General features: G+C 43.0%; 47 protein-coding genes, 1 tRNA gene and 1 pseudogene. 4 read left to right on the top strand and 45 right to left on the bottom strand.

What is annotated here, in order from left to right; all coding sequences use genetic code 11:
- On the top strand, positions 1 to 234 hold a 234-nt coding region (locus BLQ79_RS02535; protein WP_234944896.1), incomplete at its 5' end, for a hypothetical protein.
- Between the two features lie 186 nt (positions 235 to 420).
- On the opposite strand, the gene BLQ79_RS02530 is transcribed toward BLQ79_RS02535, so the two are convergent.
- Both BLQ79_RS02530 and BLQ79_RS02525 read right to left on the bottom strand, forming a co-directional pair.
- Positions 421 to 1374: a glycosyltransferase family 2 protein gene (locus tag BLQ79_RS02530; RefSeq protein WP_091363502.1), complete on the bottom strand. Its 954-nt coding sequence runs from the start codon at positions 1372 to 1374 to the stop codon at positions 421 to 423.
- 296 nt (positions 1375 to 1670) lie between these two features.
- The gene (locus tag BLQ79_RS02525; protein ID WP_091363499.1) at positions 1671 to 2528 is read right to left on the bottom strand and encodes an HAD family hydrolase; all 858 of its coding nucleotides are present in this window, start codon (positions 2526 to 2528) and stop codon (positions 1671 to 1673) included.
- A 232-nt stretch (positions 2529 to 2760) separates the two neighbouring features.
- Here BLQ79_RS02525 and BLQ79_RS08480 point away from each other — a divergent pair, with 232 nt between their 5' ends.
- Positions 2761 to 2976 (top strand): Ada metal-binding domain-containing protein, encoded by a 216-nt coding sequence (locus BLQ79_RS08480; RefSeq protein ID WP_091363496.1) that lies wholly within the window; start codon positions 2761 to 2763, stop codon positions 2974 to 2976.
- A gap of 534 nt (positions 2977 to 3510) precedes the next feature.
- On the opposite strand, the gene BLQ79_RS02515 is transcribed toward BLQ79_RS08480, so the two are convergent.
- The 17 genes and pseudogenes from BLQ79_RS02515 to BLQ79_RS02435 all read right to left on the bottom strand — a co-directional run bounded on the left by BLQ79_RS02515 (position 3511) and on the right by BLQ79_RS02435 (position 22601).
- Complete coding sequence (locus BLQ79_RS02515; protein ID WP_091363494.1) at positions 3511 to 5061, bottom strand: O-antigen ligase family protein; 1551 nt, start codon at positions 5059 to 5061, stop codon at positions 3511 to 3513.
- Between the two features lie 201 nt (positions 5062 to 5262).
- Positions 5263 to 6510: a flippase gene (locus BLQ79_RS02510; protein WP_234944895.1), complete on the bottom strand. Its 1248-nt coding sequence runs from the start codon at positions 6508 to 6510 to the stop codon at positions 5263 to 5265.
- A 107-nt stretch (positions 6511 to 6617) separates the two neighbouring features.
- Complete coding sequence (locus tag BLQ79_RS02505; protein ID WP_091363492.1) at positions 6618 to 8588, bottom strand: HAD-IA family hydrolase; 1971 nt, start codon at positions 8586 to 8588, stop codon at positions 6618 to 6620.
- A 132-nt stretch (positions 8589 to 8720) separates the two neighbouring features.
- Entirely contained in the window at positions 8721 to 9662 is a 942-nt protein-coding gene (locus BLQ79_RS02500; RefSeq protein ID WP_091363490.1) for a glycosyltransferase family 2 protein, read from the bottom strand.
- Between the two features lie 24 nt (positions 9663 to 9686).
- The gene (locus BLQ79_RS02495; RefSeq protein ID WP_091363489.1) at positions 9687 to 10736 is read right to left on the bottom strand and encodes an NAD-dependent epimerase/dehydratase family protein; all 1050 of its coding nucleotides are present in this window, start codon (positions 10734 to 10736) and stop codon (positions 9687 to 9689) included.
- Positions 10737 to 10761: 25 nt separating this feature from the next.
- Positions 10762 to 11481 carry an IspD/TarI family cytidylyltransferase gene (locus tag BLQ79_RS02490; RefSeq protein WP_091363487.1) on the bottom strand — a complete coding sequence of 240 codons (720 nt, stop codon included), beginning with the start codon at positions 11479 to 11481 and terminating at the stop codon, positions 10762 to 10764.
- Positions 11482 to 11538: 57 nt separating this feature from the next.
- Positions 11539 to 12390: a LicD family protein gene (locus BLQ79_RS02485; protein ID WP_159427819.1), complete on the bottom strand. Its 852-nt coding sequence runs from the start codon at positions 12388 to 12390 to the stop codon at positions 11539 to 11541.
- 171 nt (positions 12391 to 12561) lie between these two features.
- Positions 12562 to 13671 carry an acyltransferase family protein gene (locus BLQ79_RS02480; protein WP_159427818.1) on the bottom strand — a complete coding sequence of 370 codons (1110 nt, stop codon included), beginning with the start codon at positions 13669 to 13671 and terminating at the stop codon, positions 12562 to 12564.
- A 150-nt stretch (positions 13672 to 13821) separates the two neighbouring features.
- A complete protein-coding gene (locus BLQ79_RS02475; protein WP_091363482.1) occupies positions 13822 to 15078 on the bottom strand; it encodes a glycosyltransferase family 4 protein in 1257 nt (418 codons plus the stop codon).
- Positions 15075 to 15767 carry a nucleotidyltransferase family protein gene (locus BLQ79_RS02470; protein ID WP_091363480.1) on the bottom strand — a complete coding sequence of 231 codons (693 nt, stop codon included), beginning with the start codon at positions 15765 to 15767 and terminating at the stop codon, positions 15075 to 15077. Before BLQ79_RS02470 ends, BLQ79_RS02475 begins: the two co-directional genes overlap by 4 nt.
- A 2-nt stretch (positions 15768 to 15769) precedes the next feature.
- Entirely contained in the window at positions 15770 to 16423 is a 654-nt protein-coding gene (locus BLQ79_RS02465) for a D-sedoheptulose-7-phosphate isomerase (protein WP_091363478.1), read from the bottom strand.
- 26 nt (positions 16424 to 16449) lie between these two features.
- Positions 16450 to 17427, bottom strand: coding sequence for a GHMP family kinase ATP-binding protein (locus BLQ79_RS02460; RefSeq protein ID WP_091363477.1), 978 nt, complete (start codon positions 17425 to 17427; stop codon positions 16450 to 16452).
- Positions 17414 to 17962 carry a D-glycero-alpha-D-manno-heptose-1,7-bisphosphate 7-phosphatase gene (locus BLQ79_RS02455; protein WP_091363475.1) on the bottom strand — a complete coding sequence of 183 codons (549 nt, stop codon included), beginning with the start codon at positions 17960 to 17962 and terminating at the stop codon, positions 17414 to 17416. Before BLQ79_RS02455 ends, BLQ79_RS02460 begins: the two co-directional genes overlap by 14 nt.
- A 5-nt stretch (positions 17963 to 17967) precedes the next feature.
- Entirely contained in the window at positions 17968 to 18981 is a 1014-nt protein-coding gene (gene galE, locus BLQ79_RS02450) for a UDP-glucose 4-epimerase GalE (RefSeq protein WP_091363473.1), read from the bottom strand.
- A gap of 61 nt (positions 18982 to 19042) precedes the next feature.
- Positions 19043 to 19928 (bottom strand): annotated as a pseudogene (gene galU / locus BLQ79_RS02445) (UTP--glucose-1-phosphate uridylyltransferase GalU).
- Between the two features lie 16 nt (positions 19929 to 19944).
- Positions 19945 to 21393, bottom strand: coding sequence for an undecaprenyl-phosphate galactose phosphotransferase WbaP (wbaP, locus tag BLQ79_RS02440; RefSeq protein WP_234944894.1), 1449 nt, complete (start codon positions 21391 to 21393; stop codon positions 19945 to 19947).
- A 92-nt stretch (positions 21394 to 21485) separates the two neighbouring features.
- Positions 21486 to 22601 (bottom strand): MGDG synthase family glycosyltransferase, encoded by a 1116-nt coding sequence (locus BLQ79_RS02435; RefSeq protein WP_091363471.1) that lies wholly within the window; start codon positions 22599 to 22601, stop codon positions 21486 to 21488.
- 786 nt (positions 22602 to 23387) lie between these two features.
- Here BLQ79_RS02435 and cobC point away from each other — a divergent pair.
- A complete protein-coding gene (gene cobC / locus BLQ79_RS02430; RefSeq protein ID WP_091363470.1) occupies positions 23388 to 23993 on the top strand; it encodes an alpha-ribazole phosphatase in 606 nt (201 codons plus the stop codon).
- Positions 23994 to 25331: 1338 nt separating this feature from the next.
- On the opposite strand, the gene BLQ79_RS02425 is transcribed toward cobC, so the two are convergent.
- Together BLQ79_RS02425 and BLQ79_RS02420 are read right to left on the bottom strand one after the other, a co-directional pair.
- Positions 25332 to 26936 carry a DAK2 domain-containing protein gene (locus tag BLQ79_RS02425; RefSeq protein ID WP_091363468.1) on the bottom strand — a complete coding sequence of 535 codons (1605 nt, stop codon included), beginning with the start codon at positions 26934 to 26936 and terminating at the stop codon, positions 25332 to 25334.
- A gap of 18 nt (positions 26937 to 26954) precedes the next feature.
- Positions 26955 to 27785, bottom strand: a complete 831-nt coding sequence (locus BLQ79_RS02420; RefSeq protein ID WP_091363466.1) for a DegV family protein — start codon at positions 27783 to 27785, stop codon at positions 26955 to 26957.
- Between the two features lie 1054 nt (positions 27786 to 28839).
- Here BLQ79_RS02420 and BLQ79_RS08475 point away from each other — a divergent pair.
- On the top strand, positions 28840 to 29019 hold the full coding sequence (locus BLQ79_RS08475; RefSeq protein WP_091363465.1) for a four helix bundle protein: 180 nt from the start codon (positions 28840 to 28842) through the stop codon (positions 29017 to 29019).
- 446 nt (positions 29020 to 29465) lie between these two features.
- On the opposite strand, the gene BLQ79_RS02410 is transcribed toward BLQ79_RS08475, so the two are convergent.
- The 24 genes from BLQ79_RS02410 to mraZ form a co-directional block, all read right to left on the bottom strand.
- The gene (locus BLQ79_RS02410) at positions 29466 to 31832 is read right to left on the bottom strand and encodes an endonuclease MutS2 (protein ID WP_091363463.1); all 2367 of its coding nucleotides are present in this window, start codon (positions 31830 to 31832) and stop codon (positions 29466 to 29468) included.
- Complete coding sequence (locus BLQ79_RS02405; RefSeq protein WP_159427817.1) at positions 31833 to 34250, bottom strand: DUF3656 domain-containing U32 family peptidase; 2418 nt, start codon at positions 34248 to 34250, stop codon at positions 31833 to 31835.
- Positions 34251 to 34352: 102 nt separating this feature from the next.
- The gene (gene ndk, locus BLQ79_RS02400; RefSeq protein WP_091363458.1) at positions 34353 to 34769 is read right to left on the bottom strand and encodes a nucleoside-diphosphate kinase; all 417 of its coding nucleotides are present in this window, start codon (positions 34767 to 34769) and stop codon (positions 34353 to 34355) included.
- A 19-nt stretch (positions 34770 to 34788) separates the two neighbouring features.
- The gene (locus tag BLQ79_RS02395) at positions 34789 to 35640 is read right to left on the bottom strand and encodes a zinc metalloprotease HtpX (RefSeq protein ID WP_091363456.1); all 852 of its coding nucleotides are present in this window, start codon (positions 35638 to 35640) and stop codon (positions 34789 to 34791) included.
- Positions 35641 to 35670: 30 nt separating this feature from the next.
- Positions 35671 to 35747 (bottom strand) — tRNA-Pro (locus BLQ79_RS02390).
- A 90-nt stretch (positions 35748 to 35837) separates the two neighbouring features.
- Positions 35838 to 36290, bottom strand: a complete 453-nt coding sequence (locus BLQ79_RS02385) for an ACT domain-containing protein (protein ID WP_091363453.1) — start codon at positions 36288 to 36290, stop codon at positions 35838 to 35840.
- 2 nt (positions 36291 to 36292) lie between these two features.
- Positions 36293 to 37150: a ChbG/HpnK family deacetylase gene (locus tag BLQ79_RS02380; protein WP_091363451.1), complete on the bottom strand. Its 858-nt coding sequence runs from the start codon at positions 37148 to 37150 to the stop codon at positions 36293 to 36295.
- 57 nt (positions 37151 to 37207) lie between these two features.
- A complete protein-coding gene (locus BLQ79_RS02375; RefSeq protein WP_091363449.1) occupies positions 37208 to 37996 on the bottom strand; it encodes a TrmH family RNA methyltransferase in 789 nt (262 codons plus the stop codon).
- Positions 37997 to 38014: 18 nt separating this feature from the next.
- Positions 38015 to 39016, bottom strand: coding sequence for a glycosyltransferase family 9 protein (locus BLQ79_RS02370; RefSeq protein ID WP_091363447.1), 1002 nt, complete (start codon positions 39014 to 39016; stop codon positions 38015 to 38017).
- Entirely contained in the window at positions 39009 to 39536 is a 528-nt protein-coding gene (locus BLQ79_RS02365; RefSeq protein ID WP_091363519.1) for a D-glycero-alpha-D-manno-heptose-1,7-bisphosphate 7-phosphatase, read from the bottom strand. Before BLQ79_RS02365 ends, BLQ79_RS02370 begins: the two co-directional genes overlap by 8 nt.
- A gap of 7 nt (positions 39537 to 39543) precedes the next feature.
- Entirely contained in the window at positions 39544 to 40113 is a 570-nt protein-coding gene (gene gmhA / locus BLQ79_RS02360) for a D-sedoheptulose 7-phosphate isomerase (protein WP_091363444.1), read from the bottom strand.
- Positions 40114 to 40131: 18 nt separating this feature from the next.
- Positions 40132 to 40602 (bottom strand): transcriptional regulator NrdR, encoded by a 471-nt coding sequence (nrdR, locus tag BLQ79_RS02355; protein ID WP_091363442.1) that lies wholly within the window; start codon positions 40600 to 40602, stop codon positions 40132 to 40134.
- Between the two features lie 63 nt (positions 40603 to 40665).
- Positions 40666 to 41685 carry a cell division protein FtsZ gene (gene ftsZ, locus BLQ79_RS02350; RefSeq protein ID WP_091363440.1) on the bottom strand — a complete coding sequence of 340 codons (1020 nt, stop codon included), beginning with the start codon at positions 41683 to 41685 and terminating at the stop codon, positions 40666 to 40668.
- Positions 41686 to 41944: 259 nt separating this feature from the next.
- On the bottom strand, positions 41945 to 42841 hold the full coding sequence (locus tag BLQ79_RS02345; RefSeq protein ID WP_091363438.1) for a cell division protein FtsQ/DivIB: 897 nt from the start codon (positions 42839 to 42841) through the stop codon (positions 41945 to 41947).
- Positions 42842 to 42853: 12 nt separating this feature from the next.
- The gene (locus tag BLQ79_RS02340) at positions 42854 to 43789 is read right to left on the bottom strand and encodes a D-alanine--D-alanine ligase family protein (RefSeq protein ID WP_091363436.1); all 936 of its coding nucleotides are present in this window, start codon (positions 43787 to 43789) and stop codon (positions 42854 to 42856) included.
- The gene (gene murC, locus BLQ79_RS02335) at positions 43786 to 45180 is read right to left on the bottom strand and encodes a UDP-N-acetylmuramate--L-alanine ligase (protein WP_091363434.1); all 1395 of its coding nucleotides are present in this window, start codon (positions 45178 to 45180) and stop codon (positions 43786 to 43788) included. The genes BLQ79_RS02340 and murC overlap by 4 nt, the downstream gene beginning before the upstream one ends.
- A gap of 3 nt (positions 45181 to 45183) precedes the next feature.
- Complete coding sequence (gene murG / locus BLQ79_RS02330) at positions 45184 to 46308, bottom strand: undecaprenyldiphospho-muramoylpentapeptide beta-N-acetylglucosaminyltransferase (RefSeq protein WP_091363432.1); 1125 nt, start codon at positions 46306 to 46308, stop codon at positions 45184 to 45186.
- 13 nt (positions 46309 to 46321) lie between these two features.
- A complete protein-coding gene (gene murD / locus BLQ79_RS02325) occupies positions 46322 to 47665 on the bottom strand; it encodes a UDP-N-acetylmuramoyl-L-alanine--D-glutamate ligase (protein WP_091363429.1) in 1344 nt (447 codons plus the stop codon).
- Positions 47666 to 47729: 64 nt separating this feature from the next.
- Positions 47730 to 48695: a phospho-N-acetylmuramoyl-pentapeptide-transferase gene (gene mraY / locus BLQ79_RS02320; protein ID WP_091363426.1), complete on the bottom strand. Its 966-nt coding sequence runs from the start codon at positions 48693 to 48695 to the stop codon at positions 47730 to 47732.
- Positions 48695 to 50071: a UDP-N-acetylmuramoyl-tripeptide--D-alanyl-D-alanine ligase gene (locus BLQ79_RS02315; RefSeq protein WP_091363424.1), complete on the bottom strand. Its 1377-nt coding sequence runs from the start codon at positions 50069 to 50071 to the stop codon at positions 48695 to 48697. The genes mraY and BLQ79_RS02315 overlap by 1 nt, the downstream gene beginning before the upstream one ends.
- Entirely contained in the window at positions 50071 to 51576 is a 1506-nt protein-coding gene (locus tag BLQ79_RS02310) for a UDP-N-acetylmuramoyl-L-alanyl-D-glutamate--2,6-diaminopimelate ligase (RefSeq protein WP_091363421.1), read from the bottom strand. Before BLQ79_RS02310 ends, BLQ79_RS02315 begins: the two co-directional genes overlap by 1 nt.
- A gap of 154 nt (positions 51577 to 51730) precedes the next feature.
- On the bottom strand, positions 51731 to 52117 hold the full coding sequence (locus BLQ79_RS02305) for an FtsB family cell division protein (protein ID WP_091363418.1): 387 nt from the start codon (positions 52115 to 52117) through the stop codon (positions 51731 to 51733).
- Positions 52118 to 52144: 27 nt separating this feature from the next.
- Positions 52145 to 53077, bottom strand: coding sequence for a 16S rRNA (cytosine(1402)-N(4))-methyltransferase RsmH (rsmH, locus tag BLQ79_RS02300; RefSeq protein WP_091363416.1), 933 nt, complete (start codon positions 53075 to 53077; stop codon positions 52145 to 52147).
- Between the two features lie 7 nt (positions 53078 to 53084).
- Complete coding sequence (gene mraZ / locus BLQ79_RS02295; RefSeq protein WP_091363517.1) at positions 53085 to 53522, bottom strand: division/cell wall cluster transcriptional repressor MraZ; 438 nt, start codon at positions 53520 to 53522, stop codon at positions 53085 to 53087.
- Between the last annotated feature and the right edge of the window lie 674 nt (positions 53523 to 54196).

Below are 54196 nucleotides of genomic sequence, written 5' to 3'. Positions count from 1 at the left end.
CAATTTGTGGGTACTCATAGGAGAATTTCAAAAAGAGGGTCACCCATTCTGCGCAAGATAGGATTTGAAGTAATGCGTATGCTTAAAAGCCATAAGGAACCAGAAGATAATGCCGTATACAACTATATCCTGAAGAAGGAGGCCGAAGGGAAAAACAAAAAGCTGTCAAAGATTGCCGGGTTAAATAAATTTTTACGAATCTACTATGTCCGGGTAATGGAAGTATACCAGTAAAGGCAAATGGTAAAGATGAATATTTCTTTTTTACTATCCTTAAGGATGGCTTATTAAGTGCGCCCCAAATTGGATGAAGGACAACTTCTCCTGTTAACAAAAAACACTTGATTTTTGTTAGCAGGTTTGTCGTCATTCCATTCGCAGAATCCACTTGCAGACGAGCATAGCAAGTCTGCCAAAGCTCTAAGCTCTTTGCTCTAAGCTCTTTGCTGTCTTTTCCTCATTAATTATATACACTGGTCGTTTCTTTGTTTCCAAGTAGGTTTTAGCCAGGTATTGTCCTAGAATTCCTGTACAGAGAAGCTGGATGCCTCCCATGAGGAGTATGATACATATGGTAGATGCCCAGCCCTGAATAGGATCTCCTATAATAAGCTTTCGGATAACTACAAAAAGGATTCCGACGAATGAAGCCAGACATGACAGAATTCCAAACATGGTTGAAACAATCAGGGGCACCGTGGAAAAGGCTACGATGCCGTCTACCGCATAGAGAAGAAGTTTCCAGAAGGACCATTTAGTTTCTCCCGCTACTCTCTCTACGTTTTCAAACGCAAACCATTTCGTACGGAATCCTACCCATCCAAAAAGGCCTTTTGAAAAACGATTATATTCAGCTAATTCAAGGAGCGCGTTCACAAATTTCCGGTTCATAAGTCGATAATCCCTGGCCCCATCTACCAATTCTGTACGGGAAATCCGGTTCATCAACCGATAAAAGAGCCGTGCAAAAAACGAACGGATTGGGGGTTCGCCTGCCCGTGTGACACGTCGAGTAGCCGCTGAATCGTATCCTTCCTCCGATACCGCCTTATACATATCAGGAAGGAGCGACGGAGGATCCTGCAGATCTGCGTCCATAAATACTACATAATCTCCCCTGGCATGCCTGAGTCCTGCATACATAGCCGCTTCCTTTCCAAAATTTCTGGAAAAGGATATATATTCTACCTCATCATGTTCCACTGTCAGCTGTTTAATAATGGAAAGCGTACTGTCCTTCGAACCATCATCCACAAAAAGAAGCTCAAAATCAACCGAACTCATAGCCTTCTTAAGCTGTTCAAAAGCACTAAAAAAATAAGGAAGCGAAGCCTCCTCATTAAAACAGGGAACAATAACCGTGATCAAATCCATAGCAGACTCCCATGAAAAAAGTAATTATTAATTTTATTATAACATGCAAAAATATCAATCAGAGAAGAATGTACAGATTTACATTATAAATCCACGTGCGGACCAGCAAAGCGCGTCTGCCCACCTCCTGCCTCTAACCTCGTACCTATCTTTTTAGCTATTCGCAGAATCCGCCCCTCGAAATTTTCAAATGGAAAATTTTGCGGACCTGCCATTTTGATATTAGGGCACGGACTTATGATCCGCAGGTCATACGGACCCAGGAATTGCCTGGCGATTCCTGCCGACCATGAGCTTCAGCTCATCTCCCTATACTCCCACATATCCTCAAGATGAAGGTTCTCGAGTTTTTCGTAGCTTTTGGTCTTTTCTATGATGGCTTTCATAAGAATATCGAGCCGGCTGCCTTCTCTGTAATCGGCTTCTGCGAAGTAGCGAATCCTCTGATCCTTTACTAAATCGTATACCTGTTCCTTTTGCCCATTTTCATAAATCCCAATGGAGTGACCACCCATACTGTTTACCAGTTTCATACAGGGAATGTCCGTACGGCTGTCCCCCATATAAACTATGTTCCGGAAAGGAACTCTCACTTCCCCTTCCCCATAATGCCTGTTCACTTCCATGCTGTTTACATCCAGAATATCCTTTTCAATCCGGAAGAGGAACTGCGTTTTATTGGTATAATTGATGACCTGTGCAGGCCACTTTGGCTCTCCACGACTGTTGTAATAATATGAACTCGCAAATACAGCCCGGAAATGTTTACGAATGGACGTCCCATCTATCATCTCCCGAAGACCTGATGACAGAATATAATGCTCCACCGTTATCCCGTGCAGACGCCCATAGGCATTAATGCGATCAAACCATCCCTCTACCCCAGGGTAGAGATGGACAGATGCTCCATAGGCAGCCAGATTCTCCCGGTTCAGAACAATCTTTCCCCGCGCCAGATCCAGCATCAGATACATATACGCTGAATTACTGTCCATATTATTATCTTTTGCAAAATCATTGGACTTCTTCCAGAACTCAGCTACATCCGCTCCAAGTGAAGAAATATATCCATCCTGCATATTCTGCGGCGACAATGTATAGTCAAAGTCATAACAAATAGCCAGTATAGGCTGTTTATCCTTCCAATCCCTCATAAGTCGCTCCTTCCTCCCCTGATATGTCAAACGTGATTTACTATATTGTATCAAATCTATACATGCTTTTTTGGAGTGCCCTTAAAGAACCAAAAGGACAAAACAGCTATTAAACCGTTTTGTCCTTTTATCTATAGGAATATCTGATTCCCCGCTTGTATATTCTTTCCCGTTCTGCTAGTCTGATAAGAAATAAATTCTATTTCTATGTATTTTTTTGCAGAGAGTGACAATGAAAACACTGAAAAAATCCCTGGCTATGGCTTCCCTTCTGATTTGTATGACCAGTTCTGCTTTTGCCTATGTCGGGAACTCTAACAGTTTCAAATCTCACACAGAAGGCTGTCGTTTCGAACGAAAAATCCGCAATGATCATAGAGTGTACTTCAAAACAAAGAACGAGGCCCTTCATGCCGGGTATGTGCCATGCAAGGTGTGCCGTCCATAAAGAAATTACCTAAAAGAAAATGCAGTCCCGCTATGTATTGTGCACTGCAAAATACATTTTTTCGTATGCAAATCGGCCAAAAGAAAAGCCAAAACAGGTATCCTTGATTGGACATCTGTTTTGGCTTTTTTTGTTATTGAATGAGTTATATCTCCAAGCTTCAACGATATTTCATTTGCACATACTCTACTATCGCTTTAACTATTTGATTTTCAATTCAACGATTTCTCTTATATCTGTTATTAGGTACTAAAGAGAATCGGATATGGGTACCGAAACGTAGATTATTTCTTTACCTGCTGATTATTCATCCCCCAATTTCCGTGAAAAACCTTAGTTATTGCAATTTACCGGGCTAAAAAAACAATAAAGAACAAATCGAAGGCAAATCAACTGTACTCCCTAAAAATTTGTCTGATTCTGGAAACTACTAAATCAGTAATAACAACAATAGGTTGCAGAAAGTCTCATACATTACTAAACATCGGATTGGTAATACAGAAAAAATCTATAAATTTTAAAGTTTATGCCGTTTCACTTTTTCTCATCTGACTCAATTGTAATGTAATGCAGTAGTGTAAATCCCAATCCCAATAACAACCAATAAGAAAATAAAACGTGTAAACTATCCCCTATTCCCGTTGCCAAAACACCGAGGAATGAAATCAAAAAATATACGGTTATGGCACGAATTTGGGGCATATCTTTCCTGTGAATTTTCAAAAAAATGATTATTCTCCAAATCAGGTAAAACGAAGGTAACATAAAAACCAAAAGGCCTAAAATTCCCGTTTCTGCAAATCGACTTGTGTATTCTCCTAATTCAGGAAAGCCAGCTCTTAAAATGCCCTTTTCATCCTGATTTTTAATCCAATTTTTAGTTTCATTACTTAAATGTTCTTTATCTGGTAAGTAATGAGGAATATAAGCATTTCGTAAATGTGGCCCAACACCTAAAACAGGATGTTCCATACCAATTTTTAAGTCAGCAATCATAACTGAATAGCGAGATCGATTGCTCCGTTTATCCACACTTGTAAGAGAACCTATGTTATCTTGCATATAACTCAAAGCGGTCATATTGTTGGAATTCTTACCAAAACCATAATTAAATAGCACCAGTGAAGTTCCAAATGCAAGTAGCACACACAAAAAAACTGACAGGAAAAATCTTCTAGATTGTAAAAAACCAGAAATTGTAAATAAAAAGAGCAACACTACTTCAGCTAATAACAAAACATTGGCTGTTCTTGCCCTTGTTAAAAATAAAAACAGTATAAGGAAAAACAATATCCCCCAGAGAAATAAACGATTACGCATATTTCTGGAGGTATCAAGAACATACCATATCCAAGGTAGTGCGAAGGCCACAAATATCCCATAATACGAAGGTTCTGCAAAAAGTGATCTCAACTGCCCATTCCATAAAATGGGTGGCCACCAGATTCCCTCCTCTTTTATTTCATGAACAATCGGATTCAATATTATTAAAATATCTGTAGCCAACTCACTACCTGACAAATACATTGCATCCAAAAAGCCATACAATACAACTACTATTACAGACGCAATCACTCCCTTTAAGAAAAATCGAAGTCCATTATGAAAATCATTTTTATACCAAACATACACCAATACAGAAAGACTAAGACCCCAAAATATATCGACAAACAAAGCCTTAATTGGTCGAGCTAACATCCATACAAAAAGTAGTCCCTGTTTTGTAACAGAGATATCATGATTAATTAAGAAGGAATATACACTAGGTAATTTTTTTATCTGATTAACTGGTCCCTGTAATATTACATTATAATAAGGATAATCTACTAATCCCCAGACAAGTGATATTATCATAACAAAAAAATAAACCACCAAATATCTTATCAGCATTTTCCGTTCATCACGAGACAATGAAAAAGACTTTCTATAAAACAATGTAAAAACCATAGCGATAATAATTGGGTAAATTGTTAATTTAGTAGCCCATGTACCTGCCAGAAAATTCAATTGCAATGCCGTAGGAATGTAACAAAATATTAAAGTAAATACTATTACACCAAAAATAAGATTTTTTTGTTTTTCCATTTTTTCCTCTTATATTAAATTCTACTGCTGTAGTACAGGGGGACTGTAATATGACCTCATACTATGTCTATGTTTTGGCCTGCTGAGCAATAAAAGTATGCTATAATCTAGGCTTATTTTAAGATGTAATTAAAATAACTTGACATCCCTTTATCCCCGTTCTCTTCAGAAAATATTTATGGCCATAAATATTTTTATGATTTATAATAATATCCTTTTCCGATATAAAATCAATGCCATCAATGCCATTACAAAAAATTCTGTAATCATTACAGCTATAGAAACTCCATTTGCACCATAGAAATAAATTAATGGTCCGATAATAATCAAATTTAGTGCAGAAGCTATTAAAAGAATTCGACTATATGTGCTCTCCATCCCTAATGGTAACATCGTTTCATATCCAAAGATATTACTAATCGATACAATTAATGGAACAAATGCCAAAATCCGGAGAGGCATAATAGAAGGAATATATTTATCACCCAAAAGCCATGGAATTACATATGGTGACAAGGAAAGTATACAAAAACCACCTAAAATTCCACAGCTGGAATAAATAATTAATTGTTTTTTTAAAAAATAAATAGCCGAATCGTATGAATCTCTAAATTTACGACTTATATAAGGATATACAGCTTCATTAACAGCCCAGATTCCTCTTTTTACACACCCTATCAGTTTATCCGCCCCACTATAGTATCCAACAATAGTATTATTCGTAAGAGCACCAAGTATAACTATATCTGAATTTGTATATAAATTAACAGCTAGGTTAGATACAAATATCCGATAGCTTTTATTGACAACCTCTTTAATTTTATCAAATTGGGGTCTTTGGAGAATCCCCGGAAAATGAGAAGCTATAAATATAATCGACATTATTCCCGCCAAAAGTGGTGTACATGACAAAAAGAATGCAGCTTCTACGTAATCAGTCGGTTTTTTTACTAAAAGAAAAATACAACCAATTGTAAAAAATCTTCCAATCAGGTTAATAATCGTTATATATCTCATTTGTTGTATTCCCTGGAAAAACCATATGGGAAACAAAACATTTCCCAGTACCGATGTATATACTGCAATAAACAGGATATAATCAAAATTATACACTGTAAAATTTTGAACGATAATTATCCCCAAAACAAAAAGTATGGATACGCCCAACCACAAAGCAATTTTTGCCCATATGTAGGCAGAAAATATGAGAGGAATATCCCTCATTTCAGCCTGAGCCAGTTCTCTCGGTGCCGTCAGGTTAAATCCAAAATCGATGAAAAGGTTGAAATAAGATACAATGCTCTGCATAAAAGCTATTGCACCATAGTTAGCCGGTCCTAAGATTCTCAACATATATGGCACAAGAAGAAATGAAAGGATATATTCCAACCCTCGCAATGTCAGCATGGAAAAAATGTTTTCCATTAAAACATGATTACCCTTTTTCAAAATTCTCTTCCTTTATCATTTAAAGATATTTAAATATATTTTCAAACAACTTGTATTTAAGCTAAATGTGTTTTTTCTGCTCCAACATTTACATATTCTTCAATAATCTATTTTCTGACCATATGATATATTTTTTTCGCTACATCATACATCCCTGTAAATAACAAATGGTCACCCAAAGTTCTGGTTACAAACCCCTTACGCCAAAAGGCATTCCGAAACTCTTTTAAAAAGGTGTGTGGGTGAAAAAAATAGAAGCCTGCATTTTTTTCAGGTTTCGCCAGGCATCTTACATCATCATCCATAAAATGAAGATTTCCAAATAACTCAGCAATTTTTAAAGATGGATGAATTCCTAATTGCATCCAGTTTGCAAAAATTACATCAGGATTGAATCTGAACGGGAAATAAATTTTTGCTTCTTTCATATCATCAATAAAAGAAAGTGCTCCCTTCTGACAAGCTTGAATCATCCTAAAATCATTTATGTATGATGACGATTCACCATATTCCCATTTCCCCAAAACCGGAACAATGGTGCCTTCCTTTTCCGTGTAGCCCTTTGTTGTTCCATGATCTGCTGTGAACAATATTTCCACAATCGCATTAAATGTTTTTTCTAAATTTTCTAACCCCTGATAATGATTTACGTCAAAAAGGTACCCCTTGGCATGAAGATGATTTAAAATAGATGACTCGGGTCTTAATCCCAGATAATATCCATGTATCTCAACCGGAATATGAGCTTCTTGCACTATTTTTTCCAATGCTGCCTGCATATGGCCAAACCATCCAATATCCACTACTGCTACTTTCCCAGAAAAATCAAGTTGCTTTAAATATTTAAGCAACAAATTATACGTTTCATGACTGTGGGATATCATTTTCTGTTTTATATGTTTTACAAAAATATCCTGAAAATTCGGGTTTTCCCATAGTTCCTCATATTCATAAGTATTCTCCAGTGAAAATCCAGCCTCAGTATAAATATTGTCAAATTTTTTCGGATCAAGACCAATCTTTTTCAAAAAACTTGAAATGGTACCGCATTCTCCCCAGTAAATGGCATTTTTTATTCCCCGAATAGAAGGATTCATCCAAAGTGAGGGTATTATCAGTGCTTTTCTAGAAGCATACATGTACTTATTAGGAATAGGGTCCTTTAACTTCCTATACGCTGTCTGCATAAGCTGTCCATCACGGGCAAGAAAGAAAACTTTCTCAATACCATCTTTCTGAAACCGCTCCTGTAGCCAGTTTACATAACCATATAATACGGGTCCCTGAGCCTCGTATCCAACTTCTGAAAAAAAGTCAGAAATTTTCTCAACATTCAATGCATTCCAAGAATGGGTATCGGCATGATTATTAATAAAAGAGCACAAATCTGCATACCGTGAATTTGTTTTATATAATTTGTTATTTAACAATATGTTTAATCTGACATCCTTAGGAATATTAATGGCTTGAATCCCCAGTTTCTTTGGCATCAAATAGTCACTTTTCTGATTGTCCCCAATATGGACAATATCAGACGGTTGTATACCAGTTTCAGTCAGCATTTTCTGAAAAAGAGTTTGGTTACTCTTCGTTTTTTTTAATGTAGAAGATACATATAGCGCATCATATTGAATATTAAGCTTCCGAAGAATATTTTTTATTAATTTTTCCGGAAGGTATATGTCGGTAACAATAAAAATTCTCTTTCCCTGGTTCATACAATATTCATATACAGGTTTCATCAGGGGATTCCACTGACAAACTTTATATTCATATTCCTCTTCCCATTGCTGTATCTGTACTTTGGGTACAACTTCAGTATCAAAAGAAAGTTCATCATATATTTCATCTAGAGAAACTTCTTCTGCCTCAGAATTATTACGTGCATTTATTTCTGCCTGAATCCTTTTTGAAGAGAAGTGACTTTCAATCTTATATCTCTGATTTATTTTTTGCTCTAAAAAAACAAAAAGTTCGGTTGGTTTATAGCAATCACGTTTAATAAGTGTATCAAACAAGTCAAAAGATATAAGAGAGCTTCGATCAATTATTTCTTTTATATGATCAAAATTTATCATTTCTTATACTCCACAATTTATTGATTAAAGTAAGATATTGACAATCCAATAAGTCAATTTAAATATTTCTTGAAATTTTCAATGCTAATTCGTTAATATAAGAAAGCAAATATTTCCCTATTTTTCGTATACTTAGTGAGTTGAATCTGATCGTACTTTTATATAAAATTTCGTGCTTATACAAAGCAGAATATATCCTAGTTTAGCTTTGAAAGAAATTACCGGGTTGGATAAAATTCTTATCAGATTTTTTTTCAGAGGTTTTACTGCTTCATGACTACTAATGTTGTTTCTAGTCATTCGCTCTATTATGATTCTATAAGCCCACCATAGCCTACGCTCGGCATAATATTGAGCCTTCGGATATTTTTCTTTTATAACTCCTAAATTGTATTTGTACGCCTCGACTATGTCCCAAGCCTTTTTACTAAATTTTTCAGTAGTAATGCTATCTGTTCGATAAAAATAATTATAATATCCGTGATTTATACAAGTAAAACACGAAGCTTTTTCAATCCACTTCAAGACAAAGTATGCATCTTCATAATATTTTCCTACATCAAATCGTAAACAATCAAAAATATCTTTTTTGAAAATTTTATTGCATACAGAAATCTGTCCACCGTAACCCTCAAAAATAAATTTTATAATACAGATTTTATCATTAGAAGTAAAATTTTTTCCATCGCCCGCTATAACTTTATCATTATAAATATAATTAAGCATACATCCTGAAACATCTGCATTGAACTTTATCGCTCGGTCATACAGGACTTCATACATTTCTTTCTCTACGCAATCATCACTATCAACAAAGCCAATGTATTCACCCTGACAAATATCAAGCCCTGCATTCCGTGCATCACTAAGCCCACCATTGGATTTGTGAATTACTTTAATTCGGGCATCCATTTTAGCATACTCATCACACATTACTCCACTTTCGTCTTTTGACCCATCATCTACGAGAATAATCTCAATATCCTCAATCGTCTGATTGCATAAAGATTCTATACATTTATCCAAATAAGCTGCTACATTATAAACTGGTACAATAACGCTCACCTTTGGCATTCCGCTTTACTCCTCCTATCCGGATTAAAGACTTTGCAAAATTTCAATGGTTTTCTTAATTCCACTCTTCAAATCATCAAAAGGCCGCCATCCCAGCGATTGCAACTTTGTTGAATCCATGACCCCTACGGTAACTTTTGAAAAACCTTTTTGTTCATTTGCATCTGGCAGATGAAATACTACCTCGTGTCCATTCAGACTAGCAATGTATTGTGTGATATCCTTCAGCAGCATATCCGTCTTCACGTCGGAAACATTATAAGCCTCCCCACATTTCCCCCTAAGCAGGCAGTACAATAATCCCTGTACTACATCTCCAACGTAACAATAGGAAAATTTTTGCAGTCCACGACTCTTGAGTACAATATCTTCTCCCCGTACTCCATTCATTAGGAACTGACTCATAGCTTTACTGTCATCCAATCGCATGGTAGGACCATAAACACGGGACAGGCGGGGGATTACAATATCCAATCCGTACTTGGAAATGTAAGCGTTACAAAGTGCTTCCCCTGCTCTTTTCCCTTCAGGATAGCAGGCTCTTACTTGATTACAATTAATATATCCACAATAATCTTCATCGAAAATATCTTCCGGATGTATAGCCTGACCATAAATTTCTACTGACGAAAGAAACAGCATGCGTTTTAAATCATGTGTCCTTCCATATTCCAGGAGATTATAAGTCCCTTCCAGGTTAGTCATCAGTGATCCAACGGGATCTGAAGCGTATAATTTTGGATGAGTATTGCTGGCTGCATGGATAATGTAGTCAATATTATGTTTCAGTGGAATAGGATTATTTATATCCAGCGACAGGAAGTGAAAATTAGAGTTATCCCAATAATCACTAAAACGTTTCCAGGCTTTGTTTTTATTTCTGCCAACAGCATAGATGTTACAATTTAATTGTTCTTTTTCATTTTTAGCCATAAGCACATCAATCAACATTGTCCCAATAAGTCCCGATGCTCCTGTTACAAGCAAAGAATGGTTTTGTAACTTTTTCCACGGTAGATTCAGATTAATAATGCGCTTTATATCCTGATTGTACTGTTGTGCTTTTATATACATCCTGTCCTCACCTTATCAAAAAAAATCACTTAATCCATGAATCATTTTCTGAATGAAGTAATGCTTTAAAGATTTCAATATCCTCTGTAGTTGTAATCTTAAGATTTTTTTCTGATCCCACCGAAAAATGGGATGGCCTGCCAAGCTTTTCCATAAGAGTCGGACAAGCTGCCATATTAGTGTATCCCATTTTCTGTGCTTTTTCCTGTGCTTCCAGAATATCTCCCAGCCGGTAAGTGTGAGGAGTCTGTGTACGCCGAAGATTATTTCGCTCAATAGATTTGCCTGATACCTGCAATTCTGGTTTATCCACTACAAATACAACTTCTGTACAAGGAATAGCTGCAACTGCATCTCCATACTTCTGATAGGTAACCAGACTGTTGGTAATCATTTCCTGACTGACCATCGGACGATTTCCGTCATGAATCATTACGATGTCATTATCATCTCGATATTTCCTGATTTCACGAAGCCCATTACAAATAGATTCCTGCCCTGTTGCTCCCCCTAGAACCACATATTTTAATTTGGAAATATTAAACTGCTTTGCGTAGGCTTCAAGAATATTTTCCCATCCTTTTAGAATCACTACACAGATTTCATCAATACTTGGGTGTTTTTGAAAGGCTTCAAGTGTATAAATAAGAATCGGTTTATTGTCCACATTTAAAAATTGTTTGGGAATATCCTGATGCATCCGGCTTCCTATTCCTGCTGCTGTTAATAGAGCTATTATCGGCATAAAATTCTCCTTTATAATCTGAAATTATAATTTCTGTCGTTAATTCAAGCAACAACTTTATTCTCTCCAATATACTTCAAAATCATGATGAGACTGCTGGGATTGTTTAGATGGTGGTGTCATGTAATCACCATATAGGTTACTCAAATATTCATCATAATTATCAGGAGTATTAAAATATTTGCCCTCAAATATTCTCTTCGTAATTTTTAAAAACGGAGCGCCTTTGATACACTCTTTATATCCATAATGAGGAAATGTACTTACTCCTATATATTCGCTTTTATCAACGTCATATTTCATGGCCCTGTTAGTTACAATTTGATTAAGATTCCAAAAAGAGCAAATCAATTTTGCAATTGGAATTCCTAAAAATTTAACGCCGGTTCTGAGTAGCGTACGTAAGGATGCAAAAGACACATCTTGATCAGCATAATACTTGCTTATAGTAAAACTTAATACTGATAATGTTGCGATTCGTGCTAACACATTATTAATTAGCCAAAAACTTTTACGTTTTTTTTCATTATCAGGTGAACCATCTATTGGAAATACATCTATATCAATTCCATACTGGTTGATTTTGCCAAAATTAGTATTAATTTTTATTGTTCGTTTGTCTTCTACGTTTGCGTGTGTTGCGTGCCAGTTTTTTTGATTAATTTCAGAATTTACTTTATAAGGACCTTCTCTCTTATTATATTCTGTTAAAAATTTCATATAATCCGGGCGAGGCATAATAATATCTATATCATCATCCCATGGAATAAACCCTTTATGACGTATTGCTCCCAACAAAGTGCCTCCACATAAATAATAACGTAATTTATGCTCTTCACAAAATGCTGCAACATCAATTAAAATGTTCAATTCAATTGATTTCATTTCATCTACAGTAATTTTCTTCATTTTTTTATGTTTAACCATCCTAAATAAATTTAAATGTGTATCTTGCCATTACTCGTATACGGAAAAAAGGAGAGGCATCATAAAGGAAATTAATATCAAAGTACTTTTCTTGGAAGAGGTGAACAGATTAGTGGCTTTATAAAGTGTTCAATTAGATATTGGAATTTATAATCATGATATTTTTCTATAAAACAAAAAGTATGCCAGGGCGGGGCTTTTATTAACTAATCGGCTAATCCAACAAATAATTTCAATTAACACAACCGCAAATGAAAATGTGACTATAAACTCAACCAATAACCCATACATATGTAAATAGTCTATTCCAGAAATATCCATCCATTGGCGATAGACGGGCCCAAGAATGCGTTCAACTAAAATCATCTGAATGAGATAAATATCCAAAGTATATGCACCCATCCGACTTGCCTTTCTAAAAAGCCAGGTAGACTGAAGTTTCATACACATTTGATAAATCAGATAAAGTGCTATATAACTCCCTATGAAGCCCAAGATAATTTTTAATGAAATCACTGTAAATATGCGAATAAAAGAAAAGCTATGCCAATTTGCCTGAAAATGCTCAAACGGCCACGGAAGATGGCTATAAAGAACATAAGTAAGTAGAAAAACTATAATTCCCTCTTTGCCATATTTACTTAAAGAAACAATTTTAGAATTAGTTAGATACATGGCTATACAGTATCCTGCAATGTAATAAAGATAAAAAAACGGTCCCCTGAACCCATATCCAACTTGGGGAATACAGGTGAGTATTGCTCCTGCTAAAAGATATTTCCAATCATGGGAGAATTTTTGATTACATAGAAATGAGACGGCTAAAACCACAAAAGTATAGATAACCAAATCGCCCAAGAACCAAATATTATGTGCCTGCTGAAGAATCGTTAGGGGTGATTCTACCTTCTTTTCCATAAATACTTGGACAAAATAGGCGATAACCCCGAATGAAAGCATGGGAATAATAAGCCCCAGAATCCTTTTCTTTAATTTCTTTTTTAGATAAGAATAAACACCTCCTACTTTACATACAGATTTTCCAAAAAAATACCCGCTTATCCCCATAAAAAGTGGCATATGAAATGTATAAATCAAACGATAAATACCATCAACATGTTCTGGATATACGCCAGGATTCAATGACTGTTGAACCACATGTCCCCATATCACTAAAAATATCGTGAAATATTTGACTATATCCAAAAATATGTTTCTTTCCTTCTGTCTTTCCTTCTGTCTGTCTGTCTGTCTGTCTGTCAAAATTGTAATGTTCCTTCTATCTAAAAGTCCAATAAATTTCTAAAAGTCCAAATATTTTTTTGATTAGATTTCCAGTTTTTATTCACTATATTCCCTACATTTTATCCTTCTTGCTTTTATGTAAATTCAGACTATCAAATAATCCAAATTCTATTTGAAAAATTTGCCAAACTCTTTATATATATTATTCCATTCATATTTTTTTTCTACCAGTTCTCTTCCTACTTCAGCTACACTCACTGCTTCATCATAATGGTCCAACAAATAGTCAACCTGTTCAGCTATAGTTGCAGAATCATTTCTAATCCATAACTCCTTACCATCTCTGGCCATAATTCCTTCAGCACCTATGTCATTTGTTACAACAGGTACCTCCATGGACATAGCTTCCAGAATCTTGGTTTTAATTCCTGTACCATACAAAATAGGGGACAGGAAGATCTGACTTTTACGAACATATTCCACTAGATTATCTACACGTCCAGTAAAGATAATATTACTTTTATCCTTATATTTGCTTCGAATATCATCTGGACATTTTCCAATAACCATGAATCTCACATCGTGCTGAATTTTTGGCAGGATATCCGAAATAATCCAGTGAAGTGTATCTACATTCGCTGCGACCTTCAGATTACCAACATAGGAGAGTAGATTACCTTCTGGTTCTCCTGTTAACTCTATTTCGGGAACAGTATTAATCCCAACGGGGATCGTCACCGCTTTTCCGGGAACTTTACTATTGAGATATGCCGTTTCTACATCAGAAACAAAAATCACTTTATCATAAAGCTTTGAATAGTGAATTTCTGCTTTTACTGTCAGATTCCTTTCTAATTTAAGAATTGCATTGCGCACAATCTGGTTATTAATGAGCTTGATAATAAATCCTGGGAGTTTACCAGCATATTGCCCGGATATATTTGATTTATATTGAGCATGCAGCTGTCTTTCATAACGAGCGGAAAGCAAATCATCCATATCCAGCACTTTCAATGCTTGAGTATGCTTAAAAGAATCGTAATACATAGATGTACGAATCATATCGGTAAAAATATAATCAGGTTGAATCTCATCGCAATATTTTTTTATATGCTCAGCATTTTGCTCACTAAAATACAAAGAACACTGAATCGGCCATTTTCGAGAAAGCATGGTCTTTAATAATAAGTTGTGAATCTTTTCCCTTTTGCTAATGGAATCAGCCAGCCGAACCTCTTTAATAAATTCAGGCTTTTCCTCTATATCTTCCTCTGTCTGCCCTGATTCCAGGAAGGAGTAGATGTAAATATCACAATTATACTTTTCATGAATACCTTTGCAGTAATAGTACAGGCTTAATTTCCGCCCGCTATCTGTTGGCCAGAAAAGTCTTGTCGTTACAAAAAGCAGCTTTTTATTCTTCATACCAGCTCGCGAAACTCCTTATTTGCCTTTTCATAATCTTCCGGAATGCCAATATCTATAAAATATCCATCACAAGGGAATGCGCTAAACACTTTCGAATCTACATATTTTTCCAGAAAATCTTTTTCCATCATAAATTTATCCTGAGGGATATCACCAAAAAGGGTACGATTCAGCACATATACCCCGCCATTGATAAACCCTTCCTGACATGCTTTTTTCTCTACAAATCGAGTAATTCTATAATCATCATCAAAATGGACTGTCCCATATCGTGAGAAATCATGAAGCTCTTTCACTGCCAGTGTAGCGTCAGAATGAGTCTGATAGTGAAAATCCATCATTTTAGAGAAATCTACGCCAAAGAACGTATCTCCATTTAACACAAGCACTGCTTCTTCCGTAACCATCTGTAAGGCCTTCTTTAGTGCCCCACCGGTAAGAAGCGGCTTGTCCTCTATAGAGTAGGACAGAGAGAGCCCCTTATAGCCCGAGCCAAAAAAGTCTTGGATGGCTTCTCTCTTATAACCCACTGCCAGAACAGCATGAGCGCATCCCTGTCTATCCAATTGGTCAAGTAAATAGGAAAGAAATGGTTTGTCCGCAACTGGTGCCATTGGCTTGGGCACATCTTGAACAACTTTTTGCAGTCTGGTACCAAATCCCCCAGCCAAAACTATTGCTTCCATACTTACTCTCCCCTCTTAAATATTTCGTTTTCAACTGCCAGACATAAGGCATGATAAACAGGCAAATGTAATTCCTGTACCTTGAAAGTTTCAATTTCAGGGACTGCAATACAAACCGTTGCCAGGTTTTTGAGTTTTCCCCCAGTTGCACCAGTGAGGGCAATTACATTAATTTCCTTTGCCAGTGCCACTTCTGCTGCACATACTACATTTTCCGAATTACCTGAAGTACTGATACAAAAAAGGATATCTCCTTTTTGACCGTACCCTAATACCTGCTGTGCAAATTCATATACTGCTTCCACATCATTACCAAGAGCGGTATTTAGCCCGACTTCACAAACTAACGACATTGCCTGGAGAGGCATCTGTAAATTTTTACAGAGTTCTTTGCCATGGGAATACTTTAATATATTTTGTCTGAAGTTTTCTGGAAGAGGCCTTGGAATTTTAAAAGACTTCATCAATTCTCCAACTATATGTAAAGAGTCAGCTGCGCTACCACCATTTCCACAAACAAGTATTTTGCCATGATATGGAGCAGAATACATATTGATTAACATGTTGAGTGCCTCTACAACATCATCTTTTACTTTTTCAAGTACAGGATATCTTGTAACTAATTCTTCGATATATTGCATGGTTGAAGATTTCATTAATACAAACTCCTTACTAAGGGACATTATTCATCATAATAGATGATGCGGGTGCCATCATTTTCAAAATTAAAAGGAATATATAATAAATTCTTTAATGCGTCTCTTACATATTTTTGTTTATCCTTGTCCACATAAAACAGTAAAAAACCTCCACCCCCTGATCCAAGAAGTTTCCCACCTTCAGCTCCTGCCTTAATAGCTGATTGATACATGTCATCTATATCACTGTTAGATATTATTGATGATAAACTCTTCTTTAACTTCCATGTTTCATGAAGCATTTTTCCAAAGTCAGACAAATGACTGCCTTTTATTAATATATTCTGTGCGTCATCAACCATGGACTTCATGGTTTGCAACCGTCTTATTTTATCGGAGAAATTTTCTTTTACTCCATTTTGAACGGTTGATGACATATGTGTAAATCCAGTAAAAAACAACATCAGTGAATCATTCAGCTCTTTTTTGCGTTGTTTGGGAAGAATAATCGGTTTAACCTGATATCCATCCTCACTCATATCAATACGGTTGAATCCGCCATAAGAAGCAGCTATCTGATCCTGAATTCCTCCCGATTCATTACAAAGAACTCTTTCTACATAAATAGCCTCATCTGCCAGTTCTTTTTTATTACACATTTCTCCTTTAAGAGCATGAAATGCATTGAGCATTCCCACCGCAAAAGAGGAACTTGTCCCCAACCCTGTTCTCGCTGGAAGATCAGCATCATATGCCAGCCGAATATTCTGTAAATTCATAAATTTCATACAGTTTCTAATCAAAGGGTGTTCTATTTTATCAATGTCTGTTACTCTTTCTATCCGAGAATAAACAAATTCTGAAGAGTAATCGAAAAATTCAGGTAAAAACCTAGAAGTTACGTAACAATACTTATCAAAAGTAGAAGAAAGTACACTGCCACCATACTCTGAATAAAATTCCTTAATATCTGTTCCTCCACCAAAAAAGGACATCCTAAAAGGTGTTTTAGTGATTACCATAACTACTCCCTGAATTCATAATATATTTAGCTGCTTGATATAAATCTGGAAAATAAAAATCTGCTTTTTTTAAAAAATTCCCAATTGCAACAGATTTTATTCCAAATTTATGACCTGCCTCTATATCCGTAATACTATCGCCCATCATAAATGAATGTAATTTATCTACGGGAAATAGCTTGGCAGCCTGTAAGAACAAGCCAATTTCCGGTTTCCTGCAATGGCAGGTACCCTTTTCATGAGGGCATACAAAAAATGCATCTATATGTGCTTTGTATGCAGAAATCTGTTTATTGATTTGTTCATGGATATAATTTACATCCGACATGGTCATCAGCCTTTTGGCTATCCCACGTTGGTTACTGACAACAACAATTTTGAAACCCAAATCATTAAAAATATGAATTGCCTCAGGAACTTTTTCTAAAAAATGAAATTCTTCCCAGTTTTTAATATAATCCCCTTCTGGTGCTTTTTTATTTATGACACCGTCTCTATCAAGAAAGATAACCTTGAATGTCTTTATAGTACTCATTCTGATTACTTATATCCCTCAGGATTCTTAGCCTGCCAGTTCCATGTATCCTGGCACATATCTTTCAACGTTCGTTCTGCATGCCAACCAAGCACTTTCTGTACTTTCGTCGAATCTGCCCAAACTTCAGAGAGATCCCCCGCTCTTCGTGGCCCGATTTCGTATTTCACTTTAACCCCGGTAACCTTTTCAAATGCATGAATGATATCGAGAACGCTGTAAGGAGTGCCTGTTCCCAGGTTAAACACTGCAACACCGTTATGGTTTGCTGCGTATTCCACTGCCTTCACATGACCATCGGCCAAATCCATCACATGGATATAGTCACGAAGACAGGTTCCATCCGGTGTAGGATAATCTCCTCCAAACACAGTAAGATGGTCTCTTCTTCCTACCGCTACCTGGGCAATATAAGGCATCAGATTGTTGGGAATTCCCTGGGGGTCTTCACCAATCAGACCACTTTCATGGGCTCCAATTGGATTGAAATAACGGAGCAAAATGACGGATAATTTTGGATTAGCTTTGGCTGCATCTTCCAGAATCTGTTCCATCATCACCTTAGTCCAACCATACGGATTGGAACAGCTTCCTCGATGCATGGTTTCCACGTATGGCGGCTTATTTTCTTCCCCATACACTGTAGCTGAAGAGGAGAATACAAACTGATTAACTCCCGCTTCTTCCATACACTCCAGCAGAGTCAGTGTAGTATCTATGTTATTGCGGTAATACTTCAGCGGAAGACGGACCGATTCTCCTACCGCCTTAAGGCCTGCAAAATGAATGACACAGTCAATATGATTCTCTGAAAAGATGTGACGCATCTTTTCCTTATCCTTCACATCGGATTCATAGGAAACCACAGTTTTGCCTGTAATTTCTTCTATTCTATGAATAACTTCGGGACTGCTGTTGCTGTAGTCATCTACAATCACTACCTGGTGCCCTGCATTGAGCAGTTCCACTGCGGTATGTGAACCAATATATCCCGCACCACCGGCAAGTAATACATTCATTATGTTCATGCTCCTTTATCCCTAAAAAACATACTATCTATTTTTCCCCATATCGAATTTATCAGGACAGACCTTTTACCACGTTGGACAGATACTCCTTAAATGCTGGGCCCAGATCATTCCTGCGAAGTGCATATTCTACGGTTGCTTTCAGGAACCCCAGCTTATTACCTGTATCATAACGCTTGCCCTTGAAATTGTAAGCATATACATTGCCGTTATGAGCCATAACTCTGAGTGCATCGGTAAGCTGAATTTCTCCCCCTTTCCCCGGCTTTGTATGTTCTAAAATATCAAACACTTCCGGGGTAATAACATACCTTCCCAAAGCAGCAAGACAGCTGGGGGCTTCTTCTACTTTTGGTTTTTCCACCATGTCGTCTACATGAACAAGGTCAGAGTTTTCCGTAAGATTCCCTTTTATGATTCCGTAGGAGGAAACCTGTTCTCTTTCAACCAGCTGACACCCCCACAATAGTGCCTCCAGTTTTATAATACTGGTCCAGCAACTGACCTAAAGCCGGAGTTTTATCACCATTATAAACAAGGTCATCCCCCAAAATAACGCCAAAAGGTTCCCCATCAATAAAATCTTTAGCACAGAGAATGGCATCCCCAAGTCCCCGCATATGCTGCTGCCGGATGTAATGAACTTTAATACTTGCTACTTTACGTACTTCGTCCAGTAATTCCATCTTGTTGTGCTCAAATAAATGCTGTTCAAGTTCCGGTGATGAATCGAAGTGATCTTCAATGGCACGTTTTGCATGTCCGCTGATTATCAGTATATCTTCAATTCCGCTGTCTAATATCTCTTCCACTATGTATTGAATTGTCGGTTTATCTACAATGGGAAGCATTTCCTTTGGCATCGCTTTGGTTTCTGGGAGAAAACGTGTTCCAAACCCTGCTGCTGGAATAACTGCCTTACGAATTTTCTTTTTTATCCATCCTTATATCTGATTAATAAGCACCACGACTGTGAATTACTGCGAACAATGTGCGCCAGATGAGAATGATATCAAGCCATACACTCCAGTTATGAACATACCAACGATCCATGGCCACCCGTTCCGGATAATCAATATCACTTCGACCACTGGCCTGCCAGAGGCCCGTGATTCCTGGAAGTACCATGTAGTACTCTTTAATATACTGTCCGTACTTGGGCACTTCTTTCTGCACAATCGGACGGGGACCTACCAGAGACATTTCCCCCTTCAGTACGTTGAGAAGCTGCGGCAGTTCATCCAGACTGGTCTTTCGAAGAAAGGCACCACTTTTCGTAATTCGTGGATCGTTTTTCAGTTTAAAATCCCGTTCCCATTCTTCTTTTGCCTTTGGATCTGTGGCCAGAAGTTTTTCCAGTCGTTCTTTCGAATCTACGACCATAGAGCGGAATTTGTAGCAGTTGAATTCCTTTCCATCCTTGCCCACCCGACGATGTTTAAAGAACGCCGGTCCAGGAGAGTCCAGCTTAACCCATACAAAAACAGCCAGCAGAAGTGGTGAGATTAGAATTCCTCCACATACAGTACACACAATATCAAATATTCTCTTTATGATTTGATTTGTCTGAAAAGCCAGATTATTTTTAATATTTAATACCATAATATGGGTATCAAAGAATGATTCTAATTCAGCATTTGACATGGGTACGCCTACCAGATTTGGAACTACACTTACATAGGGAACCAGTGTCTGCGCCCGATAGAGGAGATGATTCAGCTGGTCCTGTGGAAGTCCTGGTGCTGTGATGATTACATCCTGAATTCCCGTCTCAGCAATTACCCTTTCCAGATCGTTAAACCCACCAAGAATTGGATATGTATCGGCATAGACAGACGATGGTTCAAAATCTTCAAGGAAGCCAGCCACCCGATAGTTGATGAATACGTTACTCTTCCCTTCATCAATTGCGGCATCGGCTGTCTTTCCTGCCCCTACAACCAGAACAGGAATCTGAAGTCCTGGCATCTTACGGATACATAAGGCGGTAATGTATTTTTCAACTACCAGGAACAGGTAAACGATGACCGCAAAAAGTCCTACATAAAGACGGGATACCTGACCGGATACCTGGGTAAGGAACATGAGGATGATGGAAAAGGCAATGCCCCCAAGACAGGCCTTAAACAGCTTTTCCAGCATTTGTGCACTGGTGTAGTGCTTGGAATAGATCCCGGCAAATGCCAGTGAAAGAAGGAATACTGCCGGTGTCACCACATATATGTATACAGCACTCACCTGGAATATATTCCCCATGAGGTAATTCCGGATATGAAAAGCCAGCCATTCGGCCAGTAAAATCCCCACATAATCTCCGCAAAGATATATGGCTTTGCTTATAAGGCGAATCATCGAAGCACTGCGAGGCTTCTTTTTCTCTGTATGGTTAATCCACTGCTGCATGCTTTTCTCCGTTGTAAACTAGATATACAAATTTCGATATTTCCATTATAGTCAAATAGGTATCCCCTTCCTTTGAGTTGGAGATACCTATTTTAATTTGTATTCGTATTGCTTTCCAGCATATGGTCCAGTATCTGGACGATTTCGAGTGCACTGTCTTTTTTATCATTGCCACAGGCCTGTGCCATTTGCTTGAGTTTATTTTCATTTTTCAGCAGACCGTCGACTGTGTCCGCCAGTTCATTTTTCCTGATCCAAACGGCACATCCCTGCTCTTCCAGATGCTGGGCATTGGCCCGTTCCTGTCCGGGAAGTGCATTCACCAGAACCATGGGTAGGTTCATAGTCAACGCTTCTGTGCAGGTAAGAGCACCCGGTTTGGTGACAATGAGTTCGCTCTTGCTCATCATTTCTGCCACTTTATTGGTGTAGCTGTGCAAATCCACCGGATGCCGGAGACTTGGCCGGATAGATGCCACTTCTTCATACAGATTGATATTCTGGCCAGTGGCTATGATAAACTGGCTCACGGAATCAATCTTATCCAGACGGAGAAGGGTATCTGTAATATTTCCGAGTCCCAGTCCCCCGCCCATAATGAGCACGGTCCCTTTTTCTTTAGGCCTTGGATTTTTCAGTTCTTCATAGAAGGATTTACGAACTGGAATTCCCGTGGTGTGAATAATATTTCTTGGCACATTATGGGATTCCAGTTTGCGTGCCAGATCCTCTGAAGGGACACAGTAGGCATCCAGATGTTTATACACCCAAAGCTGATGAATGTCAAAGTCTGTGATGACTCCAAGAAGCGGGGTGTTAATATCCCCCTCCTTCTTCAGCAGATTGGCTGCACAGGCCGGAAATGGATGAGTAAATAACAGAGCATCCGGTTTCAAAACGGTAATCAGCCTCTTCATCCGCTTTCGGAAACTCCAGGAAAGAAGACTCTGAAACGTCGCACCTAAATGCCTGTTCTGTGAATTGCTATATAGACTATCGTACATTTCAGGAAATATACGAATCATTTTCAAATAAGATTCTTTTAAGACGTGATCTATGGAAAGAACATCCCGGGACAGGAAATCCAGCACGCGAACCGCATCATCCGGATGCACCTGTTTGATGGTCTCCGCAATAGCCCGAGCCGCCTGAGAATGCCCCTCTCCAATAGAAGCTGTCATGATGAAAAATTTACGTTTCTTCTGCATTTTTCTCCTCGTTCACATTTATCATTTTAACATAAAAGTAAGGTTATGTGCAGGAGAAGATGAGCTGACGCTCAAGGTCGGTGCAAATTCTTAAAAAAATTTGCAGGTCGGTATGAGCCACAAGGCTCATAAGTCGGCATCTTACCATTAAAAGATAGGTTAGAGTTAAGAGGTAGGAAGTCAGAGAAAAAACAGACTTCAGACGGAGCACATCAGCAGGCTTCCCATATTCAAACAAAGTGGAATCAACTATCCACCCGGCAGGTAGCCAGAATATCAGACAGGTCAGACAATCAGACTGGAAGCCTGTGGGGCTTCCTTTCCGACTGAAAGAACTCAGAACATTTGCATGCTTTCCCTTATCCCAACATAGAGGATTCTACTTTCCACCATTCGCCAGCAAAGACCGGGCTGTCAATAGTATGGAAATCAAAGATTTCATAATTCTATGGACTTACAGCCAATGACGACAAGCCCTTGTCGTCATTCCCCCTCTCTCTCCAGAGAGGGAAACGTGTGTATGCTTTCCTTTGGCAGGACTTTTGTATTCTTATCTTTTCATCTGAAAACTGACACCTTAAGTTTTTCGTTTCATTGTCTGTTAATTCTCCTCATCTCCCGCCCCATCCATGCTTGTACTTGTTGTCTTTTCTGCACTGCTTTATTTGTACATTTTTATATATTTCTGTACATTTATTCTACATAGAGGAATCGATGATGTGAGAAGCTCATCTATGCTATACTTTTCCCAGGACTATATTTAAATGGTGGAGGCAAAGCTCATAAATGAACATTTTATATTTTGTAAGACATGGCCAGACAGCATGGAACGATATAGGCCGTTTTCAGGGATCTACGGACGTGCCTCTGAATTTGCTGGGCATTGAACAGGCAGAAAAAGCCGCTCTGGCATTGAAGGATATCCATTTTGATGCTATCTATTCCAGTCCTCTGAATCGTGCACAGGTGACTGCACAGACCATTGCACGTCCTCATCATCTCACTGTGCAGGTTGAACCTCGAATTGCGGAAATCAATTTTGGTCAGTGGGAAGGAATGACTTTTGAAGAAATTGAAAGAAAATGGCCGGGACGAATCAAGGAATTGTACATACATCCTGATACCGTAGACATTCCAGGCAGCGAAACCTTTGCCGATGCAGAAAGCAGAACCATGGGTTTTCTCAATGAACTGATTAGTGCCAACGACAACAAAACCTTCCTCATAGTCAGCCACGGAGCTGCCATCCGAACAATGATTTGCGGCCTCCTCCAGATTCCCCTCGACAGAGCCTGGCTCTTTTCCCAGGGCAATGCCAACATCACCAGAATAGAAGCACTGAAAGACGGAAGGAATATCGTCAGAACACTCAATTCAACGGCACATTTATAATAAGCACATTCAAAAAAGACAGGTTAGAGATACGAGAATTGAGATTTGAGTCAGGACATGGAAAATCTTTATAAAGGATATATGTAACACTTTTCTGCTTTCCCTTATCCCAACATAGTGGATTCTACTTTCCACCAGCCGCAGGCTGGTCCCCCTTTCTCTCCAGAACGGGAAACGTGCTGCATGCTTTCTCTTTGTGGAGCTTTTGCATTCTTACGGTCTTTGACCCTTAGCTCATCAACCATACTTCCCTATGCTCCAACATAGTGGAATCAACTATCCACCAGCCACAGGCTGGTCCCCCTTTCTCTCCAGAAAGGAGCTTCGTTTCGCAAACTTTCCTTTTGACAGCTTTCGCATTCTTATCTTTTATAAAGAAACATTCCACTTTTCCCCTCGAAATCTTCGGATAGAAGATTTTGCCGACTCGAGCCGTAGGCTTGCAGACTTATGAACGCTCTGCGTTTATACCGGCTCGAAAATGGCTAGGCCATTTTTGCCGACAGCAAACAACGTTTGCGGCCTTTATCCTTTCTCTCCAGAACGGGAAACGTTTTGCGGGTTATAGGACAAAAAGTGTTGTTCCATAATTCAATACTAATCTTCAATCAAAGATCGCGATCCTTCGGCTCAAGACAGCAAATCCCTACGGGATTCTAGAGGGCACCTTAACATCAAAAGGCAGAGCGGCAAAAACTTCTATCTAATGGAAGTTTTTGTGTGATAGATATTGCACATAGCTTTTTATATACCAATCACACCGGTCTACGTTCCTACGCTCTAACATAGAGGATTCTACTTTCCACCATCCGTCTTGGCGGATGGTCCCCCTCTCTCTCCAGAGAGGGAAACAATCTGTATTCTTCCTATCAATTAGCTTTCTCATTCTTAACGTATAATGCGAAAACAGGAATACTGCCTTATAATTTATCTTCCTGTTTAGGAGCAAGCTTATGAACAAGTACAGGCAAGCACATCAAACTGCTCCTTTCTGGAGAGAAAGGGGGACCGACAAACGTCGGTGGATAGTTGATTCCAAGTTGTTTGAATAAGGGAAAGCCTGCTAAAATTTTGGCGACAAAAATAAAAGCCTATTTCACCAGTATTGGCAAGGGTTTTGAGATTTTTTTACAACACTTTTTGTCCACCCTCAAAAATCATCTTAAAAAAATAAATGCCAATGAAGCTCGATAAACACTAGCTCCATTGGCATTAAAAAACACACAAAATGTCCTATAACCCGAATTATAATTTTAAAGTTTTACCGCATAAAAAAAGGTAATTGTGATTTTTCACAACTACCTTTTTGCGTTCTTTATATCAGAAGTTAATCTGCTCTTATTCTGCAGATACGAAGAGTGGGTAGAGTGGCTGGTCGCCTTCGTATACTTCAAATTCTGCATCTTCGTATTTAGATTCTGCTTCTTTTACGAATGCCTTGCAGGTTTCTTCATCCAGGTCAGCTCCGTAGTAAACGGAAATGATTTCAGTGTCATCGGTTACGAGCTGTTCAAGGAGATTGAAGAAGGCGGTCTTCAGATCTTTGCTGGTGATTACTTTGTGATCTGGAGCCATGGCCATGAAATCATCCTTGTGGATAATGGTATCGCCTATCTTACTATCGCGTACTGCGGTGGTAACCATACCTGTGGTGATTTCGCCAAGGCTTTCTGTCATGGTTTTTGCGTTATCTTCCGGAGATGCGTCTTTGGAGAATGCCATAGCGGCGGCAAGTCCCTGCATTGGGTCTTTAGATTCGACAATGGTTACCTTGTCGCCTACCCATTTCTTGAGCTGCTTAGCTGCGAGAATGATGTTCTTGTTATTCGGCAGAATGATGTACTTTTCATAGTGTCCGTTTTCCATAGCATCAGAGAGTTCCTGGACGGATGGGTTCATGGACTGGCCGCCGGATACTACGTCACAGCCAAGCTTGGTATAGATATTTCCCCAGCCTTTGCCAGAAACGACAGCCAGAATTCCCAGAGGTTTCTTGGCAATCTTTTCCTGTCTTGCCTTGTTCTTGTGGAACTGGTCAATCATGTTGTCACACTTGATGTCATGGAGAATTCCCCAGGATCCAGCCAGATCCAGTACGCGGCCTGGCTTGCGGGCATGGATATGTACCTTGACGAGGTTATCCCCTTCCGCTACGATCATGGATTCACCCCAGGACATGAGCTGCTTACGCACTTCTCTTGCGCCAATCTTGCATGGGCTGATGATGAATTCTGTACAGTATGGATAGTCAATGGAGAAATCTTCGCCCTTGGCTTCCAGTCTCTTGATAACCGGCTGCATTGGTTTTACATCCACATCGGCCACCTTGCCGGTAAGGCCATTGAGACAGCCAATCAGGAAGAATACCAGCCCCTGGCCGCCTGCGTCGACAACGTTTGCGTCAGCCAGAATCTTAAGCTGCTTTGGTGTTCTTGCCAGTGCTTCTTCTCCGGCTACAATAGCGGCTTCCAGTACCTTGCCAAAGTCTGGTTCTACGCGAATGACTTCACGTGTACCCTTGGCAATGCCTCTGGCTACAGAAAGAATGGTCCCTTCCACTGGTGTGGTAATAGCACGGTAAGCATAGAGGATACCATACTGGAATGCCTTACTCATCTGACGGCAGGTAGCTGTCTTCTTGCCATGCAGGCCTTTTGCCAGACCGTGAATAATCTGGGAAAGGATAACACCGGAGTTGCCTCTGGCCCCCATAATGGCACCGGAAGCGGCTTTTTCAGCAATAATGCCAACTGGTTCATTTTCATCCATGGTTCCAATCATGCTGTACATGGAACGAAGAGTGTTCAGCATGTTGTTGCCAGTATCGCCGTCAGGAACCGGGAATACGTTCAGCTGGTTGATAATGTCATATTTCTGACTCATCAGCTGATATGCGCCAACTAACATATTCTTAAAAAGCTTACCGTCAATTACTGTATACATAAAATCTATTCCCCCAAATTAAGCACTTTCGAAAATAATTCCCACAAGACCGGGTCCAAGGTATGCTGCCAGTACAGCAGTCCCTGTAGAGCAGGTTACTTCAATATCCGGATACATTTCCTGTACTTTAGCCTGAAGTGCCTGTGCTCTTTCCAGGTTCATAATGTGGACAATACCAATGCGCTTGCATGGAGAATGTTCTTCCAGATATTTAACCATACGGGCAATGGCTTTCTTTTCTGTTCTGACTTTATCTAATGCATCTACCTGATTTTCATCATTGATATAGATGACAGGCTTTATTCTGAGAATGCTCCCAATCAGACCGGCCGCCTTTCCAAGACGTCCCCCTCTTCTGAGGTAGTCAAGTGTAGGTACGGTAAATGTGGTATGCATATGCAGCGCAACATCATTCAGCCGGGAAACTATTTCGTCAAAAGGCATCTGGGCTTCCATCATTTCAAAAGCATCCTGAATCATCTGGCGCATGCCGATAGCCGTCGTATGAGAATCAATGACTGCTATGTTCTTGCGACCACTCTGCCGGGCTGCCAGCCGGGCTCCGTTTACAGTACCACTTACCCCTGATGTCAGATGAATGCATATAATGCCATCTTCTTCCGGAATTTCATTAAATACACGTAAAAAATCTCCTGTGGAAGGCTGGCTGGTTGGAATAGCCGTCTTTTCTCTTTCGGAGAATTCAATGACCTGCTCAATGGTAATCTTGTCTTCATCTACATAGTTACCATCGACACAAAGGCTCATTGGAACCACATGGAGATTAGGGTGCTGAGCAAGCATTTCTGGCAGAACTGTAGCTGTAGTATCTGTCACAACATGAATCATTTATTCATCGTCCCTTCTAACTTGTGCTCTTAATTATTTCTGTAAGTTGTATTACTCAACAGGTATTTTTACAACCAGAATATGAGAAAAATAAGTTTCGCCATTTCATGATTATAAAAATACAACACGAAAAGCTTTCGACTGCCTTATGTGCCGGAAAGCTTCACATCTTTCATTGATTCAGCTATTCATGAAATGATTGGTTCAGGTCATACTATTTCACTTTATGCTTTAACTATATCCCCCCATAGCCTGTCAGGTCAAGTTAAAGTTAATAATCAAACATATTACACGATGTACCGTTTCTCCGATTTTATCGTATAATTAGCGTTTACCTTTTCTTTATTTTTCATCATTTACTGGTTTATTATAACACACCTAGTGAGAAAAAACAGATTTTTTATTAGCTGGTGATAAAGCCTGATGATAAAAATTCTGTTTTTTCTGGATTTCAAGAATGACTTTGCATTCTTGGGGCTGTGTGAATTTCATAGAAATTCACAAGGCTGTGGCTTAATATCATATGGCCAAGGCTGTGCAATCCCTTCAAGATTGCAAGGGTGGATACTGCGTATAGCATTTTTTTGTAAAAGAAAATGCAGGCATCAGACAGAGGGAAGGAATTTGCCTGTTTCCGGGAGATAGAGGCCATGGGCATTCCCTTCTATTTTGCAGAGGCATATTCCTCATGGTAACGCGGAGCCAATGAAAATTCCAATGGCCTGCTCAGAGAATTTTATCCTAAGTGTACATTATTCTCTGCCATCAATCAGGAAGAGCTGGATAGAAGCGTGTCATTGATTAATGAAAGACCACGAAAATGTCTTGGATTCAGGTCTGCATCAGAGATGTTTACACAGGAAATTTCTAATTTGTGAGAAGTGTTGCGTTATTTCTTGCAATTCGCCTAATAAGAATCTCTCTTCTCCTCCACTTTAGATCCCATTTGTCCCTTATCTCTGTCCTTATCGTTTAATCGGGATTTATCTTCTTTTCATGCTATAATTACAAGAGGGTATAATTATTTGTAATATTTTTAAGGAGTGTGGGAAAAATGAGGGGAAGTTTTAAAACTCTGTCTGTTTATCAGGATGCTTTGCATCTGGTTAATTTATCTTATGAATTAATCAAGATTTTTCCAAAACAGGAAAAATACAATCTCTCAGATCAACTTCGCCGGGCATGTACTTCTGTGACGTTAAATATCGCAGAAGGAAATGGAAGCCATAGCTGAAATCGCTATAGGGCAAAAAATGATTTCAGAACCCCACTTCCAGAAATTTACAAAACATATCGACACCACACGCTGGAAACTCATCCGCTTGATAAAACGTCTGCAGACAATGGAGCCACAAGAATAATAAGATGAGCCTATCTCACAGGCGGTGCACACCTTTACAAAGTACGCAAGGCTGTAGGAAGCCGCTCAAGCTCTATTGACATTAAAAACAACACTTTTCCTGAAAGAACAGTTAAAAGGAGGAAAGAATCTGTAAAATCAGATTCTTTCCTCCTTTTACGTTATCTATAAGGCCATACGCAGTATCCACCCCCTGTACTTCCCTCCGGGGAGTACACAGCCCTGTCTTTTGATGTTAAGACACCGCCTTATAGGCAGAACGCTTATACAACCTTGTGAATTGTAAGCAATTCACACAGCCCTTGAGCTCATTTATGAGCTCAAAAATACACTTCTGTTACTCCGGCCCCGCCGTTCTGGGGGTTGGCGAGGTGGAATTCGGATACGAAGTTGAGTGTTCGGAGGTATTTGTGGATGCCTGCGCGAAGGCTTCCGGTTCCTTTTCCGTGGATAATCTGTACCGGGGATATGCCTGCCATAAAGGCTTCGTTGAGGAAGCGGTCAATTTCGGGGATGGCTTCATCTACGGTCTTTCCCAGCAGATTGATGCTGGTTTTAACCTGGGTAACCGATGGGTCTACGTATTTTTTACGTCCTGCATGAATACGGGTGGATGCTTTGGGTGTTGGGGCATCGGCACCGCGTTGCGGGAGGAAGCAGTTTTTCTTGTCTACGGTCGCCCGGATGATGCCGCAGAGGACAGTTATTTTCTTTCCGGAAACGGACTGAATGGTGCCATTGCTCCCCAGGGTATCAATATATACGGTATCCCCTACGTTGAATTCTTCTGGCCGTTCACGTTTAGCTTCCAGTTTATTCTTTGGAATACTCATTCCGTTGACGCGGCCGCGTACTTTGCTGATATGGGCATTGAGTCCTTCTCTGTCCATCTGGGATGCTCTCTTCTTCAGGTCTTTAATGATATTCTCAGACTGTACACGAAGGTTTCTCTTGATGCTTTCAGCTTCTTCTCTGGTCTTATCCAGAATTTTCCTTCGCTTTTCAAAGAGAATTTCGCTTTCCTGCTTCAGATCATTCCTCAGTTCTTCTGCTTCTTTTACCATGGATGACAGGCGTATCTTTTCCTTTTCTACGTTCTGCATCTGCTGGTTCAGGTTGGCCATAACGGATTCCATATTGTGATATGGTGAGTTTTCCTTGAGTTTTTCCGCCCTGGCTATGACTTCATCCACCAGGCCCAGGCGTTTGCATATGCTGAATGCATTACTGTTTCCTGCTACCCCAATAATGAGATGATAGGTCGGCATCAGTGTGACTTCATTGAATTCAACAAATGCGTTTTCAATACCTTCCGTCTCATAAGCCAGTTTCTTCATTTCGCTGAAATGAGATGTGATAATGGTGGGTACGCCTTTTTTATAGAGATATTCCGTAACTGCTTCCGCCAGTGCTGCGCCTTCAATCGGGTCAGTACCTGATCCCAGTTCGTCCAGTATAACCAGATCATGGGAATCGCAGGTGCCGAGGAATCCGGACAGCTTGGTGATATAGCTGGAGAAGGTGGACAGGTTGTACTGAATGCTCTGATCATCCCCGATGATGGCATAGAAATGGTTGAACACAGGGAGTGTGGAACCTTCTTTTGCCGGTATGAACAGACCGGCCTGATTCATCAGTGCCAGAAGTCCCAGTGTCTTAATGGAAATGGTCTTGCCGCCTGCGTTGGATCCGGTGATGATGAGTATCTTGTAATCAATACCCAGCGGTATGGATACAGGGACCACCTTTTTCGGATTAATAAGCGGATGGCGTGCCTCTTTCAGGTTTACCTGCCCTTCGGAAGAATACACGGCACGCACCGCATGCATATCCATGGCCAGTGTTCCTCTGGCAAAGATAAATTCAATCCTGGTAGCCAGTTTTGCATTTTCACGAATCGAGTAAGCGGACTTTTTTACTTCTCTGGTGAGCTGCTCCAGAATGGCATGAATTTCCGCCTTTTCACTCACTGCTGCTTCTGCCAGATCGTTGTTAAGCTGAACGGAAATCATTGGTTCCATGTACAGCGTCTGTCCTGTAGACGACCGGTCATGAACAATGCCGTCAAACTTATACCGGTATTCTTCCTTTACCGGAAGTACATAGCGCCCGTTTCTCTGGGTGATAATATTGTCCTGAAAATAGGAGGCCTGATTTCTGTCGTGAAGTATCCGCTGAAGAGAACGACGGAGTCTGGATTTCAGGTTTTCCATCTCGCTGCGTATCCTGTGCAGCTTCGGGGACGCATCATCCCGGATATTCCCGTTTTCTTCAAAAACCCGGTCAATCCGGCGCATAAGGTCATCCATAGGCTGCATGAGCATAGCGAGAGATTCCAGTGCCGGGTACACCATATGCCGGTCGCCTTCAAAGTAATGATGCATACGGCTGTGTGTGGAGAGCGTAGCGGAAAGATCCATAAATTCCTGTGGTGTTGCCGGAATATCTTTTTCCGCCTTTTCCAGCAAAGGCCCCACATCATGGGTTTCTCCCAGCGGTGTGGCAATTTCTTTCTGCAGGCAGATTGTGGCTTCTTCCGTTTCAGTGAGCCATTCCTGGATAACGCTCTGCTCAGAAGACGGCACCCATTCCATGGCCATTTTCTTGGCCAGACCGGAAACGGCACGAGAAGCCAGCATTTTTCTTATTTCATCAAATTCCAGTGTGTGAAGAACCTGTTCATTCATTTACAATACACCTCGTAAAAAGTGACCTCGGGTTATTTCCCCGCTGCTTTCTGCAGAAGGAGCCTCCTTCCGGCCAGAAAGAATGTCCATGAAAGATTTTACCAGTGAATATGCGGGTTCGTCCCCTGCCCTTACATCCACACAGAGGCGGTTTAGCCCTGCATGAACCAGCTTATGTACATAGGGGCGCATATCCAGTATGCGGCTGTTGAGGATGTGCATGTGGCAGTATTCATCGGTCCTAAGCGGGAACATATGCCCTTCTTTATCTTTGAGGAAATAGCTGTCTTTCATACAGACGCCCGGACATTTCTTCTTTTCCCCATTAGTCAGGACAGCTTCAATGGCACAGTATTCAGAAACCATCATCTCGCTTCGTCCATATACGGTAGCTGATACAGGAATCCGGGATTCCTGTGCTATGCGATGAATCTGTGAAATGGTTAGCTCCGGGGACAGAGCCTGTCCTGAGAATCCCAGCTTTTCCACGGTACGGAGTGCTTCTGTATTGAATATATTCAGTGAAGCACCGCCCACCAGGGGTATTCCTTTCATATATTCATCCACCCAGTCCATCTGACCAAGAAAAGAAATTTCCATGGCATCCGGGCGCAGCGCGGTCAGCTGTTTCAGCTGCTTCAGATACCGTTCAGTATGCTTTTCCCGAAGGAGGCGCGGTGCCGCGAAAATAATCTTTGCCTGAGCGTTATGCGCCAGTTCCACAGCCTTTTCATAATCGCTGAGTGGAATTGCGCGATGGTGATAGGATTCTCCGCCAAATACGATTTCTCCGGCTCCGGCACGGAGAGCTTCCTCTACCTGTTCCACAGTTTCCGCGCGTACGGAGATCTGAGGTTTCATGGAAAAATGTGCCTGAGGTACATCGGGCAAATGTACTGGATGGTCTTTAAAATTATGGGTCTTCTGCACGAATTCCTTTTCCAGTATGGCGGTCAATTCTGCAGTTGCCTGCTGTCTCAGTTCATTAAGTACGCTTCTTGGAATCATGCATCCATCATTTTCCAGATGCACGGTTCCCAGAGCAAACGGGGTGTCTCCAAGACGCCCCAGCTGTTTTTCCGCCTCTTCCCGGGTGGTTACCCTTTTAAGGGCTTTCTGGCAAGGAGCCGGGGATTCCAGAGAGACCATATGGTTATCCCGGTCGGTCATCAGCAACTGAAGTGGAGCATCCGGCATAGCATATACAGCAAAATCCACCACCCGTTTTCTCTGAGAATGAGCCGGTGAAATATGGTACTTATCTTCTTTAATCTGCCAGTACACCATGCTGTTTTCTTCCGGCTGCGTTTCCGCCAGACAACTGTACCGGTTTCCCTTATCCCGGAAAATATCCTTTTCCGGAACAAAGATCATGCTCTTATTCTTCCCGATATAGGAAATGCCGAGTATTTCTTCTCTGCCGATACCATAGGTATCCTTAAAGGTAAAGCTGTGATGTTTCGCGGAAAGGACGCGGCCGGCTTCTACGCCGCGGTTCCCCGGGATAATGCCGGTCATCATATCCGCTCCCGGGCGGTCATGATAGTAGGACGCGGTAAATCCACGGTAGAAACGCCGTTCCAGACGTTTTTTCAGGCTTTCCAGATCCGGCTTTTTCCCTTCTTCCACCATATCCAGCGCTGTGCGGTAAGAAGATACTACGTCATACACATATTCCGGGCTCTTCATACGGCCTTCAATTTTTAAGGACGCTACTCTGGAATGGGCCAGACGTTCTATATCTTCCAGTCCGCTCATATCTTTGAGACTGATAAGATATTTTCCGTTCTGCGATGGGAATGGTTCACCGGACGCATTGGTAAGGTTATAGGGCATGCGGCATGGCTGGGCACAGGCACCACGGTTCCCGCTTCGCCCGCCGATGAAGCTGCTCATAAGGCATTGTCCGGAGTAGCAGACACATAACGCACCATGTACAAAGATTTCAATTTCCACATCACAGTTATTGGCGATATATTCTATTTCTTCCAGAGACAGTTCGCGGGAAAGTACGACACGACGGAAATTAAGGGATTCCAGAAACTTCACGCCGGCCAGATTGCTTACCGTCATCTGTGTGCTGGCATGAAGCGGCAGATTCGGAACGATTTCGTGAGCCAGCCGGGCCACTCCCAAATCCTGCACAAGCAGTCCGTCAATGGCAATGGAATCGAGAAAACGGAGATAAGGCACAGCATCTTTCATTTCCTGATCCGCAATCAGGGTATTCAGAGTTACGTATACCGCTACATTACGGGCATGACAGAAATGAACGGCCTCTTCCATTTCTTCGTTTGTGAAATTTCCGGCGAACCGTCTGGCGCTGAATAATTTTCCCCCAAGATAAACAGCGTCAGCTCCTGCTTCAACCGCCGCATACAGAAGTTCCGGTGAACCTGCCGGTGCCAGTATCTCCATTTTTTCCTCCATCTTTTACTATAAAAACAAAATGAGACATTCGCCTGGAATGTCCCATTTATGTACCTTTATAAGGTGTTATTTGTCAGAAAACTCATCAGATTAGTCAGACAGTTCCGGGAACCAGAGTCCGATTTCTCTTGCTGCAGTTTCCGGAGCATCGGATGCATGAACGATGTTTTCATCGATGCAGGTACCGAAGTCACCACGGATGGAGCCTGGTGCAGCCTTCAGCGGATCAGTTGCGCCATTGATCTGACGAACTGCTGCTACCGCATTGTTGCCTTCAATAACCATAGCCAGAACCGGGCCAGAAGTGATGAAGTCAATGAGAGACTGGAAGAATGGCTTACCTTCGTGTTCGCCATAATGCTTCTTAGCGAGTTCTACAGAAACGTTAACCATCTTTACAGCGTGGAGAGCCAGTCCCTTTCTTTCAAAACGGGAAATGATTTCTCCGCAAATGTGTTTTCTTACTCCGTCCGGCTTAACCAGTACCAGTGTCTTTTCTACCGCCATGAGTAGTTCCTCCTTACAATTAATTCATATTTGCTGCAATTTCGCGCAGCTTTTCAATACGCTCTTCCGTAGAAGGATGCGTTGAAAACATATTCTGAAGGCCGCCTTTTCCGCAAAGCGGGTTAATGATGAACAGCCCTTCGGTTTCCGGCTTAGCACCTGGCAGAACGCGATTATGTGCATAATCGTCAAGTTTCTGCAAAGCACTCGCCAGTGCCAGTGGTTTTCCACTGATTGCCGCTCCGGATGCATCCGCCATAAATTCCCTTGAACGGGACAACGCAAGCTGAATAAGGGTAGCTGCGATAGGAGCAACAATGATAGTGAGTAACAGAGCCAGAGGATTCCCTTCCCTGTCATCACCGCGGTGCCCGAAAATAAGGCCCCACTGAGCAATGTTAGCGATATAGCTGATAGCAGAGGCCAGAGATGCGGCCAGTGTCATTACCAGTGTATCGCGGTGTTTGATATGTGAAAGTTCATGGCTGATAACTCCAGCTACCTCGTCACGATTCAAAATGCGAAGCAGACCTTCTGTCACAGCAACCGCTGCATGCTTATCATCTCTGCCCGTAGCAAATGCATTGGGTACATCGGTAGGGATGAGATACAGTCTCGGCGTAGCAATTCCTGCATTATCTGCCAGCTGTTTCACCAGTTTATGTAGTTCCGGCGCCTGCTCAGGAGAGATAGGCTGTGCCCGGTAACTTGCAAGAGCAATTTTGTCAGAATTCCAATAGCTGATGAAATTAATGACAAAAGAAACCAGCAGCATAATCAGTGCACCCTGACGGCCACCAAATACCCCACCGATAGCCATCAAAAGCAAACTGAGCAGGGTCAAAAGCATTACGGATTTGATTCTGTTCATAAAGATGACCTCTCTTTAATATTAAAAAAATGGTCGGAACGACATGATTCGAACATGCGACCTCTACCACCCCAAGGTAGCGCTCTACCAAGCTGAGCTACGTCCCGCCAGTACACTACAAGAATACACATGTTGAGTTTTTTTGTCAAGTTGTGCACCTGTAAAACACGAGCAATACGGGGAAAATCGCACTTTTTCTATTCTTCGCCTCCACCAATCTGACGGACGTCCTTTACTCCTTTCATGTTCTCAATATTGGTAATCAGTTTCTTTATATCGCTCCTGGTTTCCGCGGTTTCAAATGCCAGGGAAATCAATGTCTGCTTCTTTACCGGCAGACCTCTGTTCAGGGTCACTACCCTGTTTTTCCCTTTGGCAATCTTTCGAAGAATCCGGGAGCATACCGCAATGTCATCCACTGTAGTAATGGCCAGGGATACGATGGCATCATCCTGCATATCCAGAGCCGGCGCCACATGATCTTTGTACTTATAGTAGGCACTGCGGCTGATTCCTGTCTTTTTTACCGCTTCATTAATGGTTTCGGCTTCCCCTTCTTTCAGCAATTCCTTTGTCTGAATGGTTTTCTTTATCGCTTCGGATAGTATCTGAAAATCCACCAGATAAAATTGTCGATTCTGGTTTTTCATTCTTATTCTTCCCTTACATCTCTATATGAAATCAGACTAATCTGCTTTTTCTCTATTAATTCCCGGTTAATATCCGCAAGCAGTCCGGCCAGTTCATCTTCCCCATGATATCCCCAGTGGAATGTATCTTCCATAGCCCGGGTATCCGCCGACGGATGACACATGATTTCTGTGATTCCCGGTTTTGTCTGCAGTATGAACTTAGCAAAACGTTCCGGGCTGAGATGCCCTCCGTAGAGCATTCCAAAGAAATGGTCATTGGTCCGGATATGGTTCTTCTTCAGGTCCGGCCTGTGCATGCGGGACAACAGGGATAATCCGTTTTTCGCCGCCCAGCGTATAATATGTCCATCCTTCATGCCGTACAGGACATCTTCATCCGGAACGCGCATGCAGGAAATATGATATTTCTTCGCCAGGTCTCTCGCTATGGGATAAAAGTGCGGCCACATATGCATATGCTGATGTCCATCCATATGGGTTACCGGCAGCCCGGTATTCATAATCTTCTGAATCTGGGCGTCCCATTCCGCATAGACCTCGGAAAGTGAAATCTTCCCTTCCAGGTCCCGAACAATGAGCTTTCCATAGTCATGACAGAACACGCCGTTATCCCAGGTCAGGGACGGCACTTCAGACGGCGGCAGTACAGGCTTAATCCCTCCCACCAGGGTGAGATGGATACCTATGCCCAGGGATGGCATGGACCGGGCCATTTCAACGGCTTCATCAAAGGCATCCCCTCCGGCCATAAGCGATGTGCTGGTGAGAATTCCTTCTGTAGCCGCCTTACGCACGGCTTCATTTACCGCCAGATGGATACCAAAATCATCCGCATTAATAATGAGCTGTTTTTTCATGCTTTCTCCTGTCCTTTCCAGAGAGTCCCTTGTCCGTCTTTTTCTGTATCTTATGTATTATTCCGCTGTGTGAAACAGTATGATGGCTGCCGCCGCGGTGACGTTCAGCGATTCTACCCCGTTATGAATGGGGATATATAAGGAAAAATCACAGAGAGACAGCATATCTTCTGACATGCCATTTCCTTCATTGCCAAAGGCAATGATTCCATCAGCAAACGCCGGGCTTTCCTTATAAGGCATGGCGTTATGCAGTGAGGTTCCCACCATCACCAGATGATTTCTTTCCTTAATGTCCCGGACATCTTCCAGGGATAATTTTTCATAGACCGGCAGCCGCAGTACGCTCCCCATGGAGCTGCGTACCGCCTTTTCGGAATAGGCATCCGTGGAACCTTCCGTAAGAAGGATCCCCCTGCATCCGGCCGCGGCCGCAGTACGGATGATGGTCCCCAGATTGCCAGGATCCTGCACCTTTTCCAGAAGGACATAATGTCCCTTCACATGGTCCAGTTCCTCCTGGCTATGTTTCGGCTTATCCACAATAAGGACAATCCCCTGACTGGTTTCCGTTCCGGAAATCAGTTTCATAATGGGTTCCGGAACACAGAGAACCAGCCAGTGCAGTTCGTCCTGCGCTTCCTGCACAATGGACTTCGTCCGCGGTTCTTCATACGCCTTTTCTGTGACAAAGCATACTACGTCCCGGATGCCCTGATTTCTGGCATCATCCGCCGAGCGGACGCCTTCCATAATGAATTTTGAAAATTTATCTCTGAACTTTCTGTGTTTGAGCTGTTCTGCCAGCTTCACCCAGCGGTTCGTCTTGCTTGTAATCAGTTCCATGGCTATAATAACCCTTTCTTACGCCAGTGGTTTATTTTTCTGTTCCCACTTCTTGACCACTTCTTCCAGCACCTGATCTACCGATATGGTGGACATATCCGTGTCTTCATGTCCTGGATTTTCCGCCATCAGCACGGTGCTATACGGATTTCCATACGGACCACTTCGCTGTGGCATGGTAGGCCCGAAGAGTGCCACAATCGGTGTCTTCATAGCATTGGCGATATGAAGAGGACCTGTATCGGAAGATACGTGGACAGAGGCTGCCTTTTCCAGGGCCGCCAATTCAAGGAGTGACGTCTTCCCCATCATGGGAATGACATACGGAGAGTCCGCTCTCTTCAGAATTTCCTTTTCCATACTCTTTTCTGACGGGGCACCGGATATGACGGAGTGGATTCCACGTTCAGCCAGTCTGGCCGCCAGTTCTCCCCACATGGCTATTGGCCACTTCTTATTTTCCCCACGCGTTCCCGGGACAAGGGCCACAAACGGATCATGAAGTCCTGCGTCATGCAATTTCTTTTCCAGCGTCTGTGTCGGTTCTGTCAGATCCCGGAACGGGAACTCAATACCGGTTTCCGGACATCCCAGAAAGCGCATGACATCCAAAAGTTGTTCAATGATATGTCCGTGTTTATGCGGTCCGCTTATGGGCTTATTGACCAGCCAGCTGCCTTCCCGGGCATCCCAGTATCCAATCCGATGGGAACAGCCGGAAAGCATGGAAATCAGCGCGCTTTTAGCTATCATCTGCAGGTCAATGACCAGGTCAAAATGCCGGGACTTCAAATCCCTTCTGACCTGTTTCAGATAGGACAGCTGCTTAATTCTTTTCCTGTCTACTAGATATACTTCGTCCACCCATGGTTTTCCTGGAAGTATGCCGGCAAAGGCCGGATGGATTGCCCAGGTGATGTGGGCGTCCGGTTTATGTTTTCTGAGCATATACAGAGAGGGCATCGCATGAATGATATCCCCCAGTGAGCTCATCTTTATGATTAATATCTTTTCAGCCATGAATTTCCTTCCCCATGTTTCTTTGCTTTAGACATGCCTGCAGAAAATCATCCAGTCGTCCTGACGTAAAAAGGAATCCCTGTATGCCAGCCCTCCTGGCTGCTTCTACATCGCGCGCTCCATCTCCGATGAGAAAACACTCTGCTGGAAGCAGTCTGTGTTTTTTCATAGCCTGCAGAATCATACCAGGAGCCGGTTTTCTGCAGCTGCAGTCTTTATCATAGGCTTTTACCGGAGCACCTTTCAGATGCGGACAATAGAAGAAATCGTCAATAGCGCCGCCTGCTTTTTCTGCTTCAGAAGCCATAAAATCATGGAGCCTATGCACATCTTCTTCTGTATAGTATCCCCGCGCCACGCCGCTCTGGTTAGTGACCACAATGATTTTCCAGCCATGGGTATGCAGCCAGGCAAGAGCTTCTCTGGCACCAGGAATCCATTCCATGTCAGCTATACGAAACAGGTAATGCTTATCCTTGTTAAGAACACCGTCTCTGTCAAAAAAAACGGCTTTAGCTATGGACTCCTTATTCATTTCCCCAGCTCTCTTCATCGATAATTTCACAGATGAGATGCGCGCAGAGCATATGCATTTCCTGAATTCTGGCCGTGACATCACTCGGGATAACCAGAGAAATATCGGCCATCCCCCTGATGGCACCACCATCTTTGCCAGAAGAAACGATAGTCTTTAGCCCTTTCTTCTTAGCTGCTTCTACGGCCTTAATCACATTGCCGCTGTTACCGCTGGTGGTTATTCCCCAGAGTACATCCCCTTCCTGTCCAAGGCCTTCCACCTGACGGGAAAATACCACGTCATAGCTGTAATCATTAGCTACGGAAGTAAGGATGGAGGTATCCACGGTAAGGGCTACCGCGGGCAGGGAAATACGTTCGTTGTGAAAACGTCCGATAAATTCAGCGGCAATATGCTGCGCGTCCGCCGCGCTGCCGCCATTTCCACAGATCAGAATCTTATGCCCCTGATGAAGCGCCTGGCTCATGACATCAGCCATTTCCCGGACTACCGGAATCAGCGCCTTTGTCTCTTCCAGTACGCGGGCATGATCAGCAAAGCCTTTTTCTATACTATCCATTTCTACACCTCTCTTCGGTTATTGTTCTTTTGATTTGTTCGTATCCATCAGCGTCTTCAGTTCGGACATAAAGCTGCTGATATCTTTAAATTCTCTGTATACGGAAGCAAAACGGACATAGGCCACCTGATCCACTTTTTTCAGTTCGTCCATCACACAGGTCCCTATCATTTCCGTACTTACTTCCTGATGGGAATCATTTCTTACCTTATGTTCTACCGCGTTAACCATATTTTCAATCTGTTCTGTACTGATATGTCTCTTTTCACAGGCACGTACAATACCGTTTCTGAGCTTATTGCGGTCAAACATCTCCCGGGTACCATCCTTCTTTACCACGCGAAGCAGGCCGTGTTCCACGGTTTCATATGTAGTAAAACGCTTACCACAGGACAGGCACTGACGACGGCGGCGAATGGAGGCTCCATCATCTGTATCACGGGAATCGGTTACTTTAGTATTTGGGTTTTCACAAAACGGACACTTCATCTGTACTTTCTCCATTAAGAAAAGAACCACACTGCAGGTGCGGTGTGGCCTTTTGAAAACTTATTATTTTTTCAGGAAATCAGGTACCGCAATGGTGCTGGAACGGTCATGGCTTCTGAATGTGCTGCCTGTCAGGCCGCTTGGTTTCTTGCCATCGTTGAAACCTGTGGCAATGACGGTAATCTTAACGGTGTCATCCATTTCCGGATCAATGGCAGTACCCCAGATGATATTTGCATCCGGATCAGCTGCTTCTGTAATAATCTGAGAAGCTTCGTTGATTTCGAACAGTCCGAGGTCTTCGTTACCAGTAATGCTGATAATGATTCCCTTAGCGCCTTCAATGCTGCGTTCAAGGAGCGGACTGGAAATAGCCTGCTTAGCTGCATCTGCTGCACGGTTTTCGCCAGTGCCTACACCGATACCCATCAGTGCTTCGCCCTGATCGCTCATAATGGTCTTAACATCAGCAAAGTCAAGGTTGATTACGCCTGGAACAGTAATCAAATCGGAAATGCCCTGAATCCCCTGGCGGAGAACATCATCGGCCAGTTTGAATGCATCCTTTACAGAAGTCTTCTTGTCAATAATGCCGAGAAGCTTATCATTTGGAACTACCAGAATGGCATCTACATTCTGTTTCAGTTTTTCAATACCGCTGGCTGCATTCTTTGCACGAACCTTACCTTCAATAGAGAATGGCTTGGTTACTACGGCTACTGTAAGAGCGCCCAGTTCCTTTGCGCACTGTGCTACTACCGGTGCTGCACCTGTACCTGTGCCGCCACCCATACCTGCGGTTACAAATACCATGTCAGCTCCGCTAAGTGCCTTGGTAATTTCATCGCGGGATTCTTCTGCCGCATTTTCACCTACTTCCGGCTTAGCGCCAGCGCCAAGGCCTCTGGTCAGCTTTTCACCAATCTGAATCTTGGTTTCTGCCTGAGACTTATCAAGGACCTGAACTTCCGTATTTACGGCAATAAATTCAACCCCCTGTACTTTAGCGTCTATCATACGGTTGACTGCGTTATTTCCGCCGCCGCCAACACCGATTACTTTGATATCTGCGAAATCACTCATTTTTGCTCCTCCTTCACGATTTTTGTTTTATCGAAACGAGTTTCGTTTGACATATCATTCAACATTCTCATTTATTTTACAATATTTTGTATAAAATGGCTATATCCAATCGATTAATATTATTTAAAATCGCAAGTCCTCATCTTAGAAAACATATGGCTTTTACAGGTTTTCCCATCTGGCCTGACTACCCGGTTCCCTTCTCAAAAGAAAACCGGATCATCCCTGCCACAGGATTCCATTCCCTGCGGTATGGTTTTTACTTTTTCAGTTTGATAAACGGTGCGGATGGATTTACATCAATATATTCCACCGCCAGGTTTCTGGCTTTCACATCGCCTACCATGTTCTGAGAAAGTTTTGCCTGCTTCACGATATCTTTGCCGGTTCCCAGCCGCAGTGCCAGACCATCCCGGGTATAGGCAATAAGATTATTGGCCTGCCCCACATTAATTTCTGAGAACAGTCTGAATCCTGCCGGGCTGAGGGAACTGAAGAACTTAATGCCTTTCAGTACGGACGGATCAGTAATTCTGTCCCCCAGAAGAATGTTGCCCAGCTTTTTTCCTGTGATAATAGGAAGATCGGTATCTTTCAACGAGGTTTCCGTCTTCATCACCACGCCATCTTTATCAAGGACGGCATAGTCATAATCCCCCTGCACAACAGCACAGGGTACGCGGTCATTAATGGCCACCTTTATGTCAAACGGGAATTCCCTCCATACCTTGACAGAGGAAATACGTATATCCTGGGTCAGTCGTTCTTCCAGCTTGCCTGTACTGATCTGCAGTACATTGACCGGCTGTTTGATCTGCCCTTCAAAAAGAACATCGTTCTTAGTCACCGCGTTGCTTCCCTGCACAGTAATATCTCCCAGTGGAACCGGGCAGAACAGGAATACAAGAACCACGATGATCAATACACCCACTGTACCATGGAAAAGTTTTTTCCATGACAGTCCGGATGGACGGGAAGGCCTCAATCGCGATTCGCGTCTTCTCCGATGATGTTTTGTCTTATGTTCTTCATATTCAGATTCCGGCTGGTATTCCGATTCAGAGGGTTCCTCTGGAAATCTTACTGCCGGTTCTTCCTTTTTAGGGAGGCCGTGCAATTCACGCTGAAATTCGTCAAAACTTTTGAATTCACCCATCGGAGCTCACCTTTAAATCTTGCCAGTTGACGCGCCAAGAAGAATCTTTTCACATAAATGAGGGAAATCGGTTCCCGCTGCGGCCGCAGACTTCGGAACCAAGCTGGTAGCGGTCATGCCTGGAATGGAGTTGGCTTCCAGTACATGCGGCTGACCCTTGCTGTCAGTTCTCATATCAAAACGGACTACGCCGCGGCATTCACATACCTGGAACGCCTTAACCGCAATGGCCTGCATCTTATCTCTGAGTTCGTCGGAAATTGGAGCCGGGCAGAGATAGTCGGTAGCGCCCTTTGTATACTTGGAATGGAAATCATAAGTACCGGAATGCGGGCAGATCTGAATGACCGGAAGTGCCTTTCCTTCAAATACCGGAACGGTAAATTCTTCGCCATCCAGGAATGCTTCCACCAGGCAGCGAGGTTCTACATGGAATGCTCTTTCCAATGCCGGAACCAGGTCTTCCGCCTTGCGGACAATTTCAATACCGATGGTTGAGCCTTCGCAGGCCGGCTTGATAACCAGTGGGAAGCTGAAATGAGCAAGCAGTTTTTCTGCTGTAGCTTCTACGCCATCCCGGAGATAAACCGGCATGGAATCTGCCATGGGAATGCCTGCCTGTTTCATTACGCGCATGGAGAAAATCTTATCCATGGTGATGGCGCTGGAGCTAACGCCGGATCCTGTGTAAGGAATACCGGCCAGTTCAAGAACGCTCTGAATGGTGCCGTCTTCGCCATACTTGCCATGCAGTGCCAGGAATACGACATCTACCTTCTTTTCTCTCAGCTGTTCTACTACATGATGCGGATCATATTCCATAGGTACTACGTGATAGCCAAGGCTACTCAATGCTTCGGCAATGGCCTTGCCAGTTGCTCTTGAAATTTCTGCTTCTCCGGATACTCCGCCCATTAATACGCCGATGATGCTGTTTTTTGTAATCATTTTTTCAACCCTTTTTCTTTAATCAATCCTGTCAGTTTCTGTCCAACACGGGTAATGCTGCCCGCACCCATGGTAATAACCATGTCTCCCGGTCTGACTTCTTCATAAAGTGCTTCTGCCAGTTTATCCAGTTCTCCCACATAATGAACCGGAGTGTCTGGAAGGTGCTGGGAAACCAGTCCTGGAATCAGATGGCCATCTACCCCGGGAAGCGCATGTTCGCTGGCCGCATAGATATCTGTAAAGTAAAGAACATCTGCTGAATCAAAAGCTACCGCGAATTCATCCTGCAGCAGTTTTGTGCGGGAATACCGATGCGGCTGGAATGCGCAGATGACACGATATCCACCGATTTCCCTGGCCGCTTTAAGCGTAGCTTCAATTTCTGTCGGATGATGAGCATAGTCATCAATAATCCATACTCCGTCAATGAAAGCCTTGGTTTCGAAACGGCGATGAACACCACGGAACGCATCCAGAGCTTCCTGGATGACCGGGAAGGAAATGCCGCAGTACAATGCGGTTACTGTGGCTGCCAGAGCATCCAGTACATTGTGGGTCCCCGGTACATGGAGGCTGATGGTTCCAAGAAGCTGTCCTTTATGGGTTACATCAAACTTCATGATGTGCTTGTCATACCGCTTGTTTTCCGCGCGGTAATCCGCCTCTTCCCCGAATCCATAGGTAACCACTTTTTTGTTTACCCTTGGAAGAATACTCCGTACCCCGGGATTATCAATACATACGATGGCGGCGCCATCTTCATATGTAATATGGCTGATAAATTCTACAAAGGCCTTCTTGATATTTTCCACGGTACCATAGTGATCCAGATGATCATCTTCGATATTGGTAACTACGGCAAGGAATGTGGAGAACTTAAGGAATGAACCATCGCTTTCATCCGCTTCGGCAATGACATATTTTCCGTGTCCATGACACGAATTGCCGTGCAGATAATCTACCGCGCCGCCAAGAACAATGGTTGGATCGGTTCCAGCGTGTTTGAAAATCTGGCCTACCATAGCTGAAGTTGTGGATTTACCATGAGCTCCTGCCACAGCAATTCCCCTGCCCCAGGTAAACACAGCCGCCAGTACATCCGAACGGTGAAATACAGGGATATTCTTTTTCCGGGCTTCCATAAGTTCCGGATTATCCTCGGAAATGGCGGATGAGATGACCACGGCATCTGCACCATCTGTGTTTTCCGCCTTATGGCCGATATGAATAACTGCCCCCAGCTGTTCGAATTCATGAAGAACCGAAGAGTCCGCCATATCCGAACCGGTAACCTTAAATCCCATCCGTAAAAGAATGTTTGCCAGCGCGCGCATCCCCATACCGCCTATTCCAATAAAATGGAGGGTATGATATTTATTCAGATCCATAAATTATCTTTCTCCTTTTTTACCAGCCAGTTCCAGTGCCATGTGAGCAATGTCCGCCCCGGCACTCGCTTTGCCTAACTTTTCAGCTGCTTCTGCCATACCTGCCAGTACATCCTTATGGTTATGCAGTTCTTCAATATCCTGTATAAGTTCCTGCGCTGTCAGATATTTATCTTCAATCATCTTAGCCGCTCCGGCTGCGACAAATACCCGGGCATTATATGTCTGGTGGTCTTCTGCCGCGTACGGATACGGGATAAGGATGGAGGGGAGTCCGCGAACCGCCACTTCGGCCAGTCCGACGGCCCCTGCGCGGTAGATTACAAGGTCAGCCGCCGCCATAGCGGAAGGCATATCATGCTGATAGTCCACTATACGGCTAGATGAGCCATAGTATCCCCGTTCATCCACTTCTCCCAGTTCCTTCAGCACATTGCCGTAATCCCTGGTACCAGTGACATGGTAGAGACAGAGACCTGGTGTATCTCTGAAATGCCGGTGTACGCCCAGCATAGCGTTGTTGATGTTTCTGGCCCCACGGCTTCCGCCGGCGATAAGTACCATGAAATCATCCGGACGGATTCCCAGTTTTTCCCTGGATTCATCCCTTTTCGCTTCACGGATGGCCGGACGGGTTGGATTTCCTGTATAGACACACTTGTCCTGTACAGGGAATCTCGCTTTGGCTTCCTTATATCCAAGCGCCACTCTGTCCACCACATGGCTCAGTATCTTGTTGGTCACTCCGGGGATAACATTCTGTTCCTGAATCATGGTTGGAATATGACTCAGCGCAGCCGCCATAAGGATAGGCCCGCATACATAGCCGCCTGTCCCGATGACTACATCCGGCTTAAATTCTCTGAGAATCTTCCGCGCCTTCCACAGGCTTCCTGCTGTACGGCACAGGATTTTCACATTTTCAAATGTGATTTTTCTCTTAAGTCCTGATGCCGGAATGGACGCAAAACGGTATCCTTCTTCCGGTATAATCCGGGATTCCATGCCGTTAGGTGTTCCTACAAAGAGAATTTCCACGGGTTCCACATTTTCCAGTTCCCTTGCAATGGTCACTGCCGGGTATATGTGTCCGCCTGTTCCCCCACCTGATAAAATAATTCTTTTCATGCTTCCATCCGTATTATTTCAAATGATTGACAATATTCTTGAACACTTCGCCACGTTCTTCGTAGCTGGAAAACATATCAAAGCTGGAACATGCCGGGGAAAGCAGTACTACATCCCCTTCATGGGCTGCCTTCTGCGCTCTCTTTACCGCGTCTTCCATGCTGTCAGCCTTTTCGAGAGATGTGATTCCTACCTTCACTGCTGTATCGTAGAACCGGTTTGCCGCTTCACCTAACAGAACCAGATGACGGGTATGTTCCTTCACATACTTCATAAATCCTTCAATCGGTGTTTCCTTATCATGTCCACCGGCAATAAGGATAATCGGAGCGGTGAACGCGTTGATTCCCTTTAATGCGGCATCTACGTTGGTTGCCTTGGAGTCATTGACATAGGAAACTCCATGCAGTTTTCTTACGAATTCAATGCGGTGTTCCAGACCAGTGAATTCCTTAAGCACATCTCTGATGGCTTCCACCGGTACGCCGCCGATATATGCCAGGAACGCAGCGGCCAGGCAGTCTTCATAGTTCTGCTTGCCTTTAAGCTGCAGTTTTCCTGTGGTAACCAGTGGAATGGTCTTTCCACCGGCTTTAATGGTGAGCATATCTCCGATAATGCATGCCCCTTCTTCCACTTCTATGTCTGTATTGAGCATATAGACATGGGTATGGCTTCTGGCTCTTGCCGCGAGATCCGGGGTATATGGATCGTTTTCGTTAAGCAGAAGAGCTCCATCCTGATCCATGTTTTCAAATATTCTGGCCTTGGCATCCACATAGGCTTCCATGGTGTGATGTCTTTCCATGTGGTCCGGGGTAATGTTCAGAATAACCGCCGCTTTCGGCTTGAATGTATCAATAAATTCAAGCTGGAAGCTGGACAGTTCTGCGGCAATCAGTCCATTTGCCGGAACCTTAGACACTTCAAGGCTGAGGGAAGCGCCGATATTGCCTGCGACTACACAGGGAATACCTGCTTTCTTAATCATCTTCCCCAGCAGTGTGGTGGTAGTGGTCTTGCCATTGGTTCCTGTAACACCAAGAATAGGCGCCTTGGTGATACGATATCCAAGTTCCACTTCACTGATTACCGGAATACCACGCTTTACCGCGCCACGGACTACCGGGTTTTCTGCCGGGATGGCCGGAGATACTACTACCGTATCCATTCCATCCAGGAGAACATCTCCCTGAGGTCCAAAACAGAACTGTACGCCTGCGTTAATGAATTCTTCCTTTTTATGCCCGAGCTGATCTGCAAGATCAGATACTACTACATTGGCACCATGAGTGCTGAGCACGCGGGCTGCACCCAAACCACTGATGCCGGCTCCTAAAATTAAGACGTTTTTCATTATTATCCACTCCCATTACTCTGGCAGCATAACCTGTCCTGTCATTTTATTGTCTGTTTTTCCTTTACATCAAACGAATAGCAAGAAACAGTGTCCCTGCCGCAGCTACGGCTTCAATAAACCAGAAAAACCAGACTACATGAACTTCACTCCATCCGGATAATTCAAAATGATGATGAAGCGGGCTCATCTTAAATATTCTCTTTCCCGTCAGCTGGAACGACGCCACCTGCAGAATAACCGACAGGGCTTCCAGAACAAATATCAATCCAAGGAAGATTAATAAGAATTCGGAACGGGTAACTACCGCAATACCGGCAATAGCCCCACCCAGAGCCAGTGACCCTGTATCCCCCATGAAAATCTTAGCGGGGTGATAATTGAAAAATAAGAATCCGGCACAGCATCCTGCCATGACAGACGCAAAAGAGGCAACATCAGACATTCCCAGCCACAGACTGTAAATCGCATAGGCTATGAACGCAATGACACAGCATCCGGCTGCCAGTCCATCCAGACCATCGGTAAGGTTGACCGCATTGGATGCACCCACGATAACAAGGACAATAAACGGGTAATAAAGCCATCCAATGGAAATATCAACCTTAGTAAATGGAATGGCTATCGCGAATGGAAGGTTCAGCGCATGGGATACACCATAGCAGAAGAGCAGTGCCAGAAGTATCTGACCTGTAAATTTCTGTTTGGCGGTAAGGCCCAGATTTCTCTTCTTTTCCGCCTTGATAAAGTCATCCAGGAATCCCAGGAGACAATGACCGAGGGTAAGAATAATCAGCCAGATGACGGTTTCCGTCATAAAATGATTACATACGGTAACCAGAACGGCCGCCAGAATCATGAACAGTCCGCCCATGGTCGGTGTACCGGCCTTGGCACGATGAGATTTCGGACCTTCGGTACGGATTGACTGGCGGGCCTTGTACTTTTTGGCCAGCGGAATTCCCACAAAACCGAGAAGTATGGTCAGTACAATGGTTTCAATGATATACAAGAGGTACGGCATACACATTATTCAGCAGTTCCTCCTAACATTTTCAGAATATTATCCATATGCATGGAATGAGAAGCCTTGAGCAGAATCAAATCGCCATCCTGCATATATTTTTTCAGCGCACCGGCGGCCTGTTCTGTGGTGTCAAAGGATTCCACATGAGGTACGCCATGATCTCTTGCCCCATTGGCAATACAGCGTCCCAGCGGACCTACGGTAATTACCGCGTCCACATGCATGTCCCCAGCTTTAGCGCCGGTTTCATAGTGATATCTTTCTTCATCATCTCCCAGTTCCAGCATGTCGCCGAGCACAAGAATTCTGCGTTTAGCTTCCATCTGCATAAGGGAACGGAAGGCCATCTCCATAGACAGCGGGTTAGCATTATAGGAATCATCCATAATCCGGACCCCGCCCAGCGTAGTTATCGCCTGACGCTGGCTGGCTCCCCGGTAATCGGCCAGAGCCTGTTTCATCCGGTCATGGCTTACTCCACATACTTCGCCGGTGGCAATGGCTGCCAGGGCATCATACACATTGTGCATTCCCAGTACGAATAGTGTCACATGGAATGTACCGGAAGGAGTGCTACAGTCAAATTCTGTGCGATCCGGTTTGTATTCCACATGTTCAGCACATACATCTTCCCTATGAAGGCCATAGGTAACTGTCTTTCCAGTAAAGCGGTCCTTCATAGCCAGTACACGCGCATCATCCCCATTGAGAATAGCTGTACCTTCACTGCCCAGAGCTTCTACCAGTTCGCCTTTCGCCTTAGCGATGTTATCCTGGCTGCCCAGGATGCCGATATGGGAGGTACCTACATTAGTTACCACGCCAATGGTTGGCCGGGCAAAGGTGCAGAGTTCTTCTATCTGGCCAAAGCCGCGCATTCCCATTTCCACTACACAGGCCCCATGTTCTTTTTTCAGAGACAGCAGGGTCTGGCACATACCGATTTCGTTGTTGTGGTTGGCCACAGTCCGGCATACGGAATATGTGGTTCCAAGTACAGCGGAAATCATATCCTTTGTGGTGGTCTTTCCGTTGGATCCGGTTACACCGATAACCGGAATGTTAAAGCGGAGACGATGAAAACGGGCACATCCTTCCAGTGCCTTCTTTGTATCCTTTACCAGGAAAACGCTGACACTTTCCGGCAGGTCATTTGCCGCGTCGGCACGGCTGACAACCACTCCGTAAGCTCCTTTTTCCACAGCCTGACGCACAAACCGGTGTCCATCAAAGTTTTCACCGGACAGCGCGACAAACAGATTTCCTTCTCTGATGGTTCGGGTATCGGTACTGATTCCATCAAAGGATTCATGCGCTCCGGTATGGAGTATTTCCGCACCGGATGCCTGCTGTACTTCTTTTATAGTAAAGGATGCCATTATTTACACTCCCTGATTGCTTTTCTAGCTTCTTCTCTGTCATCAAAATGAATGGTCTTATCTTTAAGAATCTGATAGGTTTCATGCCCTTTTCCGGCAATCAGCACTATATCCTCAGCTTCTGCCAGGCGGATGGCCCTTTCAATGGCCTGCCGACGGTCAGCGATGACTTCATAGTGGAAAGCCGGATGGTTCTTTGCTTCCTGACGAACACCATCTTCTACTTCACTGATGATGAAGTTCGGATCTTCTGATCTCGGGTTATCACTGGTAATAATGGCAATGTCACTGTATTTGGCCGCAATAGCCCCCATAATCGGTCGCTTCTTTCTGTCGCGGTCGCCACCGCATCCAAACACAACCAGAATACGGCCTTTAGTGATTTCCTTCGCCGTCTTCAGAATATTTTCCAGTCCATCCGGAGTATGGGCATAATCCACCACTACGCCAAACGGCTGGCCTTCATTAATCAGTTCAAAACGACCAGGACAGGCCTGGAATTCCGCCAGAGCGGAGATGATGTGATCAATGCGCACTCCTTCTGACAGGGCGGCTCCAATAGCTGCCAGTGTGTTATACACGTTAAAACGGCCGGCCAGGTTGGTATGTACCGTATAGGTCACTCCATCCATTTTCAGGTCAAACACGGAAGCCCGGCTTGAAAAATGGATATTTACCGCCCTCAGATCGGCATCATGGTCAATCGCATAGGTAAAGACAGGGCAGAATGTTTTCCCGTGCACAGCTTCTTTCATCACGTGAGCATACGGGTCATCCGCATTGATAATCCCTGACTTTAACGGCTTGGTATGTTCATCCGAAGAGACCAGGGAAAACAGTCTGGCTTTGGCCGCCGCATAATTTTCCATGGTCTTATGATAGTCCAGATGATCTTCTGTCAGATTGGTGAAAACCGCAGTATCGAATTCCACGCCGGCCACACGGTTGAGGCTCAGGGCATGGGAGGATACTTCCATGGATACATGGGTCACACCGGCTTCTGCCATCTGGAAAAGGATTTTCTGCAGAGTAATAACATCCGGTGTCGTGTTGTGAATCGGATGTTCTTCGTCATTAATCAGCCAGTGGATGGTTCCAATAACCCCCACCTTGTACCCTTCCTTTCTCAGGATATGGGCAATGATATGTGTGGATGTAGTTTTTCCATTGGTTCCGGTTACCGCAATCATGCGCATTCTGCGTGCAGGATAATCGAAATAGAAAGGCGTTATATCTTCCATCGCCTTGCGGGTATCGGTTACATAGACAACCGTTGTGCCCTCCGGCACATCAATCTCTCTGGACGCAACAATAGCTGCCGCACCCTTCTGTGCAGCAGATGCAGCATAATTATGTCCATCTACATGAGCGCCATCAAGACAGATAAAAAGGCTTCCCTCTTTCACTTCTCTTGAGTCCGCGGTAATGTCAGTAATTTCTTTATTGGTGTCGCCGACAATATAGTTGATGTCGGTGCATTTCAGCAATTTTTCAAGGTTTTTCACGTTTTCCACCTCTGTTATTTTATGTGTCAACAGGTTATGACATCACTATTAATCATAGCTTAAATAAATAATGAATACAATAGCGACCCCTTCCGGAGCCGCTATTGTATCCTTCTTATAATTTTTCCATATAATCGATTGCGGATGGCCCCGGTCAATCTCTTACCGCCTGTGCATGAGCTGTCTGATCAGCCGAACCAAAGACAGCCTTTCCCGGGACAACCATCCCCAGATCCTGTTCTGCTATTTCTTCAATACGCGCAGGAGCTTCCAGTCTTGCCACTTCCATACGATCCGTGTCATTTTCTCTTTCCAGAGACATAATTTCCGTACGCAGACCGGCCATATGATATTCTTCCTGAATCATGAGCCCGTTAATCAGGTAGGAACTGCCCACCAGCATGGCAATAACGCAGATAAACTCCAGCACACGCCGAAATCTCCGTGCATATACCGCTGACTTCTGACCTGCCAGACGGCCGGTCAGCATTGTTCCTGTACTTTCCCAATATTGGGACCCTGCATACTCATTAGAATCCATGGAACTCCCTCCGTTAATTGGTATCGGTTATATCTTTTCTACAACCCGTAAAATAGCACTTCTTGCTCTTGGATTTTCTTTCAGTTCTTCAGCCGATGGTTTTAGCGCTTTCACAACCTGTCTGACTTCCTTATGATGGTGGCATACGCATACCGGCAGTTCCGGCGGACATACACAATCTCTTTCCATATAGCGGAATGTCTGCTTTATAATCCGGTCCTCCAGAGACTGGAATGTGATAACTCCCAGTCTTCCACCGGATTTAAGTCTTCTTACACAGTCCTTCATCGTCTGTTCAAGTATCTTAAGTTCACCATTGACTTCAATCCGTATGGCCTGGAAAGTACGCTTAGCCGGATGAGAACCTTCGCTTCGCGCTCCTTTTGGAATAGCGGCCTTGATTATATGCACCAGTTCGCCTGTGGTTTTAATCGGTTTTTCTTCTCTTGCCTTCAGAATGAACTGAACAATACGTTTGGTCCAGCGTTCTTCCCCGTAATCAAAGAGAATCCTTTCCAGATCTTCCTGCGAATAGCTATTGACCACCTCATAGGCAGTCAGTGGATTTCTCTGATCCATACGCATGTCCAGATCTCCGTCATGCATATAGGAAAATCCACGACTTCCATCATCGAGCTGTGGAGAGGAGACCCCAAGGTCAAACATAAATCCATCCACCTGGCCAACACCAAGACTGTCCAGATTTTCATCTACATGGGAAAAATTATTGCGCACTGTAAGGTGTCTGCATCTGACATCTTTCAGCCGTTCTGTAGCTGCTGCAATGGCTCTATCATCCTGATCTACGCCTACCAGCGTTGCCTTTTCTGAAAGTTTCTGTGCCAGGGCAAAGGAATGTCCTCCCCCGCCTAATGTGCAGTCTACATAGATTCCATCCGGATCTGTCAGCACATTATCAATCATTTCATTCAGCAATACTGTCTTATGTTTAAATTCCATAGGAACCTCACAAATCAAAATCCATAGGTATATCCAGAGACTCTGCCAGATCGGCAATGGATTCATCGTCCCCATTAGCTGCGTCCAGCACCGCTGGATTCCAGATTTCAATAGTCGCCCCGGTACCTATGACCAGTGCTTCCTTCTTTAATCCGGCATATTCACGAAGGTGGGCAGGAATCAGAATACGTCCCTGGCGGTCGCATTCCATTTCCGTACTGCTCCCGATAAGGAAACGTCTCAACTTACGTACGCTGCTCTTGGTAAAGGAAAGTTTCTGCAGGCTTGTTGTTAATGTCTGCCAATGTTCCATCGGATAAATAGTGAGACACTGATCAATCCCGCGGGAAAGAACAAATCTTGTCCCTAATTCCTCTCTAAAACGGGCAGGAAGAATCATACGACCTTTGGCATCAATCGTATGTCTATATTCATTCATGAACATAATCTTCTTCCCTCCCTCCACTTTTACCCACATTTTACCATATTCCACCACTTTTTTACAGCAACAGTATAAAAAATGGGTCTGCAAGTTAAGAAATGAGGTTTGAGGTTATCGGTTAGAGACCGGCAGATTCGCTTTGCTTATCCACAAATGGATACTGCGAATAGCATTTGATGAGCTATCACTCAAAGACCGCAAAAGTGGTCAGGCCACTTTCGGGACCGCAAGCCTTCGGCTCGAAACGGCAAAATTTCAAAAAGAAATTTTGAGACTACGCCTTAACATCAAAAGGAAGGTCGGTGTGCTCCCCCGAGGAAAACAGGGGGGAATTCTGCGAATGGCCTTTTTTATGGATAAGGCAGATGGAGCCATCAGCACGCTTTCCTTTGCTCTAACATACAGCGTTCTACCCTTCTGATTCACATAGTGGATTCTACTTTCCACCATTCGACAAGCGGATGGATTCGAGACAACGGATTGTCTCGAATGCCTGCAAATCCTTGATATCTTAATATATGGCAGGCGGGTCTGCTGTAAAGCTGGAGATTGGACATTGTGCACTATATTAGGATATGGTCTTCCAGAGAGGGAAATATGTGATATCCTTCTACTTTCCTTTATTCAAACAAAGTGGAATCAACTATCCACCGACTTCGTCGGTCCCCCTTTCTTTC

This window comes from Dialister histaminiformans, from assembly GCF_900103425.1.
Taxonomy (GTDB): Bacteria; Bacillota; Negativicutes; order Veillonellales; family Dialisteraceae; genus Allisonella; species Allisonella histaminiformans.
This window is presented reverse-complemented; position numbering and strand designations above follow the sequence as displayed.

Bases quoted from the DNA above. Each gene is read 5' to 3' on its own strand.
- BLQ79_RS02530 (WP_091363502.1), bottom strand. From the start codon at position 1,374: ATGGATTTGATCACGGTTATTGTTCCCTGTTTTAATGAGGAGGCTTCG.
- BLQ79_RS02525 (WP_091363499.1), bottom strand. From the start codon at position 2,528: ATGAGGGATTGGAAGGATAAACAGCCTATACTGGCTATTTGTTATGAC.
- BLQ79_RS08480 (WP_091363496.1), top strand. From the start codon at position 2,761: ATGAAAACACTGAAAAAATCCCTGGCTATGGCTTCCCTTCTGATTTGT.
- BLQ79_RS02515 (WP_091363494.1), bottom strand. From the start codon at position 5,061: ATGGAAAAACAAAAAAATCTTATTTTTGGTGTAATAGTATTTACTTTA.
- BLQ79_RS02505 (WP_091363492.1), bottom strand. From the start codon at position 8,588: ATGATAAATTTTGATCATATAAAAGAAATAATTGATCGAAGCTCTCTT.
- BLQ79_RS02500 (WP_091363490.1), bottom strand. From the start codon at position 9,662: ATGCCAAAGGTGAGCGTTATTGTACCAGTTTATAATGTAGCAGCTTAT.
- BLQ79_RS02495 (WP_091363489.1), bottom strand. From the start codon at position 10,736: ATGTATATAAAAGCACAACAGTACAATCAGGATATAAAGCGCATTATT.
- BLQ79_RS02490 (WP_091363487.1), bottom strand. From the start codon at position 11,481: ATGCCGATAATAGCTCTATTAACAGCAGCAGGAATAGGAAGCCGGATG.
- BLQ79_RS02485 (WP_159427819.1), bottom strand. From the start codon at position 12,390: ATGAAGAAAATTACTGTAGATGAAATGAAATCAATTGAATTGAACATT.
- BLQ79_RS02475 (WP_091363482.1), bottom strand. From the start codon at position 15,078: ATGAAGAATAAAAAGCTGCTTTTTGTAACGACAAGACTTTTCTGGCCA.
- BLQ79_RS02470 (WP_091363480.1), bottom strand. From the start codon at position 15,767: ATGGAAGCAATAGTTTTGGCTGGGGGATTTGGTACCAGACTGCAAAAA.
- BLQ79_RS02465 (WP_091363478.1), bottom strand. From the start codon at position 16,423: ATGAAATCTTCAACCATGCAATATATCGAAGAATTAGTTACAAGATAT.
- BLQ79_RS02460 (WP_091363477.1), bottom strand. From the start codon at position 17,427: ATGGTAATCACTAAAACACCTTTTAGGATGTCCTTTTTTGGTGGAGGA.
- BLQ79_RS02455 (WP_091363475.1), bottom strand. From the start codon at position 17,962: ATGAGTACTATAAAGACATTCAAGGTTATCTTTCTTGATAGAGACGGT.
- galE (WP_091363473.1), bottom strand. From the start codon at position 18,981: ATGAATGTATTACTTGCCGGTGGTGCGGGATATATTGGTTCACATACC.
- wbaP (WP_234944894.1), bottom strand. From the start codon at position 21,393: ATGCAGCAGTGGATTAACCATACAGAGAAAAAGAAGCCTCGCAGTGCT.
- BLQ79_RS02435 (WP_091363471.1), bottom strand. From the start codon at position 22,601: ATGCAGAAGAAACGTAAATTTTTCATCATGACAGCTTCTATTGGAGAG.
- cobC (WP_091363470.1), top strand. From the start codon at position 23,388: ATGAACATTTTATATTTTGTAAGACATGGCCAGACAGCATGGAACGAT.
- BLQ79_RS02425 (WP_091363468.1), bottom strand. From the start codon at position 26,936: ATGTATACAGTAATTGACGGTAAGCTTTTTAAGAATATGTTAGTTGGC.
- BLQ79_RS02420 (WP_091363466.1), bottom strand. From the start codon at position 27,785: ATGATTCATGTTGTGACAGATACTACAGCTACAGTTCTGCCAGAAATG.
- BLQ79_RS08475 (WP_091363465.1), top strand. From the start codon at position 28,840: ATGAGGGGAAGTTTTAAAACTCTGTCTGTTTATCAGGATGCTTTGCAT.
- BLQ79_RS02410 (WP_091363463.1), bottom strand. From the start codon at position 31,832: ATGAATGAACAGGTTCTTCACACACTGGAATTTGATGAAATAAGAAAA.
- BLQ79_RS02405 (WP_159427817.1), bottom strand. From the start codon at position 34,250: ATGGAGATACTGGCACCGGCAGGTTCACCGGAACTTCTGTATGCGGCG.
- ndk (WP_091363458.1), bottom strand. From the start codon at position 34,769: ATGGCGGTAGAAAAGACACTGGTACTGGTTAAGCCGGACGGAGTAAGA.
- BLQ79_RS02395 (WP_091363456.1), bottom strand. From the start codon at position 35,640: ATGAACAGAATCAAATCCGTAATGCTTTTGACCCTGCTCAGTTTGCTT.
- BLQ79_RS02385 (WP_091363453.1), bottom strand. From the start codon at position 36,290: ATGAAAAACCAGAATCGACAATTTTATCTGGTGGATTTTCAGATACTA.
- BLQ79_RS02380 (WP_091363451.1), bottom strand. From the start codon at position 37,150: ATGAAAAAACAGCTCATTATTAATGCGGATGATTTTGGTATCCATCTG.
- BLQ79_RS02375 (WP_091363449.1), bottom strand. From the start codon at position 37,996: ATGGAACTGATTACAAGCAAGACGAACCGCTGGGTGAAGCTGGCAGAA.
- BLQ79_RS02370 (WP_091363447.1), bottom strand. From the start codon at position 39,016: ATGGCTGAAAAGATATTAATCATAAAGATGAGCTCACTGGGGGATATC.
- gmhA (WP_091363444.1), bottom strand. From the start codon at position 40,113: ATGGATAGTATAGAAAAAGGCTTTGCTGATCATGCCCGCGTACTGGAA.
- nrdR (WP_091363442.1), bottom strand. From the start codon at position 40,602: ATGAAGTGTCCGTTTTGTGAAAACCCAAATACTAAAGTAACCGATTCC.
- ftsZ (WP_091363440.1), bottom strand. From the start codon at position 41,685: ATGAGTGATTTCGCAGATATCAAAGTAATCGGTGTTGGCGGCGGCGGA.
- BLQ79_RS02345 (WP_091363438.1), bottom strand. From the start codon at position 42,841: ATGGGTGAATTCAAAAGTTTTGACGAATTTCAGCGTGAATTGCACGGC.
- BLQ79_RS02340 (WP_091363436.1), bottom strand. From the start codon at position 43,789: ATGATTACAAAAAACAGCATCATCGGCGTATTAATGGGCGGAGTATCC.
- murC (WP_091363434.1), bottom strand. From the start codon at position 45,180: ATGGATCTGAATAAATATCATACCCTCCATTTTATTGGAATAGGCGGT.
- murG (WP_091363432.1), bottom strand. From the start codon at position 46,308: ATGAAAAGAATTATTTTATCAGGTGGGGGAACAGGCGGACACATATAC.
- murD (WP_091363429.1), bottom strand. From the start codon at position 47,665: ATGAAAAACGTCTTAATTTTAGGAGCCGGCATCAGTGGTTTGGGTGCA.
- mraY (WP_091363426.1), bottom strand. From the start codon at position 48,695: ATGTGTATGCCGTACCTCTTGTATATCATTGAAACCATTGTACTGACC.
- BLQ79_RS02315 (WP_091363424.1), bottom strand. From the start codon at position 50,071: ATGGCATCCTTTACTATAAAAGAAGTACAGCAGGCATCCGGTGCGGAA.
- BLQ79_RS02305 (WP_091363418.1), bottom strand. From the start codon at position 52,117: ATGGATTCTAATGAGTATGCAGGGTCCCAATATTGGGAAAGTACAGGA.
- rsmH (WP_091363416.1), bottom strand. From the start codon at position 53,077: ATGGAATTTAAACATAAGACAGTATTGCTGAATGAAATGATTGATAAT.
- mraZ (WP_091363517.1), bottom strand. From the start codon at position 53,522: ATGTTCATGAATGAATATAGACATACGATTGATGCCAAAGGTCGTATG.